The organism is Streptomyces sp. NPDC052236 (assembly GCF_044548015.1).
GTDB lineage: Bacteria > Actinomycetota > Actinomycetes > Streptomycetales > Streptomycetaceae > Streptomyces.
The window spans coordinates 55,758-112,512 of record NZ_JBIUBL010000014.1 but is presented as its reverse complement, the minus strand read 5'-3'; the positions used below and the strand labels follow the sequence as shown (position 1 = coordinate 112,512).

Sequence of the window (56,755 nt, the reverse complement as noted above, 5' to 3'; positions counted from 1 at the left end):
TTGAGCGGTTCCCGGACGCCGACGTATCGATGCTGCAGAGCCCGGACATCGTGGCCGACACGGTGCTGTACGCCTTGTCCGTTCCGGCGGGCAGCGCGGTGTCCGAACTGGTCGTCGTACCCCGCAAGGAACCGTCCTGGCCGTAAGTTCCGTGAATCCCGTGAGGCACTGTCATGGCCGCCGATGACCGCACCACCGTCGTCGTCATCACCCACGACCGGCGCGCGGAACTGCTCCGTACCCTCGACCGGCTCGCACAGCTCCCGGAGGCCCCGCCGGTGATCGTCACCGACAACGCCTCCACGGACGGGACCGCGGACGCGGTCGCCCGCCTGCACCCGGAGGTGCGGCTGCTGCGACCGGGCCGGAATCTCGGCGCCGTCGGCCGCAACCTCGCGGTGCGACACGTCCGTACGCCGTACATCGCCTTCTGCGACGACGATTCGTGGTGGGGGCCCGGCTCGCTCGCCCGGGCCGCCGACCTCCTCGATGAGCACCCACGACTCGCCGCGGTCACCGCCCGTATCGTCGTAGAGCCGCACGGCACCGAGGACCCCGTCGTCCAGGAGCTGCGCGACTCACCGCTGCCGGGCCCGCACTGGCTGCCCGGACCCGCCCTCGGGTCCTTTCTCGCCGCGGCGACGGTCATGCGCGCCGACGCCTTCCGCGCCGCCGGAGGGTTCTCGCCCCGGCTGTGGCTCGGCGGTGAGGAGGAACTCCTCGCCACGGACCTGGCCACGCAGGGCTGGTGGCTGGCGTATGTGGCGGAGATGACGGCCCATCACCAGCCGTCGAAGGCGCGTGATCCGACGCTCCGGCGCACCCACGGCATCCGCAACACCCTCTGGTACACCTGGCTGCGCCGCCCGGTGCCTGTGGCCCTGCGCCGTACGCTCCACCTGGTCCGCACGGTTCCGCGCGACCGCGCTTCGGTGCGGGCGTTCGGTGAGGCGCTCGCCGGTCTGCCGTGGGTGGTACGGGAACGGCGCACCGTACCGGCGGAGGTGGAGGCGCGGCTGAGGCTCCTGGACGGCGTGCAACGGCGCTCCACCGCCCGCCGCTACGTCGGCTGAGGGCTGAGGGCTGAGCGGAGCTGAGGGGACAAGGCGGACGGTCGAACGCTTGGACGCCGTGCGACCGGGTACCCGCTTGCTTCGGCGGCGGCCGTCGCCGCCGCCGGACATCCGAGGGAGGAGGACCGCTATGGCTCAGCGAGTTCGCGAGATCATGACGAGCGCCCCCGTCGCCGTGGGCCGGCTCACGGCGGTCAGCGAGGTCGCCCACCGAATGCGCGACGAGAACATCGGTGCCGTACTCGTCACCGACGGCGAGAAGCTGTGCGGCCTGGTCACCGACCGGGATCTGGTGGTGCGGATCATGGCCGAAGGCAAGGACTCGGGTGACACGACTGTGCAGGACGCCTGCAGCGACGATCTCGTCACCGTCACACCCGACGACGAGGTCGACCGGGCCATCCAGCTGATGCGCGAGCACTCCCTGCGGCGGCTGCCGGTGGTCGAAGGATCCGCCCCGGTGGGCATCGTGTCGCTGGGCGACCTGGCGATCGAGCGCGACCCCTCGTCGGCCCTGGGCGACATCAGTGCCGCCGAACCCAATACGTAAGCCAGAGCTGCACACATCGGAACACATCGGAACCTCAGGGACGGCGCCAGGCGTCGCTGTCCAGGTGGGAGCCCGCCATGGGCCCCATCCGCAGCATGCCTCCGTCGACCGCCCATGAGGCTCCCGTGACATAGGACCCTTCCGAACCCGCGAGAAACGCGATGACGGAGGCGACCTCCCGGGCGTCGCCAGGACGCCCCAACGGGATCCCGGGGCGCTTCTCCGCCCGTACGTCCCGGTCCTCCTGCCCCGTCATGGGGGTGGCGATCTCGCCGGGCGCGACAGCGTTGACCGTGATGCCGTGCTCGGCGAGTTCGAGCGCCATCACCTGCGTGAGCAGGCCCAGTCCGCCCTTGGCCGCGCAATAGGGCGCGGCGCCCACGCGCGGCTGGTGTTCGTGGACCGACGTCACGTTGACGATCCTGCCGCCGTCACCCTGCCCGATCATGCGGCGCGCCGCCCGCTGACCGCACAGGAACGGGCCGATCAGGTCGACGTCGACAACCTCGCGCACGGTGGCGTGATCAAGGTCCAGGAACGAGGTCGCGGTGCCGGTGCCCGCGTTGTTGATCAGGACGTCAATACGGCCCAGCTCCTCGGCCAGTTGATCGATGACGTCGACCGCCCCGGGCAGCAGCGTGAGGTCCATGGCGGCGACGACCGCCCGGCGGCCGTGCCCGCGCACCTCTTCCGCCGTGGCCTCGGCGCCTTCCCGATCACAGTGGTACGTGATGCCGATATCCATCCCGTGCGAGGCAAGGCGTACGGCGGTGGCCCGGCCGATGCCGGAATCCGCGCCGGTGATGACGGCGGCGCGCGTATCGGCGGGCGTATACGCGTTCGGGGAACCGGCGGCCATGGCGATCCGATCCTAGGGCTGGGGCGCGGGCGAGGGGTGGGTCGCGCCGTGGGGAAGGCGGGAGCCGATACTGCGGTAGAGCAGCGGCAGCCCGGTGATCCGGTCGGGCAGCAGGCAGTTCTTGCCGTCCACGACGAGGCGCGGGGCGGCGAGGCGGCCGGCGAGATCCGCCCAGTCCGCCTCGATGATGTCGGGCCACTCGGTGAGTACGAGGACCGCGTTCGCGTCGTGCACGGCCGTCGGCAGGTCCTCGCAGGGGATGACGCCGGGGAAGAGGTCCGTCAGGCCGTCGGGCGAGAGCGCGGGATCCCAGACGCGCACGGACGCGCCGGCCGCCATGAGCTCCGGAATGACCGTGAGGCTGGGGGCGGCCCGGAGGTCGTCGCTCCAGGGTTCGTAGCGCACCCCCAGCACGGCGATCCGGGATCGTGCGAACGACTCCCCCAGCGTCTCGCGCAGCATCGCCGCGACGATACGGGGCTGCTCCGCGTTGACCTTGATCGTGGCGTCCAGCAGTGGCGTGGGCACGCCGTGGTCCACCGCCCAGCGAGCGAGGGCGGCCGTGTCCTTGGGCAGGCACGAGTCGCCGTAGCCCAGGCCCGGCTGCAGAAAGGCGTGTCCGATGCGCGGGTCGAAGCCCACTCCGCGCAGGACGTCGTCGATGTCCATGCCGGGCCGGTCGCACAGCCGGGCCATCTCGTTCGCGAAGGAGATCTTGGTGGCCAGGAAGACGTTGCTCGCGTACTTCGTCATCTCGGCGCTGGGCGGGGTGGTCACCACCATCGGGCACGACAGCTGGGGGTAGAGGCGTTGGATGACGGCGCGCATCTCCTCCGCGTACACCCCCACCACGACGCGTGCGGGCGCCAGCCAGTCCGTCAGCGCGCTGCCCTGGTTGAGAAACTCCGGGTTGTACGCGAAGCGGTCGCGCAGTTCGGGGTGGGCCCGCACCAGCGCGTCGCTCGTGCCGGGCGGGACAGTGGACTTCAGCACCACGTACGGCGCCGGGAGCAGCCCGCTCGCTTCCTCGACCGCCGCCTGGACCTGGGAGAGGTCGGCGGCGCCGGTCGGCCCCGGGGGCGTACCCACGGTGATCATCACCACGTCGAAGGGGAACCGTTTGTGCGCCGCGACCACCTCGGGCACGAAGGTCACCCGTCCGCTCACCTGGGCGAGCTGCTCGGGCAGACCGGGTTCATAGACCGGCGCCTCGCCGCGCTCCAGCGTGCGCAGCCGCTCGGGGTCGCGTTCCACCCCAGTGACCTGATGCCCTTGCAGAGCCATCGAAACAGCCCCGGTGAGCCCGACATAGCCCTGCCCGACCACAGCAATACGCATGGCGCTCTCTCTACGGTTCCGGAAACCCGCCGCGCGGCTTCAGCGGCGGAAGCCCATACGTACCCGCTCGCCTTCCCGGTGTGGTGACGGCGTCGCCGCATTCACCCGTCCGGCGCTGTCGGGGCGTGGGCGCTGTTATGGAGGTTTCTGGCGGCTCCGGCCCAGGGGTAGACCGGAGCCGCCAAGGGCAGCCGCAGAAAGCGGACTGCCCGGAGGAACACCATGGGCCGACGAGAGGAGGAGGGGCGTCGTCCCTGAGTGTCCGGTCATGTGGAAGGCGCGAGTTGTGCGACCTGCGACCTATGTGAGTTGTGCGTGATGTACGGGCCGTGGGAGCGGCCGGTGACTTCAGAGCGCTCCGGGGGCCACCCACAGTAAATATATATACCGTCGAGTACGCAAGGGTATGGAAAAATTCATGCGCCTGCTCCCTGCTTCCGCTCACTCCTCCAGGAAGAAGTCGTGCTGCTCAGCGACCTGCTCGTACCCTTCCAAACGCGTCTGCGTGCGCTCGGGTTCCGCGTCGGCCATGGCCTGCAGAACGGCCGCGGACATGACCACGGGCGCCGCGTAGGAGTCGAAGACCAGACGTGACCCGGTGCCGGCGGTGAGTGTCACATCGGCCGCCTCCACGAGCGGCCCCATCGTCAGGTCGGTGATCAGCGCGACACTCAGCCCTGTCCTGCGGGCGGCCCGCAGCGCCGCCAGGGTCTCGTTGGCGTGCCTCGGCATCGCGAAGGCCAGCAGCCATGTCCCGCCCGCCTCCCGCGACTGGAGCAGCGCGTCGTAGGCGACGCTGCCGCCACGGGTCACCAGACGCACGTCGGGATGGATCCGGCGCGCGGCGTAGGCGAAGTACTCCGCCAGCGATACGGAGATCCGCAGACCCAGAATCGTCAGCGGCACCGACCGGGCCAGCTCGCGGCCGATGGCGAGCACCTGGTTGGGGTCGGCGAGCACACGGCGCAGGCTCGCCAGGTTGTCGATCTCGGCGTCGATGGCCACCTGGAGCTCGTTGCGGCGGATCTCCTCGCGCGTGTCCGGTGAACCGGCGACCGCGCTGAGCGCTATGGGCTGCAGGGCCTCGCGCAGCGCGGGGAACCCGCTGAACCCCAGAGACGACGCGAAACGGGTCACCGACGGCTGGCTCACCCCGACGCGTTCCGCGAGATCCGTGATCGACAGGAAAGCCGCTTCGGTGAGGTGGTCGGTCATGTACTGGGCGATACGCCGCTGCGCGGGCGACAGCCGATGGCCGCCGAACAGCGCGAGGACCCGGTCCATGGGGGACGGCTCCGGGTCCGCGGACGGGCTTCCCGGCTTTCCCGGCGTGATCGCAGACGCTTGTGCGCGTGCCTGCTGGCCTGATGGCACCGGTGTGCCTCCTTCGCGTCCCACTGCGGATTCAACATAGCTCACGCCACAGTGGCCCAAGAGCTGGACGGGAACCGCTCGTGACGGAAATGTGTCTGCGATGGGGACAGCATGTGGCGAGGGGGCAGCATGAACGCGTGGTCCGTGCCGGGGTACACCGAGTCCAGGGAGTTGGGCTCCGGCGGCAGCGGACGCGTCGCGCTGGCTGTCCATCACGCCACCGGCATGCCGGTGGCTGTCAAGTACCTGAGCGAGCGGCTGCGGACCGATCCCGGCTTCGTCCAGAGCTTCCGCGCGGAGGCGCGCCTGCTCGGCGGCCTGGATTCGCCGTACGTGGTGGGGCTGTACGAATACGTCGAAGCGCCGCAGGGCGCCGCCATCGTGATGGAGCTGATCGACGGTATCGCCCTGAGCGCGCTGCTGCGGCGGGAGGGCGCGACCGGCCCCGAGGCGGCGCTCGTGCTGCTCAAGGGTTCGCTGCTGGGACTGGCAGCCGCGCACCGGGCGGGCGTGGTGCACCGCGACTACAAGCCGGAGAACGTCCTGGTGGCGGCGGACGGCACGTCGAAACTGGTCGACTTCGGCATCGCCGCGGGCCGCGGCACCACACCCGGCGTGGCCGGCACTCCCGCGTACATGGCCCCCGAGCAGTGGAACGGCGAGCCCGCCTCACCCGCGGCCGACGTGTACGCGGCGACCGCGACGTTCTACGAGTGCCTGACCGGCCACAAGCCGTTCTCCGGCGAGAACTTCGCCGAACTGGCTCTGCAGCACATCAGCGCACCGGTTCCCGAGGAGGACGCCCCGGAGCCGGTGCGTCCGCTGATCCGGCGCGGGCTGGCCAAGTCGCCGCGGGAGCGCCCCGAGAACGCGGCGGCGTTCGTGGCGGAGCTGGAGGAGCTCGCCGGGGCGGCGTACGGCCCGGACTGGGAGGAGCGTGGCCGGCGGAATCTCGCGGCGCTGGCCGCCCTGCTGCCGCTGCTCTTCCCGTCGGCCGGGGGCCCGGCAGCGGGGACCACCGCACTGGCCACGACGGCGCTGGGCGGCGGCGGAGGTCGCTTCGACGCGTGGAAGCCGGGGCTGCGCGGGGTGCTGGCGGGCGTGGCCGCGCTGGTGGTGGCGGGGCTGGTCGCCCTGGCCGCGGGGAGCCCGTTCGAGGACGGGGCGGCACGGGAGTCCACGGCTCAGGTGGTCGCGACGACGAGCGCGGTACCGGGCGAGGCGGCCACGGGCCCGGTCACCGATCTGTCCGTCGGGCCGTCCTCCTCGGCGAGTTCGTCGCCGGGCGGGGGCGCCTCCGCCGACAGTTCGGCATCCCCTTCCGGCTCCTCCGATACGTCCGGTCCGTCCGGCGGGGCGACCGCCGGTCCGGGCGACCCTTCGGGCACGACGCCGTCGAACCCGGCATCCCCGACGCCGTCCGCGCCCTCCCCCCAGCCCACCGCTTCCACGACCACCAAGCCTCCCGTGGGCGTGAAGTCCGTCTCCGTATCGAGCTTCCGGCAGATCAGTACGACAGGCGCCGAAGCCGTCGTCGACATCGCCACGGACGGAACGGGCCCTGTCACCATCGTCGTCTCCTGGTTCACCAGCAACACCGAAAAGGAACTGGGGACACAAAACGGCTCGCAGTCGTTCGAGCGCAGCGGCTCGACGCAGTACACGATCACGCTGAACCCGACTTTCCAGGGGAGAGACTGCTACTGGGGCGTACGGGCGACGACGATGCCGACAGCCGCGAACAGCAGTTCCTCGCGGAAGATCGTGACGCGGTGGTGCACCGTCCTATGAGAGATCCACGGATCCCGTACGACGGTGACCAGGAGGAGGCGGACGGCGAGTACAGCGCGACCGTGCTCGGCAGCCAGTGGTTCGAACGGCCACAACCGGAGCCCTTGCCGGAAACCGACACCCTGGTCCAGGGCGGCCACTCGGCGGACGCCGAACCCGACCGCGTAGAGGGTGAAGTGCTCCGCTTCGGCCCCGGAGTGACCGCCGTCGTCCAGAACCGGAACCTGATCCGGAACCCCGGCGTCGACACCCCCGCGGCGCACACCCCCGACCGCCGCCGCGGAGGACTCCGCCGGTACGCGCCGGCGGCCACGGTGCTGCTGGCCGTGCTGGCCTTCCTCGCCTGGCAGCGTTACGGGCCCGGCCTGGCCGTGGAGGACGTGGCCGTGAGTACCGCCGCGGCGGGGCCCGGGTGTGACGGCACGGCGGATGTCGTGGGCGTGGTCAGGACCAACGGACGGCCCGGCACCGTGACATACCGCTGGGTGCGCAGCGACGGCACGTCCTCGGAGCTCCTGCGGGAGAAGGTGACGCGCGGCCAGAAGCAGGCGCGACTGCATCTGCTGTGGACATTCCACGGCCCGGGCGAGTACCAGGCCGTGGCAAAACTGCGCATCGTCTCACCGTCGCCCCGCACGTCGCCCGGCACGTTGGCCACCACCTTCACGTACAAATGCCTGACGGGTGAGGGAGGCGGGTGAGGGACACCGGACAGCCGTGTCCGCCCGTGGCTTCGGCCGTTGCTCAAGGCATGACGAGAACCCGACGTATTCTCACAGCCGTAGCCCTCGCCACCGGCGCCTCGGCTCTTGCCGCCCCCACCGCGAGCGCCGCAGCCGGTCCCATCAAGCCACTGTTCAAACCGGTCGAGATTTCCCCCATGAGCCAGCTCGACGCGCTCGCCGCGAGCCCTGTCTCTCCCGAGCACCGGGACCAACTGCCGCCCCTCTCCCGTCAGCTCTCAGCGGTCAACCAGCTGAACGAACTCAGCAAGCTGCACCAGCTCACCGATCTGGCCGCGCCGGTGATCGGGCTCCTGCCCGCCGTGGGGTGAGCCGGGTGAGGTGGCCCGCCCGCCCGTGCATCAGCAGATAGAACCGCTCGACGGACTCCTTGGGCCCCTCCTCGAACCGCCTCACCACCTTGCCGAGCGGATTCCAGGCGCGGCCGTCCGGCAGCCGGATTCCGACCGGCTGCCCGAAGAGCTCCCGCTGTCCCGGGTCGAGGTCCACCCAATGGGCCCCGGCCCGGCGGACGATCACCTCTCCGGCGTACGAGCCGAGGCCCTGCAGGAAGCGGTCGACCCGGGCCCGCTCCGGCTGGTCGCGTCTGAGTCCGTCGATGACGCGGTCCACGAATCTGAGGCTGGCCACCGTGTAGTCGAACCGCGGCCTGCTGCGTTCACCCATCTCCGCGACGAATCCGGCGACGTACGCCCGCATTCCCCTGGCGTCCGGCAATGCCGCCCCGCGCCCCTCCATGGAGCCACGCCCTTTCCTGTCAGCCTCTGCGCTCTCTCCATTGGCCCAGCGCAGACCGGCCGCGAAACGTCACGGCTGTGACAGGTGTCACGGCTTCAGCCCGGGAGCGGCTGGGGCTTCTCCGTCGACCCGCCCGTTCTGCTGTCCGGCGGGGGCGGGTGTGGGCACGACCACCAGCGCGGTCGGGGTCGGAGTCGGGACGGGGGGCGAAGGGGGCTTCTTCTCGTCCCTGGGCTGCGGCTGAGGCTGAGGTGCCTTCGACGGCGGCTGGGAAGGATGCTCGCTCAGCAACCGCGCGCAGTACCCGGCGACGGCGCCGGGACCGCCCGCGGCCTCCTCAAGCTCCTCAAGCCGCTGCCGGGCCACACTGTCCGTATCGTCCAGTGGCACGCCTTGCCCCCGCCCCGAGGCGGCGGCTCCGGCGACTTGGTACGTACGGCAGGTGGCCAGTTGGTCCTGCTCCTCCGCCGGCGCACGGTCGCCGGAAACACCCGCGCCTGCGGCCGGTCCTGACGTGGACTGCGCGGGCTCGGACGGGCGGCTCCGGTCTGCGGGCTCCTCGTTCTGGCGTGCCGAGGCGCTGGGGGCCGGTCCCGGCTTGTCGTCCGGCCCGCCGAACGGCGTCGGGAGCGCGCCCGCCGCCATGGCCACCCCGCCCAGCGTGAGTCCGGCGACGAGCGTGCCGAGACCCACCTTGATCCACCCGGCTGCCGCGCGCGGCGGTACGGACCGCCAGTCGTCCACGGCAGCGCCTGCCGCGACCGACGCCGCCCGCGCGTTACGCGCGTCACGCGCCGCACGGAACGCGGCCACAGCGCGCTCCTCCGCCTCCGGCACCACGGGTTCCAGGTGCGCGGCAGCAGCCAGCAGCTCATCGAGCGTCCGCGGCTTCGCTACGCGCGGTGAGCGCGGCGCGTGCGGCGCGTGCGGCAAGTGCGGAGGTTGGGGCGCGTGCGGCGGGTGCCGCTTCGGCGGCGCGTCACCGGAATTCATGGCACCTCTGGATCGATTTTCGGTCATGTCGCATCTCCCAGCGCACCGGAGCCTGGATCTGTCACACGGCTGCGTTCGCTGCGTTCGAGCGACGCCAGGCGCTTCTCCAGCCGCTTGAGCCCGCGGTGTGTGGCGGCGCGTACCGCCCCCGGCCGCTTGCCGAGCACCCGCGCCGCAGCCACCCCGTCGAGACCGATGACCGTCCGCAGAAGCACCGCTTCGGCCTGCTGCCGGGGCAGGGTCGCGATCAGCGCGAGGGCCTGTCCGGTCGTGAGGGTCTCGAAAGCCTCCTCGGCCGTGTCGTGCCTGGCCGGAAGGTCTGTCAGGTCCTGTTCGACGAGCGTCGCGCGCGGTCGGCTCTTCAGCCGGCGCAGATGGTCGATGGCGCGATTGCGCGCGATGCGCGCGGTCCAGGCGCGGAAGCCCGCTCCGTCACCCTGGAACCGCCCCAGGTCGCGCGCGATCTCCAACCACGCCTCGGACGCCACGTCCTCGGCGTCGTCGCCGACCAGGCCGCGCAGATAGCCGAGCAGGGGAGGGTGTACGCGTCGGTAGACGGCGCTGAAAGCCGTCTCGTCTCCTGCCTGTGCCCGCACGACTGCCTCACCGAGCTCCACGTCGTACGTCTCCGCACGATGGCCGCCCCCCTCCTTGCCCACTTGTTCCTCTTCGTCGCACCGGCCTCTACAAATAACAGCGCCGGGGGCCGCAGAAATATCACAGATGTTCGAAGGGGAAGCGGTCCAAGGAAGGGACGCGGAGTCGAGAGCTCGCCCACTAGGCCTGCGGTATCAGGCGGTCCACGGCTGCCACACCTGACATCGCGGGCGCCGGTGCCCGCTCCGGCTGCCGGGCCACCGGGCCGAGGCCGCGCGCGGCGACCGGCTGCTGGGAGAGCGCGAACATCGGCGCGGGCTGCTGCACCTGCGGCTGCATCTGCGCCTGCTGCGGGAGCTGTTGCGGGATCTGCTGCTGCGCGGGCATCTGGGCGAGCATCGGCATTGGCGCCATCTGCTGCGGCTGCTGCTGCTGCGGCGGCGGCGGCGGCGGCTCCTGCATCTGGATGCGCTGCCCGTACAGCACCTGCTCCATCGCCGCCATCAGCCGCATCACATCCTGCTGCGGACGCACCACCAGCCGCAGGAAACGGCTGGAACTGCCCACCTTGTTGCTGCACTCGCGCACCAGCACCCCGTGCTCGGAGAGCAGCCGGTCCCGCAGGACCGTCCCGTCCACGCCCTCCGGCAGGCGCACGTAGAGGAAGTTGCCCTGCGAGGGATAGATCGTCAGACCCGGCAGCTGGGAGAGCCGCCAAGTCATCTCCTGCCGGTCGCGCCGCGCCTGCTCAAGGCTCTCGGCGTACTCCATGCGGTGATTCTTCAGCATGAACACCACGGTCTCGGCGAAGGAGTTGAGGTTCCACTTCGGCAGCGCGGCCCGTATCTTCCCGGCCAGGCTCGGGTTCGACACGAGGTAGCCGAAGCGCACCCCGTGCAGCCCGAAGTTCTTGCCCAGGCTGCGCAGCACGATCACGTTCGTACGCAGTACGGCCTCCGCCGCGACGCTCGGGTTGGCCTCGGCGTCCGCGAATTCGAGGAAGGACTCGTCGACGACGACCAGGTCCAGGTCCTGGAGGGAGTCGAGCATCGCCAGGAGCTGCTGCTTGGGGAGGTAACCGCCGTCGGGGTTGTTGGGGTTGCAGATGACCGCCACCCGGGAGCCGCGGGTGCGGATGAACTGCACGAAGGACGCCGGGTCCAGGGTGAAGCCGCGCGCCTCCGGCAACAGCAGCATGTCGACGCGCTTGCCGGTCTCCATGGGCTGGTCGGTCCACCGCCCGAAGGTGGGGACGGGCACCGCCAGTGACTCCTTGACCAGCAGATGATCGATCCAGGTGATCAGCTCGGTGGAGCCGTTGCCCATGGCGACGGTCTGCGGGTTGAGCCCGAGCACCGAGCACAGCTCGGCGGTGATGGTGTCCGCGCCGCTCGGGTAGTACGTCAGGATCTCGCGCAGCCGGCTGCCGAGCTCCTCGAACATGCCCGGCGTGGGGAAGTACGGGTTGCAGGGGATGCAGAAGTCGGTGATCTCGCGTCCCTCGCCGCCGGCTGCCCGGTTCAACGTGAAATACGAAGGACTGTGCGCGGTCGACGCCCGGAAAAGAGCGGTGACATTGCCGCCGGCCATAAATCTTCCTCCCCTGCTGCAGCGGCCCATGCGAACGCGCACGAGCCGCCCAGGTATACGGATGAGGATGGGGCGGTGTTCAACCGGTGGGGCGGACTTCTTCCCATGTGACCGGCCGTTCGGCCAGGCGAACGGCCGGTGATCGACCGAGTCGACCGTCAACTACGCGGTACCGTTGAGCCCTTCGGGGCCCCTCGGTTGCAAGTTTAGGTTTGCCTAACCTAATATTTCGCGACATGTCGATGCCCCCTCCCAGCCGTGGATGATGCGGCCGAAGAGCCGATCCTGCTGATCCGCGTCCTGGGCGCGCTGCTCCGCGAGGATGTTGTCGGCCTGCGCACCCGCTCCACGCTGCTGGAACGGCCGGACGGACGCTGGCTGCGCCTGCCCGCGAATGCAGCGGCGAGAGCAGCCGAGGCTCTCCTCCTGCCGCTCGGCGCGGACGGCTACCAGAGCACCTACACCGCCCGGCTCCCCCTTCTCGTACGCGAGTCGGACGGGGCCAGGCTGACCACGACCGACGACGCCCTCACCGCCCTGCGCGCCCACGCCGATCCCGTCGACCACGCGGGCTTCGACGCCTTCGCCGAGGAGTGCCGCCAGACGCTGGCGACGATGCGTCTGCACGCCCGTACGCGTGACGAGGCGGACGCGGCCCTGACCAGGCGCCATGGAGCCGCCCCCGCCGCCTGGACGGGCCTGGGCGGCGGCCTGGCGTACGACACGCTCGCCGCCCGGCTCGACCACCCCGTCTACCCGACCGCACGTGGCCGCTCCGGTCTGAGCGAGACCCACCTACGGTCGTACGCGCCCGAGTTCCGTCCGGACGTGTCGCTGCGCTGGCTGGCCCTGCCGCGCGCGGCGGTGACCGTCCCGGGCGGGCCCGCGATGCTGCCCGACTGCTGGCCCACCCCCGCCGCGCTGGGCCTGCCGCGCCTCGACTCCACGCATCTCGCCTTCCCCGTGCATCCGTTGACCCTCGGCGACACGCTGTACGACGCCCTGCGCGAAACCGGACTCGACGCGGTCGCTGTTCTGTCCGAACGCGCTCCGCTCGGCGCGGTGCCGACCCTGTCGATGCGTACGGTCGCGCTGGACGCCGACCCGCGGCTGCACCTGAAACTGCCGCTGGCCACCGCGACGCTGGGCCTGCTCAACCGGCGCACCATCAAGCCCGGCACGCTCGCCGACGGCGCGGCGGGCCAGCGACTGGTGGAGACCGTGACCGCCCGCGAGCCGCGCTTCGCGGGGTCCGTCCTGCACGCCGACGAGACCGTCTACGCGCACGCCGGCCACGAGTTGCTGGCCGTGCTCTGCCGCCGCTACCCCGCCGGCCTGGAGAACAGCACGGTCGTGACCATGGCCGCGCTGCTGGGCCGGGCGCCCGGCGGGCGGCTGGTGATCGACCACCTCGCCGACCGGTACTACGGCGGCGATCCCGTCGCCCTGCTGGACGCCTGCCTCACCCTGCTCTTCGACTGGCAGACCACCCTCTTCGGCTACGGCATCGCGCTCGAATCACACCAGCAGAACATCTCCCTCGTACTCGACCAGGAGGCGGGCGACAGCGGAAGCACCCGGCTGCGGCTGCTGTTCAAGGACAACGACGGGCCGCGCGTCAACCTCGCGCGCCTGCGGACCGCCCTGGGCGAGGCCGCTCCGGATCCCGGGGACTTCGCCGACCAACGGATCTTCGGCCACAGCGACGGACCGGTCCTGGACCTGTTCACCACCATCACCGTGCATCTGTGCGCCGGGGCGTACGCCTTCGGCCTTGCCCGGCACGGCCACGCGCCGCTGGCCCGCCTCCTCGGCCTGGTCCGCGACCGGCTCGCCGAGGCCGTGGAGCGCCTCGGCACCGGGCCGGGGGAACCGGGGGCCGCCCTGCGCGCGCATGTGCTGGACGCCCCGTATCTGCCGGTCAAGGCCATGGTCAGCGCCGGGACCCTGCTCTCCAAGGAACGTTCGGGCGCGGCCGACATCAACAAGCACTACGCCACCGGGCCCAACTACCTCCGGTCGACGGGGACGGGGACCTCCCGGTGATCTCCCGGTGATCAACGGCGTGGCGGACACGGCGCGGTGGCGGCAGCTCACTGACCGCTCCGGCCGTAAACGGCCACCGCCACGGGCACAGTTGGGGCACGTGGCGGCCTTCCCCACCCCCCGTTGACCGCCGCGACCGCCGACCCCGCCGTGATCCCTCGCCTACCCCGCACCCGCTGGAGCCCTCGATGCCCCCGCTGACCAACACCCCCACCGGTCTGTCGACCGGACTGCCCACCGCCGACCAGGCCGTGGCGCACACGCTCCTCAACTGCCTGCTCCGCGAGGTGTCAGGCCCCGAGCACCAGACCGCCGTGGCCCAGGGCCACCTGCTGCTCCGGCTGCCGCGCCGCGGGGTGCTGCTGCGCGTCGCGCTGCGCCGTACGTCGCTGCTCGGCACACACCGGTTCACCGGAGCGGTCACCGAACAGTCCGCGGACGGCTGGACCGACGTGGGCTGGCGGCGCCTCGCGGAGTATGTGCATGCCGAGCTGTCGCTGCGTACCGGCGTGGACAACGAAGAGTTCCTGCAGCAGATCGCCTCCAGCCACCAGGCCGTCTCGGCCGCGCTCGCCGCCCGTACGACACCGGCACCACGCCCGGCCGACGACGGCAAGGCAGCCGCCGACAGCTCTGCCGACGGGCGGATCGCCGCGCACGTCGCCTACATCGCCTCCGAACAGTCCCTGATCCTCGGCCACCGGTTCCACCCCACCCCCAAAGCCCGTACGGGCAACGCCGCCTCCTGGCAGGCGTACGCCCCCGAGGCCGCCGCGTCCTTCCCGCTGCTCCTGCTCGCCGTCCGCGACGAGCTGATCGCCGAAGAGGCCGCCGCGCCCGGCGCCACCGCGCCCCTGGACGCGCTGCAGCCCCGTCGGGGGGCGGTACCGACCGGCTACCGGCTGCTGCCCGTGCACCCCTGGCAGTACGAGCTGCTGCGCGACCACCCCGTACTCCGGGCAGCCATCGACCGCGACGACGTCCTCGTCCTGGGCGCCGGCGAGACCCTGTTCGCCGCGACCGCGTCCGTCCGCACGCTCTACGACGGCGACTCCTTCCTGAAGTTCAGCCTGAACATCCGGATCACCAACTGCCTCCGCAAGAACGCGACCTACGAGCTGTCCGGCGCCGTCGCCCTGACCCGTCTCCTGGAGCCGGTCTTCGCCGACCTGGCCGCCCGCTTCCCCGGCAGCGCCGTGCTGCGCGAGCCCGCCTACCGCAGCGTCGCACTCCCCGGACCCGACGGACGGCCGGACACCGAGCTGCTCGAAGGCTTCGGCGTGATCGTCCGCGAGGGCCTGTCCCGGCGGCTGCTGCCCGGCACGACCCCGCTGCTGGCAGCCGCCGTCGCCGACGAGTACCCGACGGGACCGGCCCATGTCTCCCGCCTCCTGGCCGGGGCGAGCCCGCAGGCCGCGCACCGCTGGTGGTCGGCCTATCTCGACCTGCTCGTCCCGCCGGTGCTCGCCGCCTACTTCGATCACGGCGTCGTACTCGAACCCCACCTCCAGAACGTCCTGGTCTGCGTCGACGGCGACGGCATGCCCGCCCAGATCCTCTTCCGCGACCTGGAGGGCACCAAGCTGGTCCCGGAGCACCACACCGGCCTCCTCGCCTCGCTGCCCGCCGAGATCGCCGAGCCGATGACGTACGACGCACAGCGCGGCTGGGACCGCGTCGTGTACTGCCTGCTGGTCAACCACGTGGCCGAGATGCTCGCCGCGCTCGCCGATCTGCACCCGGGCACCGAGGCGGACCTGTGGGCGCAGGTCCGCCGTACTCTCCAGACCCACGCGGACCGGCACGGCTGCCCGCCGCGGCTCGCCGCGCTGCTGGCCGGGGTGCCGCTGCCCGCCAAGGCGAACCTGCTGACCCGCTGGGAGCGCAAGGCGGACCGGGACGCGGGCTATGTCCGGCTGCCCTCGCCGCTGGCCAAGGCTGTCCTGTCCGCGACCACCGCCACATCAGCCTGGAGCGGACGATGACCGGCCCCACCCCCGCGGTCCGCGACCGCGCCCTCGCGCTGCGCCCCGACGAACTGCCCGCCTACCTCTACGACATGGCGGCCCTGCGCGGCCACCTGGCCGCGGTGCGGGCCGCGCTGCCCGCGCGCGTCGAGCTGTACTACGCGGCCAAGGCCAACCCGGAGCCGGAGATCCTGATCGCGCTGCGGCCGTACGTGGACGGCTACGAGGTCTCGTCGGGCGGCGAACTGGCCCACGTACACAAGGCCGTCCCCGGTGCTCCGCTCGCCTTCGGCGGGCCGGGCAAGACCCCTGCGGAGCTCGCGGCAGCCATGGAGCTCGGCGTCGAGCGCTTCCATGTGGAGAGCGTGTACGAGCTGCGCATGCTGGCCGACATGGCCGCCCGCCTGGCCCCGGACCGCCGGATCGCCGTCCTGCCGCGCTTCAATCTGCCCGTCGCCGACGGGTCCCTGGACGGCAGTTCGCTGACCATGGGCGGCCGGCCCACGCCCTTCGGCATGGACCCGGCCCAGGCGGACGAAGTCATCGGGCTCCTCACCGACGGCAGCTGCCCGCAGCTCGAACTGCGTGGCATACACGCCCACTTGGCGAGCGGCCTGCACGCGGCCGAACAACTCGCCGTGTCCGGGTCCATCGTGACCTGGGCCGTGGCACTCGCCGCCCGCCACGGCGTCACCCTCTCCGAGGTCACCGTCGGCGGCGGCATGGCCGTCGACTACGCCGCCCCGGAGAGCCGCTTCGACTGGGCCGCGTACGGCGCCGGCCTGGACCGCCTCGCCGCCGCGCACCCCGGACTCACGCTGCGCATCGAACCGGGCCGCGCCCTCACCGCGTACTGCGGCTGGTACGCCACCGAGGTACTGGATGTGAAACCGAGCCACGGCGAGGAGTTCGCGGTCGTCCGCGGCGGCACCCACCATCTGCGCACCCCGGCGACCAAGGGTCACGACCAGCCCTGCACGGTCCTGCCATACGACAACGAGCCCTGGCCGCACGCCTGGCCGCGCTCGGCGGCCCGGGGGGATCGCGTCACGCTCACCGGCCAGCTGTGCACCCCGAAGGACGTACTCGCCCGCGATGTCCCGGCGGCGGGGCTGCGGGTGGGCGACAGGGTGGTGTTCGGCCTGGCGGGGGCGTACGCCTGGAACATCTCGCACCACGATTTCCTTATGCACCCGCACCCGGGTTTCCACTTCTTGACCGGGCCGGGGCAATGAGCCGGATCTCGAACCAACCGGTGGCGGTTCGAGATCCGGCTCCACGCGTCACAGCGTCACAGCGCGGCGAGCCGCTCCAGTGGGAACGGCGGCTGCGCCAGCGGGCGTACCGCCAGCCGGGTCAGCGGCAGGACGTTGTCGTCGCCCGCCGTACGGTTGGCATGGAGTACCCCGCAGCCCGTGCAGCGATGAACGAGCACCCACTCACCGTCACCGCGTACGGAGATCGCGAGGGGTTCCATCCGGGCTCCGCAGTCGGCTGCCCGGTCGCCAGGGGTGTCGTCGAGGTGACGGCTCCACAGGCAATTGGGGCAGTGATTGCGGTGATCGGTACCGACCGCGGTCATCGATACGTCGAGACCGCAGTGGAGGCAGCGGAAGGACTGGGCGCGCGCTTCGGAGCGGGCGCGCCTGGAGGTGTTGCGGGTCATCGTGGACACGACTCCTGGTGTGATGCGTGAAAAACAGGGCGTCAGCTCTGAACGCCGTCTCGCATCAAGGGAGTTCATACCGCAGGGGCGGGTGGCCTTCCTCGATTGCGAGAACGGTTCTGCTGGGCCCTGGGCATACACACACCACCTCTGGATCGACTCCGACTCCGGTCACCTGATGAGACCGCGCCGTACGCGGGTGCGGCAACCGAATTGATTCAGTCGCTCTTGGACGCTTCAGCGCCGAAACAGCGGTGGGTTCGCCAGCCGTACGAGTTCCAGGGCCTGGTCCGCGAACCACCCGCCCGCCTTGGGGTCGACGGTGCCGCGCTCCGGGTCCTCGGGCCCTGCCGTACCGCGCAGGCAGAGGCCGTCCGACTCACCCGGGATCTTGATCCACGGGCGGGCGTAGTTGACCTCGGCTTGACCTCCTCCCCCACATAAGTGCGGGGATTCTCTCCCTGGCGTCCATTGTCACGGTTCGCCTTGAGTCGGGTTCCTGGTTCTTCCCCACGCTGGTGGGGGTTGTGCGCGTTGCCGGGGCGGGCCCTGGTCTTATGTGCGCTCCGCAGGCGTTTACCTTGCTGGTTGCCCGGCAAGGGCCCCCGGTCCGGGGGTGAGTGGTACGGCTGTGGGTGTCTGTGCGGCGCGGATGCGCCGTCCTTCGTGCTTGATGTTCTTGCCCGCGTTGTGGTCGCGGTCGTGGCGGGTCCCGCAGGCGGGACAGATCCAGGTGCGGATGTGCAGGGGCTTGGGTCCGTCGCGATGCCCGCAGGCGGAACACACCTGGGAGGAGGGGAAGGTCCGGCCCACCTTGGTCAGGGTGCGGCCGTACCGGGTGGCCTTGTACTCCAGCATGGTCACGAACGTCGACCATCCGGCGTCGTGGACGGACTTGGCCAGCCGGGTGCGGGCAAGACCCTTCACACTCAAGGTCTCCACGCTGACGGCTTGGTTCTCGCGGATCAGCTTGGTGGAGAGCTTGTGGTGAAAGTCCCTGCGCGCGTCGGCCACCTTAGCGTGCGCGCGGGCGACCTTGACCCGCTGCTTGTCGCGGTTCTTCGAGCCCTTGGCCTTGCGGGACAGGCGGCGCTGCTCACGGCACAGTTTCTTCTCCGCCCTGCGCAGAAACCTGGGCGACTTCACCCGGGAGCCGTCGGCCATGACGGCGAAATGTGTAAGGCCCAGGTCGATGCCCTGATCGGTGTCGAGCGGGGACAGGATCTCGTTCGCCGGGTCGATCTCCACCACAAACGAGGCCCAGTACCGGCCGGACGCGTCCTTGATCACAGTCACCGTGGTCGGCACGGACGGCAGCGTGCGCGACCAGCGCACCTTGACCGCGCCGATCTTCGGGAGGTTCAGCTTCCCGCCAGGCGTGATCGACCAGCGGGCATTGGCGGTGAACCGCACGGCCTGCCGAGCGTCCCGCTTGGACTTCATGCGCGGCTCACCGACCCTCGGGCCCTTGCGGGTTCCCTTGAGGCTCGCGAAGAAGTGGGAGTACGCCGCCTCCAGGTCCCGCAGCGCCTGCTGCAGCACCACGGATGACACCCCCGCAAGCCAGGAACGCTCCGGGGTCTTCTTCGCCTCGGTGATGAACCGCTTCGACAGCTCCGCCGACGTCGGATACGGCCGCCCCGCAGCGCGCGCGTCCCGCCGCGCCCGAAGACAGTCGTTGAACACCACCCGCGCACAACCGAACGCCCGGTTCAGCGCGATGCACTGAGCGGGGCCCGGCTCGATACGGAAGGAGTACCGCAGCTGCATACCGATCACCGTAGTACGGCCGGTTTGTGGCCAAGTACCGAAAGATCAGAACTGGCAGACATTGTCCTTTTCTCCCGCCCGCGCACTTGGCGTCTGTGACCAAGTATCGTCACCATGCGTTCACCGACCGACACTTGGCACGGTGCGAGGAGAACATGAACGCAGTGTGGGCGGACTTGGCTGTTGCACGCCTTGGTGTGCGGCGGGGGTGGATGTGTGCGGGGGCCGCCGCTCAGGCCACGGAGCCGATCCGCCCCGTCGGCTCCTGCGGGCCGTCGTGGTGGATCGGCGTATGCGCGCCCGCGAGGGAGACCCCGCTGCCGCCGCGCCGGTTCGCCACGATCTCCGCGCCGATCGACAGCGCCGTCTCCTCCGGCGTACGGGCGCCGAGGTCCAGGCCGATCGGGGAGCGCAGCCTCGCCAGCTCCAGCTCCGTGACGCCGACCTCGCGCAGCCGCGCATTGCGGTCCTCGTGCGTACGGCGGGAGCCCATCGCGCCGACGTAGGCGACGGGCAGCCGCAGGGCCAGTGCCAGCAGCGGGACGTCGAACTTGGCGTCGTGGGTGAGGACGCACAACACCGTACGGCTGTCCACCTCCGTCGACTCCAGATAGCGGTGCGGCCAGTCGACGACGATCTCGTCGGCGTCCGGGAAGCGGGCCTTCGTGGCGAAGACCGGACGGGCGTCACAGACCGTGACGCGGTAGCCGAGGAACCGGCCCACCCGCACCAGCGCCGCGGCGAAGTCGATCGCGCCGAAGACGATCATGCGGGGGGCCGGGGCGCTCGATTCGACCAGCAGTGTCAGCTGCTCTCCGCAGCGGCTGCCGGCCTCGCCGATGACGGCCGTGCCGGTGCGGCCCGCGTCCAGCAGGGCGCGGGCCTCGCCCGCCGCCGTCCGGTCCAGCTCCGGGTGGCTGCCCAGAGTCCCTTCGTACGAGCCGTCCGTACGGACGAGGATCGCGCGGCCCCGCACGTCGGACGGTCCGTCCGTGACGCGCGCGAGCGCCGCCGTCTCCCCGTTCGCGGCGGCACTCAGCGCTGCCGCGAACACCTGCCTTGCGGGCGTGTCCGCGCGTACCGGCGTGACGAGGATGTCGATGACTCCGCCGCAGGTCAGCCCCACGGCGAAGGCGTCCTCATCGCTGTAGCCGAAGCGTTCAAGCACGGTCCGCCCGTCCGTGAGGGACTGCTGGCACAGGTCGTAGACCGCGCCCTCCACACACCCTCCGGAGACCGACCCGATCGCCGAGCCCTCGCTGTCCACGGCGAGGGCGGCGCCCGGCTGCCGGGGCGCGCTGCCGCCGACGGCCACGACCGTGGCGACGGCGAATGCGCGGCCCTGCTCGACCCACCGGTTCAGCTCTTCGGCGATGTCCAGCATGTTGGTCTCCTCAAGGGGCTCACGGGTGTGGGTGGCGGTTGTAAGGACTAGGACTATTTGACTCCCAGCCAGCCTTCGATCGGGTGGAGCGTGAAGTAGGCCAGGAAGACCGCGGCCAGCACCCACATCAGCCAGCCGATGTCGCGCGCCCTCCCCTGCACGGCCTTGATCAGGACGTGGGCGAGGACGCCCGCCGCGATGCCCGCGGTGATGGAGTAGGTGAAGGGCATCAGCACGGTGGTCAGAAATACCGGGATGGCGGTCGCCTGATCGTTCCAGTCGATGTGCTTGGCATTTGTCATCATCATCGACCCGATGACGACGAGCGCGGCGGCGGCCACCTGGGTCGGGATGAGCTGGGCGAGCGGGGTGAAGAAGAGGCAGAGCGTGAAGGCGAGGCCCGTGATCACACTCGCGAAGCCCGTACGCGCGCCGTCTCCGACGCCCGCCGTGGACTCGACGAACACCGTCTGGCCGGACGCGCCGGCCAGCCCGCCGATCGCGCCGCCCGCGCCGTCGATGGCCAGGGCCTTGTTGAGGCCGGGCATCTTCCCCTTGTCGTCGGCGAGCCCCGCCTGCTGGCCGATGCCGATGATGGTCCCCATCGCGTCGAAGAATCCGGCCAGCACGAGGGTGAAGACGATCACGCCGACGGTGATGGAGCCCACGCCGCCGATCCCGCTGAACGACACGTCACCGAAGAGGCCGAAGTCGGGTGTGCTGACGATGGAGCCGGTGAGCTCGGGGGCGTTCAGTCCGCCCCAGGCCTTCTTGTCGAGACCCGCGAGCTGATGGACCACGGCCGCGAATGCGGTGCCGCCGACGATGCCGATGAGGATCGCGCCGGGGACCTTGCGGACCTGGAGCGCGAAGATCAGCAAGACGGTGAAGGCGAAGCAGAGCACCGGCCAGCCGGTGAGCATGTCGGCGGTGCCGAGCTGGACGGGCTTGGCTCCGGCGATGCCGCCCTCTCCGGGCATGGAGGTGACGAAGCCCGCCTGGACCAGGCCTATCAGGCAGACGAACAGGCCGATCCCCATGGTGATGGCGTGCTTGAGCGCCAACGGAATGGCGTTCATGATCAGTTCGCGCAGGCCGGTGACGACGAGCAGGACGATCACCAGTCCGTAGATGACGCACATGGCCATCGCGTTGCCCCAGGTCATCTCGGGGGCGACCTGGAAGGCCAGGACGGCGGAGACGCTGAGTCCCGCGGCGAGGGCCAGCGGCACATTGCCGATGAAGCCCATCACGATGGTGGTCGCGGCGGCGGCGAAGACGGTCGCGGTGGTCAGCTGGTCACCGTCGAGGCGGTGGCCGGTCGCGTCGGGCACCGACAGGATCACCGGGTTGAGCAGGATGATGTATGCCATCGCCATGAAGGTGGTGATGCCGCCACGCACCTCCCGGCCGAGGGTCGACCCTCGCCGGCTGATCTGGAAGTACCGGTCGAGCCAGGACCGTCCGGCGGACCGGCGCGGACCGGCGCCGGCGTCCTCCGCCGTGGTCCTGGGCTCCAGGGACTGCTGGGTCATGATGCCTACTCCCAAGGTTCACAGGGGCACCCGCGCAAGAACTGAAACTGCGGGATTTGGGATGGTGCGTCGGCTGCACGACCCGGGGGACGGCCCGAGACGAACGTGGTTCTTCGGTGAATCAAGTACCGGTGAGGTGCTCGGGCCGCACCGGCGTCCTGTTGAGCTCAAGACCCGTCGCGTCCCGGATCGCCGCGAGGACGGCCGGGGTCGCCGACAGGGTCGGTGCCTCGCCGACGCCGCGCAGTCCGTACGGCGCGTGGTCATCGGCCAGTTCGAGGATCTCGACGGGGATGGAGGGCGTGTCGAGGATGGTGGGGATCAGATAGTCGGTGAAGGAGGGGTTGAGCACCTTCGCGGTCTTCGGGTCGACAACGATCTCCTCCATGACCGCGACGCCCAGGCCCTGGGTGGTACCACCCTGGATCTGGCCGATGACGGACAGCGGGTTGAGCGCCTTGCCGACGTCCTGGGCGCAGGCCAGTTCGATGACTTTGACCAGGCCGAGCTCGGTGTCCACCTCGACCACCGCGCGGTGCGCGGCGAAGGAGTACTGGACGTGCCCGTTGCCCTGTCCCGTACGCCGGTCGAAGGCCTCGGTGGGGCGGTGCCGCCATTCGAGCTCCAGGTCCACGGACTCGTCTTCGAGTACGTCCGCGAGACCGGCGAGAACCTCGCCGCCGGAGGTGACGACCTTGCCGCCTTCGAGCAGCAGCTCGGCGGTCGCCCACGCGGGGTGGTACGAGCCGAACTTGCGGCGGCCGAGCTCCAGTACCTTCTCGCGGACCTGCTCGCAGGTGTGCTTGACCGCGCCGCCCGTGACGTACGTCTGACGGGAGGCGGAGGTGGAGCCCGCCGAGCCGACCTGGGTGTCCGCCGGGTGGATGGTCACCTGCGCGACGCCCAGCTCGGTGCGGGCGATCTGCGCGTGGACGGTGACACCGCCCTGGCCGACCTCCGCCATCGCGGTGTGCACGGTGGCCACCGGCTCGCCGCCCACGACCTCCATGCGCACCCGCGCGGTGGAGTAGTCGTCGAAGCCCTCGGAGAAGCCGACGTTCTTTATGCCGACCGCGTAGCCCACGCCTCGTACGACGCCTTCGCCGTGCGTGGTGTTGGACAGACCGCCGGGCAGGGCGCGCACATCCGCCTCCGCTCCGGCCGCTCCGGCCGTGAGCCACTGCCGCTCGGGCGGCATGGGCCTGGCCTTGACGCGGCGCAGCAGCTCGGCGACGGGGGCCGGGGAGTCGACGCGCTGGCCGGTCGGCATGATCGTGCCCTGCTCCATGGCGTTGAGCCGGCGGAACTCGACCGGGTCCATGCCGAGCTCCGCCGCGACCTTGTCCATCTGGGCCTCGTACGCGAAGCACGCCTGGACCGCGCCGAAGCCGCGCATAGCGCCGCAGGGCGGGTTGTTGGTGTAGAGCGCGAGCGCCTCGATGTCGACGTCGTCCACGACGTACGGGCCGACGGAGAGGGAGGAGGCGTTGCCGACGACCGCCGGGGAGGCCGACGCGTACGCGCCGCCGTCCAGGACGATCCGGCACCTCATGTGCGTGAGCTTGCCGTCCTTGGTCGCGCCGTGTTCGTAGGAGAGCTTCGCCGGGTGGCGGTGGACGTGGCCGAAGAAGGACTCGAAGCGGTTGTAGACCATTTTGACCGGTTTGCCGGTGCGGAGTGCGAGCAGGCAGGCGTGAATCTGCATCGACAGGTCCTCGCGTCCGCCGAAGGCGCCGCCGACGCCGGAGAGCGTCATGCGGACCTTCTCCTCGGGCAGGCCGAGTACGGGGGCGATCTGGCGGAGGTCGGAGTGCAGCCACTGGGTGGCGACGTACAGCTCGACGCCGCCGTCCTCGGCGGGGACCGCGAGGCCGGACTCCGGGCCGAGGAAGGCCTGGTCCTGCATGCCGAAGGTGTACTCGCCGCGGACGATCACATCGGCGCGCGCGGCGGCCCTGTCGGCGTCGCCGCGGACGATGGGCTGGCGGTGCAGGATATTCGGGTGGGTGACATGGGGGAAGTGGTGGTCGGCGCGGCCCTCGTGGATGAGGATCGCGTCGGGCGCGGTCGCCGAGGCCTCGTCGGTGATGACGGGCAGTTCGGCGTACTCGATGTGGATCTTGGCGGCGGCGCGGCGCGCGGTCTCCGGGTGGTCGGCGGCGACCAGGGCCACCGGCTCGCCGTGGTGGCGGACCTTGCCGTGGGCGAGCACGGGGGTGTCCTGGATCTCCAGGCCGTAGTTCTTCACCTCGGTTGGGAGGTCGTCGTAGGTCAGTACGGCGTAGACGCCGGGCGTGGCGAGCGCCTCGGCGATGTCGATCGATCTGATCTCGGCGTGCGCGAGGGTGGAGCGCAGGGTGTGGCCCCAGATCATGTCCTCGTGCCACATGTCCGAGGAGTACGCGAACTCTCCGGTGACTTTGAGGGTGCCGTCGGGGCGGAGCGTGGACTCGCCGATGCCGCCCCTGGACTCTCTGGTCTGCTGGGCCTCCGTCGCCTGCTTCGTCGTCTGCTTCGTCGTCTGCTTCGTCGTCTGCTTGGGCATGGTCAGACCGCCTCTCCCTGACGGGTGGCCGCAAGGCGGACCGCGTCGAGGATCGTCTCGTAACCGGTGCAGCGGCAGAGGTTGCCGGAGAGCGCCTCGCGGATGTCCGCGTCGGACGGCTCGGCGTTGCGCTCAAGGAGCTCGTCGGCGGCGACCAGGAGGCCGGGGGTGCAGAAGCCGCACTGCACGGCGCCGGCGTCGATGAAGGCGCGCTGGATCGGGGAGAGTTCCGGGCCCTCGCCGGTCCGCGAATCAGGCTCGTATGTCTCATGGATGGCTCCGCCGCAGCGCTCGGCGCGCTGTCTCGCGAAGTCCGCCAGGCCCTCCACGGTGACGACCTCGCGCCCCTCGACCTGACCTGCCGCAACGAGGCAGGAACAGACCGGGACGCCGTCGAGACGGACCGTACAGGAGCCGCATTCGCCCTGCTCGCACGCGTTCTTCGAGCCCGGCAGGCCCAAGCGCTCACGCAGTACGTAGAGAAGGCTCTCGCCCTCCCATACGTCGTCAGCTTCCTGCTGACGACCGTTGACGGTGAAGTTCACGCGCACTGTGCGCCTCCCTTTGAGCCGTGAGTACATGGGCCATCGGCATTGCCCCGGTACGCCTCCCAGGCCCAGCCGAGGGTCCTGCGGGCCATGACGCCGACCGCGTGCCGGCGGTAGCTCGCGGTGCCGCGTACGTCGTCGATCGGGCTGCAGTCGCCGGAGGCGAGTTCGGCGAACCGCTTGGCGATCGACGGGGTGATGATCTTCCCGCTGTCCCAGAAGCCGCCTTCTTCGAGCGCGGCGTTCAGGAACACCTCGGCCGCCTTCGCCCGGACCGGGGTCGGGGCGGCGGAGCCGATGCCGGTGCGCACCGTGCGGGTCCTGGGGTGCAGGGCCAGGCCGAAGGCGCAGACCGCGATCACCATGGCGTTGCGGGTGCCGACTTTGGAGAACTGCTGCGGCCCGTCGGCCTTCTCGATGTGGACGGCGCGGATCAGCTCGTCCGCCGCGAGGGCGTTGCGCTTGACCCCGGTGAAGAACTCGTCGATCGGGATGAGGCGGCTGCCCCGTACCGACTCGACCTCGACCTCGGCGCCCGCGGCGAGCAGCGCCGGATGGGCGTCACCGGCGGGCGACGCGGTGCCGAGGTTGCCGCCGACGCTGCCGCGGTTACGGATCTGCGGGGACGCGACGGTGTGCGAGGCCAGGGCGAGACCGGGCAGTTCGGCGCGCAGATGGTCCATGATCCGGGTGTACGGAACGGAGGCACCCAGCCGGACGGATGCTCCCTCGCCGACCTCGTCGGCCTCGCTGACCTCCCAGTCGCTCAGCTCTCCGATGCGATTCAGGTCCAGGAGATACTGCGGCCGGCGGTGGTCGAAGTTGATCTCCACCATCACGTCGGTGCCACCCGCGATGGGTACGGCGGTGGGGTGCTCGGCCTTCGCGGCGAGCGCCTCTTCCCAGGTGGCGGGGCGAAGGAAGTCCATGACTGGCTCTCTTCTTCATCGGGGTCGATCGTCGGTCGTGAGTCGCCGGTCATCGCAACGGGCCCGGGACGGTCGGCCCTCGATGGCTATGCAGCTCTTCCTGTGCTGTTCACGCGCTGTGGCCTCAGTACACAAGCCGTACTCCGCCCGGTGCAGTCACCGAAACCATGAAGGAGTTGGCTGGCCGTCGGTCTCGTCTTGTAGATTCGAACGAAAGGCGAGGCCCGGACACCTCACTGTTTTCCCCCGGAAACAGTGAGGTGAGGCAACTGGCGACAACGAGACAGATCGGCAACGAAATGCGGCTGCGCGCACTGCTGGAGAACGACGCGCTGGGAATGCGGCTGCTCGGCGGCGAGGACGAGCTCGACCGTGGCGTGCGGGGCGTGATGACCACCGACCTGCGGGACCCCAGCCGGTATCTCTCGGGCGGCGAGCTGGTCCTGAGCGGGCTCGCCTGGCGCCGTACGGCCGAGGATTCCGAGACCTTCGTTCGCCTCCTGGCAAGCGCCCAGGTCGCCGGTCTCGCGGCCGGCGAGGCCGAGCTCGGGGACATCCCCGACGATCTCGTCGAGGCGTGTTCGCGCCATCGGCTGCCGCTGTTCGCGGTGAACGAGTCCGTTGCGTTCGCAACGATCACGGAGTACGTCGTACGCCAGGTCTCCGGGGAGCGGGCCGGGGACCTCGCGGCCGTCGTGGACAGGCACCGGAGGCTGATGACCTCCGGTCCGGCGGGCGGCGGGCCGGAGGTCGTACTGGACCTCCTCGGCTCCGACCTCGACCTCCGGGCCTGGGTGCTCTCCCCCACGGGCCGCCGGATCGCGGGCGCGGGCGAGCCGCTGACCGGGGAGGTGAGCACCGCTCTCGCCGGTGAGCACCTGGCTGCGGTTCGCACCGGCCGCCGGGGGCCGCACCGGGCGACGGTGGGCGGGGTGACGTACTCGCTCTTCCCGATCCGCAACAGCGGCGGGCCGGCTGTGAAGGACGTACGCGAGACGGTCCTGTCGGACTGGCTGCTGGCGGTCGAGGCGGACGCGGGCGACTGGCCCGCCGCGCGGCTCGATCTGCTCCAGGGGGTCACCCAGCTGATCGCCGTCGAACGGGACCGCCGCGAGGCGGCCCGTACGGTACGCCGACGGCTCGCCCAGGAGGTCCTGGAACTGGTCCAGACGGGCGCGGCGCCGGCGGAGATCGCGGCGAGACTGCGGGTGGCGGCGCCGGTACTGCTGCCGGGGCTGGGGGCGGCGCCGCACTGGCAGGTGGTGGTGGGCCAGGTCGAGTGGACCCAGGACAGCAGCAACGCGGGTACGGCGATCGAGGCGGGGCCGGTCGCCCAGTCGCTGCTGGAGGAGATCCTGGTCGATCCGGAGGCGGCCGGGTCGGACTCGGCCGACCGGATCGCGGTCGCCCACATCGGCGGCGAGGCGATCGCGCTGGTCCCGCTGCCCGCGGCGCCGGCGGTCGCCGTCGACCCGGACGCCCCCCAGGAGGGGGCCATAACGGCCGGGCTGCACGCGGACGCGCTGCTGGCCTCCGTACGCGCCCCGCTGGCAGCCGGTCTCGCGGACGACGGCCGGCTGACGCTGGGCGTCAGCGCGGCGGTGAGCTCGGCGGAGGGTCTGCGCGGCGCGCTGGAGGAGGCGAGACACGCCCGCCGGGTGGCAGCGGCCCGCCCGGGCCGGGTCTGCGCGGCGGGCCACCACGAGCTGGCTTCGCACGTCCTGCTGCTGCCGTTCGTGCCGGACGATGTACGGCGGGCGTTCACGGCACGGCTGCTGGACCCGTTGCGTGACTATGACCGGCGCCACCGGGCGGAGCTGGTCCCGACGCTGGAGGCGTTCCTGGACTGCGACGGGTCGTGGACGCGGTGCGCGACGCGGCTGCATCTGCATGTGAACACGCTGCGGTACAGGGTGGGCAGAATCGAGCAACTGACGTCCCGCGACCTGTCGCGCCTGGAGGACAAACTGGACTTTTTCCTGGCGCTACGCATGAGCTGACGCGCAGGGGCGGGGATCCCGTCTGCTCTGCGGAGCCGCCGCAGCATCCGAGGGTATCGGGCCCGCCTACCGCGGCGCGAAGCTGCGGCACGGGGCTCGGGGGCGTCAGGCCCCGCATCACAGCCCGTGCGCGCCCCCGCTCGTCACCGCAAGATCGATCCACTTATCCCCGTGATTGTGAATTCATTCACCTAACCCCTTGGCCAGGCATGCCCATCCATGCTGAGATGCGACTGTCCCAACAGCTCAATGGCGTGCTCGGGGAGGGCAACGTGGCGCATACCGCCATGTCTGGTTCCGGAACCACTGCGGGTGATGATCCGCTCCAGACCGCGGTATGGCGGTTGCGCTCCCGCGGCTGCTGGGCCGACGCGGCGGCGCTGCTCGCCCCTCACGCCGCAGCTCCCGCCGCCGCCCTCGAGCGCGCCGGACTGCTCGTGGAGTGCTGTCTGTTCACCGGCGACGGCTGGGCAGCGGCCGAGGACGCCCTCCGTACAGCGGAGGCCGTGGCCCGGGACAACGACGAGCGTGGTGGCGCGGCGTCCGAGCGCGGGCGGCTCGCGTACGCGGCGACCCGGCTCGGCGTACGCGACCGTGCCGACGAGGCCCGCTCCGCGCTCGGCAGGGCCGCCGCGCTGCTCGCCCCCACCTCGCCGCGCCGCCCGCTGCTCGACTTCCGGCGCGGACTCGTCGCCGAGCACATCGCCGACTCGCCGCAGGCCGCCCGCGCCGCGTACCGGCGGGCGCACGCCGGGGCCGCCGCGCAGGGTGACTCGTTACTGCTCTCCTTCACCTGGCACCATCAGGCCGGACTCGCCCTGCGGGACGGCGAGTTGGCCGAGGCCCGGCACGGCTTCGGCGAATCGCTGCGGATCCGCGAGGACCTGGGCTACCTGATCGGCACCGCCCCGGTGCTGGCCGCGCTCGCCGACTGCGAGACCGAGCCGGAGGCAAGCAGGCTGCGGGCGGAGGCCGGGCGGCTGTTCCGTCTGCTGGGCGGCGTACCGATCGGGCTGGCGGCGCAACTCGCCGCAGCGGAACCTCCCGTCCCGCTCCAGGAACCCACCGCGCGGTCGGAACCCGCGGCCTGACCGGGCGGCGGGCCGGGCCACTCCCGCCGTTCAGATCTCGCCGAGGTCCGAACTGATCCAGCGCTGGGGACGCATACGGATGACCACCTGCTCGCCGTGGTCCTTCCAGGCGAAGTCGACGTAGCCCTCGACCTTCTCCGCGGGGAGGTAGCGCGCCGAGAGCTCCACCAGCTGCTCGCGGGTGGCCGGGACCGTGTCGATGACGGGCCCTTCGACGGAGACATACCTGATGGTGGGCGTGAGACGGTCCACCATCAGGCAGAACCGGCCCGCCCTGGCGATCAGCTGCCCCTTGCGCGAGTCGGGCCCCGTCATGATCCAGATGTCGCCGCCCGGCTCGTACTGATACCAGATCGGCACGGTGAGGGGCGCCCGCCCCTCCTCCCCCGCGTCCACCGCCAGCGCCGCGATATGCGGCTCGGCCAGAAAACGCTCACGCTCTTCACGGGTCAAAGCCATGGACGACTCCTTCGTGCGTACGTTCGCATGTCAGCCGGTCAACCGCTCAGCCAGGACAGCATCTTCTCCGGGTTCATGATCAGCAGTACGACCACGATAACCACGAGCACCCAGAAAAGTCCGCGCAGCCGACGCCTCCGCTCCTGCCGCCGCTGTCCGGAGGGCCACGCCCGCCACCCCTCCGGCTCCGCCCGTACGGCCGCGCTCCGCCGCTTCCCGCGCCGGAGGCGGCGGACGCGCCGCAGCCTGCCCTGACCCCGTGCCGCCGCCTCGTCCTCGCGCCGCAGCCGCTCCGTCACCATCCGCGCCCGCGCGGACGGCTCCTTCGGCGCGGCCAGACGTGCGGGTCCTTCGCTCTCCTGCTGGAATTCCCTCCACGCCTCATCCGGTATGGACGATTCCGGCAAGTCCCCAGTCATGAATGGCCCCCAGCCGATCGGTACACGTAGCTCTGGCCAACAATTATCCCAGAGCCCCGAGCCCCGAGCCCCGGCGTCAGCCCTCCGCGCCCGTGAAGTGTTCCCGCACGAGCGACTGCACCACCGCGAGGTCCCGTGCGATCAACGCCTCCAGCAGCGCCATGTGCTCCGCCGCGTCCGCCAGCAGGTCCGCCCGCCGGGTGACCGGCGCGCTCGTCAGGGGCCACTGGGAACGGCGGTGCAGGTCGTCCGCCACCATCACCAGCTGCTGGTTGCCGGCGAGCGCGAGCACCGCGCGGTGGAAGGCGCGGTCCGCTTCCGCGTAGTTCGCGCGGTCGCCGATCCCCGCAGCGGCGACCGTCGCCTCGGCCAGGGGGCGCAGCGCGGCCCAGCGCACAGCGGGAACCGTACGGGCCAGGCGCAGCATGACCGGAACCTCGATCAGCGAGCGGATCTCCGCCAGTTCGGCCCGTTCGCGGGGGGTACGGCGGGCGACGCGGAAGCCTCGGTTGGGGACGACCTCGACCGCGCCCTCGACCGCCAGTTGCTGCATCGCCTCCCGTACGGGGGTCGCCGACACGCCGAAGCGTTCGCCGAGCACGGGGGCGGAGTAGACCTCGCCCGGTATCAGTTCGCCGTCGACGAGCGCGGCCCGCAGGGCGTCGAGGATCTGGCCGCGGACCGAGTGACGCCGCACCGTGCGCGGGGCGGGATCGAGGGCCGGGAGCTCGCTGTGGGTGTGCTCGCCGCGCGCCTGTTCGGGCGAGAGGGCCCTCCCTGGCCGCCCTGCCTGCGCAGCTTCCGCAGCTTCCGCAGCTTCCTCCGCCCGTTTCTCCGCCCGCTCGGGCACCCTGACCTGTTCCGGCCCCCGGACCTGTTCCGGCACCCTCGGCTGCTCGGAGCCGTTCACGAACACGTGCGGACGCGGCGTCACGCCATCACACGCTCCGGCCTGCTCCACTCGGGTCCTCCTCCGCCTCGGCCCGCGCCGGGCCGGGCCCGACTGCGCGGGCCCCCGTGCACGATAGGCGACAGGATCGCAGTTGAAACATCGATCACGTCGGGTAAGGTAAGGCTAACCTGCAAACGATCGCGATTCGGTGGTCCCCGGCATGACTGCTTCCGCCCTCTTGCCCGCCCCGACCTCACCCGTCGAGGACGCGTACGCGCGCCTGACCGAGGCCTTCCCCGGGCTGCGCGTACGAGAGCTCGCGGCCGATGAGCAGACCCCGGCGAACGGCGGCTGGGTGCGCGCGGGAGATCTCGCGGCCGGTGGGCCCGCTCTCGACACGTTTCTGGCCTGGGACAACGCCCAGGTCCTGCGGGACTACGGCCAGCAGGCCCGCCCCGATGTCATCGCCAGCTTCGGTCTGCACCGCTACGCCTGGCCGGCCTGTCTGCTGATCACCGTTCCGTGGTTTCTGCACCGCCGAGTGCCCCGGGTGCCCATCGAGGGCGTCGCCTTCCGGCGCGCCCGGGGAGAGCTGGCCGTACGGGTGACTGATTTCGCCTGCCTGCCGGACGACCCGGCCGCGCGGCTGCCCGGCGCCCGGGTCGTGGCGGACGAGGAGGCGCTGCGCGGCGAGGTGCGCGCCGCCGTCGCCGAGCACCTCGGGCCCGTCCTGGACAGCTTCGGCCCGCGGATGCGGCGCGGCAAGCGCGCGCTGTGGGGCATGGCGACCGACGAGATCGTCGAGGGCCTCTGGTACATCGCGCGGATGCTCGGCGAGGAGCCGCGGGCCATGGCCGAGCTGGAGCGGCTGCTGCCGGGCACCACCAAGCCGTACGTCGGCACCGCGGGCTTCCGCGAGCTCAGCGGACCCAAGGGCGAGTCGCTGCCCACCCGCGACCGGGCGAGCTGCTGCCTCTTCTACACGCTGCGGCCCCAGGACACCTGCGTCACCTGTCCGCGTACGTGCGACGCCGACCGCGTGGACAGGCTCCTGTCGGACGTCTGAGCCTTCGGCGCCCAGGGCGGATTTCATGCCACCCGACCGGGTGGCATAAATCGAACTCAGCCCTGTCCACTCATCACAACGTTCGAGCAGATCGCACCTATCCGTATGCCGTGCAGTCTCATTGTCGTCTTCTTGCCACGAAACCCCCTGCACGTCTGGTCACTTCGGCCACTATGGCGGACCGAACGCCCTACGCGATGCAAGGGACACCGCACATGAGACTGACCGACATATCGCTGGACTGGCTGCTTCCTGGCGGCGTGATGCTCGTGGGGGTCCTGGTGGCGGTGGCGGTACTCGCGCGCGGCAAGCGCGCCGACGGCAAGGCCGCGGCCGAGGATTCCTGGGAACGCACCGAGGAGCGCCGCAGGCGCAAGGAGGCGGTCTACGGCACGGCTTCGTATGTACTCCTCTTCTGCTGCGCGGCCGTTGCCGCGGCGCTCTCCTTCCATGGCCTGGTCGGCTTCGGCCGGCTCAATCTCAATCTCTCCGGGGGCTGGGAGTACCTGGTCCCCTTCGGTCTCGACGGCGCGGCCATGTTCTGCTCGGTGCTCGCGGTCCGCGAGGCCAGCCACGGTGACGCGGCTCTCGGCTCCCGGCTCCTGGTGTGGACCTTCGCGGGCGCGGCGGCCTGGTTCAACTGGGTCCACGCGCCACGCGGGCTGGAACACGAGGGCGCCCCGCAGTTCTTCGCGGGCATGTCGCTCTCGGCGGCGGTCCTGTTCGACCGTGCGCTGAAGCAGACCCGCAGGGCCGCGCTGCGCGAGCAGGGCCTGGTGCCCCGGCCGCTGCCGCAGATCCGGATCGTACGGTGGCTGAGGGCGCCCCGGGAGACCTTCGGCGCCTGGTCGCTGATGCTGCTGGAGGGCGTACGTTCGCTGGACGAGGCGGTCGAGGAGGTCCGCGAGGACCGGCGCGAGAAGCAGCAGAACCGTCACCGCAGGCGGGACCGGGAGAAAATGGAGCGGGCGCAGCTGAGGGCGCTCAACCGGCAGCACCGGGCCTGGGGACGCGGCCACGGTCAGCGCAGGGCGGAGCTTCCGGCACTCAACTCCGCCGGCTCCGCGGCGAGCGGCGCGCAGGCCGTGGGCTCCGCGGGGTCAGCCGCGGAGCCTGCCATAGCGGGGCCCGGAGCAGAGCACAGACGAGAGGCCAGAGCGGAGCCAGGGCAATTGCCACTGTCCTCCCGGCCCTCCCTGCAGGCCTTGACGGCGGCCAAGGGCGCTGAACCGCGCACCGTGGATCTCACTGCCGAGGACGACACCCAGGCGCTGCCGCGCCTCGACTCCCTGGAGCGGAAACTCAAGGACCTGGAGCAGCAATTCGGGTGAGCGGCGGCACGGCACAGGAGGGCCGGCCAGGATCGGCCAGGTCTGTCAGTCATGTCAGGACTGTCAGACCGGCCTTTCGTACAGCTCGAACCAGACCACCTTGCCCATGCCGTGCGTACATACGCCCCATGCGTCCGCGAGGCTCTGCACCAGGAGGAGCCCCCTGCCGTGCGTACGGTGGTCGGCCGTCGCCACGTGGCTGGCGGTCACCGCCTCTTCCACGGGCAGCCCTGCGACGAAGTCCCGCACTTCCACGCGGAGCGTGTCGGCGTCGACGGTGGCCGTGACGACCGCTCCCTCATCGGTGTGCACGAGCGCGTTGGTCACCAGCTCGCTCGCGAGCAGCTCCGCGACCTCGGCCGTATCGCGTTTCCCCCACTGCCGCAGCAGATCCCGTAGTGCGTGCCGAACCTCCGGAACGGCCGTGAGCTCCGCGCGCCCCAATCTGCGCCGCAGCTGGTTTCGCGCCTCCCCCTCCGCCCGCGGTTCGCGAGCACGTCCGCCGGTAGCAGCAGCCCCGGCTTCCCCCTGACGCCCAGTCATCATCCCCACCCGCACGTCTGAACAACCTCTCCCGTAAACGACCCCGTCTTCGCGCTCTCGCGCTCGCTCACCGGATGCATGCCCGCGCAGGGGGACCACCACTCATGTCAAGCCATCAACCACCAGGGGGAGTTGAGAATTCAGGCGCCGTTACGACTCCCATACCGCGACGGCCGTCCGGTCGTCGGCGTAACCCTTCACCCTCAGCTGGGTGTCGGCGAGAAACGCGGCCAGGCCCGGGGGCTCGTCGCCCGCCCAGCGCTCGGCAAGCTCCTTGGCGAGCGAGGGCTCGCCGCGCAGCGGATCGGCCAGGCCCCTGCTGCACAGCAGCAGCGTGTCGCCCGGGCGGGCCACGGAGGCGCGGAAGCGGAACGGTTCGGGGGGCGGCGGGGGCGGTGCCTCGATGTACGGGGACGGGGGCGTCGTGATCGCCAGGTCCATGGTGAGCCGGTCGCCCTCGGGGGTCTGCTCTGGGGTCTGCTCTGCGGTTTCGCCCGGGGTTTCGCCGGGGGCTTCGGGTGGCGCTGACCCGAAGCCGACGACCGGGGCGCCAGTGACCGCCTCGGGCGCGGGGACACGCGGGTCGATGTCCTGCCAGGCGCCGTCACGGAGCCGGAAGAGCCCGCCGCCGCCGACGCCGAAGAACACGCGCGTACGGCACTTGGGGTCGGCGGAGAGCAGCAGACACCGCAGGCTCACGGTGTACTCCCCCGGCTCCAGGCCGAGTTCGGCGGCGCGGGCGCGCAGCTTGCCGAAGCTGCGGTCGGCGAGCCGGTGCAGCCCGGACTTGAGGTCGCCGCGGCGGCCGGCTCTTATGTCCTCGGCGAGCCGGGCGTGGCTGCGGCCCACGGCCCCGCCGATCCAGCGACAGGCCTCGGCGGCGGCCTGCTGGGCACCTTCCGCCGCGCGGGCGCCGCTGGCCACGGCGACCAGGACGAGTCCGGTCTCGCCGCTGCCGAAGCGGGCGGTGAGCAGGAAGTCGCGGCGCGGCTCGCCGCGGTAGCGCGCGGAGTCGCCGCGGGTGGAGGCGGCGCGCAGGGTGTACGTGCCGTAGCGGGCGCCGTCGAGCACGGTGTCGGCGACGAGGTCGTCCAACTCCTGCGGGTGGGCCGGTGGGAGGGTGATGGGCTCGGCTTCGTAGGTGGGCGGCCGGTCTCCGACGTAACCGAGGGCGGGCCGGGCGGCGGTCGGCCGGACCGGGTGTGCGGCCTCCGGAGCGGCGCCCTGCGGTACGGCGTCCGGGGCCGCGGTGACGGCCTGGTCCGGCTGTTCGGGGGCGGCGGGCGGCGGTTCCCACGCCGCCCGGTGCCGTCCCCGCAGCGCGGGCACGATCGCCGGGTGCGTCTCCCACCAGGCACGGGGACGCCCCTGACCGAGGTCACCCGGACGGCCGGCCACGTCGGCCCGGCCCTCCGGGGCTTGCGCGACGCGCTGCCCCGGCAGCTCGCCGCCGCCCTCCGCGGCTACCGCATCCGCCGCGGAGTCGAAACGGTCGTCCAGTGTGTCGCCCGCACCCGCCGTGGAACTCGTGTCCGCTGCGGATACCGCGGTGTCGTCGTACAGCCGGTTCCACCATTCGTCCTCGGTGGCGGGCCTCTCCCCCTGCTGGCTCATGCCCTTATTGTCCACCTCACCGGCCGTACGAAAACGGGGCGTCCCCAAAAGAAATATCCGTCAGGTGGTCCGCGGTCCGCATGGGAGTTGGCATCGAGCCGGGTGACGGAGCCGCCGCCGGTGTCCGTCATTTCGGCCTTAAGAGTGACCCGTTGGCAGCGGGACGCGCCGTACAGGGATGATGTGCGGACCGTCCGGAGATGGACCGGAGAGGGATGGGATCAGGTGCTGGGATCGATAGGTCTCGACGAGAGGCAGGAGTCGGCGTACCGCGCGCTCGTCGCACTCGGCGCGGCGGAGGTCGCCGATCTCGCACACCGGCTCGCCCTGCCGGAGACCGATACGGAATGCGCGCTGCGGCGGCTGGAGCAGCAGGGACTCGCCGCGCGGTCGTCGGCCGGCGCCGGTCGCTGGGTGGCGGCCCCGCCCGGGATCGCGCTGGGCGCGCTGCTGACCCGGCAGCGCCGCGACCTGGAGCAGGCGGAACTGGCGGCGGAGCTGCTCGCCAAGGAGTACCGCGCCGAAGCCAACGAGCCCGCCGTGCACGATCTGGTCGAGGTGGTGACGGGCGCGCAGGCCGTCGCGCGCCGCTGCGCGCAGTTGCGGCTGGGGGCGACCACGGAACTCTGCGCCCTGGTCACGGGCGATCCGGCCGAGGAGGCGGCGGCGGCCCGAGGGGTGACGTACCGCGTGGTCCTTGAGCGGGAGGTACTCTCGGCGCCCGCCGGGATCACCGAGCTGACCGCCGCGCTCGGCCGGGACGAGCAGATGCGGGTGGTGGACCGGGTGCCGACCAGGCTGATCGTCGCGGACCGCGCGCTGGCGATGGTGCCCATGGCGCGGCTGACGGAGCGCGGGCGCGGAGGCGAGCCCGCGGTGCTCATCGTCCATGCGAGCGGGCTGCTGGACTCGTTGATGGGCCTGTTCGAGGCGGTGTGGCGGGAGGCGCTGCCACTGCGGCTCGGTGGGGACAGTGCGGGAAACTCGGTGCTGGAGGGTACGGCCCCCGGGCCCGACGCCACGGATCTGGAGATCCTTTCGCTGCTGCTCGCCGGGATGACGGACGCGAGCGTGGCCAAACAGCTGGAGCTGGGGCTGCGGACCGTACAGCGCCGGGTGAAGGGGCTGATGGAGCTGACCGGGGTGACGACCCGGCTGCAGCTCGGGTGGCAGGCGCACGCGAAGGGCTGGGTGGCGCGCGACCTGCGGACCTGATCCGGGTCCTGCACCCTGGGCAGATGAGCACGTGGCAGCTCCTGCTGGTGGGCCTGGTGATGCTGCTGGGTCTGTTCGGGGTGCTCGTCCCCGGCGTGCCGGGGCGGTGGCTGGTGTGGGCGGCGATGCTCTGGTGGTCGCTGCATGTGCGGACGGGTCTGGCGTGGGTGCTGCTGGTGGCCTCGACGGTGGTGTTCCTGGTCGATCAGGTGCTGGTGTGGCTGCTGCCGCCGCGCCGGATCCGCGGGGTGGGGGTCACGCGCCGCATGGCCCTGTGCGCGGGCGCGGGGGCGCTGGTCGGCTTCTTCGTGGTGCCGGTGGTCGGCGCGGTAGTCGGATTCCTCGGGGGGATCTACGGCACCGAGCGGCGCCGCCTGGGTGGGCACGGCCCGGCGGCGGCGTCGACGAGAGCGGTGATGCGGTCGGTGGGGACGAGTGTGCTGGTCGAGATGTTCGCGTGTCTGCTGGTCCTGGGGGCGTGGCTGGGCGCGTTGACCTGGGGCTGACTCCGCGCACCACTCATCAGCGAGGCGGGTGCGCCCTGCGTCGTACGCCACGGCATCGCGGGGTCTCCCGGCCTGAGGTCCTAGGACCCCCGCCTAGGACTCGCCCGGGTCTCATAGCCGATGTGGGAGACGACGTACGCGTGTGAGGCTGCGTCCATGACCGAATTCAGCGCGGCCGAGCGCGCGTACCTCAAGTCCCAGCGCCTGGGGCGGCTGGCGACCGTCGACCCGGCGGGCCAGCCGCAGGCGAACCCGGTCGGTTTCTTCCCGCAGGACGACGGGACGATCCTGGTCGGCGGCTACGCCCTCGGCACGACGAAGAAGTGGCGCAATCTGCGGGCGAACCCGAAGGTGGCGCTGGTCGTCGACGACATCGTCAGCGTCCAGCCGTGGCAGGTGCGCGGGGTGGACATCAGGGGGGAGGCGGAACTTCTGACAGGACCGCACGATCTGGGCCCGCACTTCAGCGAAGAGGTGATCCGGATCCATCCGCGGAAGATCCACAGCTGGGGCCTGGAGTAGGCGCGCCGGCGTGCGCGGGGGCGGACCCGGTGCCCCGCAAGGTCACCGGATCCGCCCCCGCATACGGTGCCCGTCAGCGCACCTTGCCGCGCTTCGCCTGCAGCGCGGCTCGGCCCTCCGCGCCCTTCTGCTTCCAGTCGCGCCGGATCTCGGCCCGCATCCTGGCATCCGTCTTGGCGACGATGCGCTGGTTCTCCCGCAGCAGTTTGCGGTAGCTCTCCAGCCGCCGCTCCGGCAGCGAACCGTCTTCGATCGCGCCGAGCACCGCGCAGCCCGGCTCCGCGTCGTGCGCGCAGTCGTGGAAGCGGCACTCCTTCGCCAGTGCCTCGATCTCCGAGAAGACCTGGCCCACCCCGGCCTCCGCGTCCCAGAGCCCGACGCCGCGCAGCCCGGGAGTGTCGATCAGTACGCCCCCGCCGGGCAGCGCGAGGAGGTTACGGGTCGTGGTGGTGTGCCGCCCCTTGCCGTCGGCGTCACGGGTGGCCTGCACCTCCATCACATCGTGGCCGAGCAGGGCGTTGGCGAGGGTCGACTTGCCCGCACCGGACACGCCGAGCAGCACGCTCGTACCGCCGGAGACGATGGCGGCGAGCACGTCGACACCGTCACCGCCGGTCGAACTGACGGGCAGCACCTGCACTCCGGGCGCGGTCGTCTCCACGTCCTGGACGAGGTAGGACAGCCCAGTGACATCGGGGACGAGGTCCGCCTTGGTGAGCACGACGAGCGGCTGCGCGCCGCTCTCCCAGGAGAGTGCCGACTTACGCAGCAGTGCTTCACCGCTGGAGCTGGACATCGCAAGCGCGAGGAACCGCTCGATCCGCCCGAGGTCGAGTTCGACCGCGAGGGGCACACAGATGACGATGTGATCGATGTTAGTGGCCAGCACCTGGCCCTCGGAACGCTTGGACGAGGTCGACCGCACGAAGGCGGTGCGGCGAGGCAGCAGTGTCCGCACATATCGCGGATCGCTGCCTTCAGGGTCGACGGCGACCCAGTCCCCCGTGCACACGACCTTCATCGGGTCGCGAGGAACGACGAACTCGGTGTCCGCACGGATGACGCCATCCGGGGTGACGACGTCGCACTGGCCGCGGTCGACGCGCACGACACGACCGGGCACAAGGCCCTGCTCGGCGTACGGGACGAACTCAGCCGCCCAGTCCGCATCCCAGCCATAGGAAGCGAGAGGGTGCGAGTCCGACGATGACGGACCCAGGAGAGAAGAGAAAGACAAGGGGTGACCCTTCACAAGGGTGGCCCCGGCACACGCGCAAAGGCGTGGGAGAAGAAAGAGGTCAGCCGGAGACCACGGAGGTGGGATGGATGAACTTCCGGATGCGGGCAGCGCCCATCTCAACGACAGCCATCGGTCACACCTCCTGGTCCTGCTCAGCCGACAACAGCGGCCAACCGGCCGCCAAGGGAACAACAGAGACCCTAGCTTCAGACTCCAGCAGGCCGCCAACTCTTTTTCGTGCTGAGGAGCGCAGCGGTTCTAGCCACGCAGCGTGACCGTGAAGCTCTGTCCATACGCGTGGTGGGTGTCGAAGTCCAGCCGGGTTCCGCCGTGGACCGACCGCACGCGTACCTTGTCGTCCGAGGTGACCTCGCGCAGCGACCGGCCGCGGATCAGGACACTGACCGTGTCCCGGCGCATGGTCGGGTCGGACACGGCGACGGTGGTCAGCCCGCGGCGTTCGCGCCGCACGATCACCGAGGCAGGCCCCTCGACGCGCATCCCGCCGGCCTCGTGGCGGCCGGGCGTGAAGCTGTTGGCAGCCGTCAGGCCGAGGCCGGTGTGGGTGAGGGCCTGCAGGCGGCAGGTGTTCGCCAGGACCTTCAGCGGTCCGTGCAGGTAGGTACGCAGGCCGGCCTCGCCCGCGTTCGGCACCAACACGTAGGCCATGCGGATGGGTTCGGCTCCGGGGGCCTGGTCGACCGTCACACCGAGGACAGTGCGGGTCACGGCGGTGTCCGGGTTCGAGGTGCGGACGGCCCTGCGGCTGCGGGTGACCTTGTCCAGGGCGACCCTCACCTGCGGGGTGTCGAGGAAGACATAGCCGACGGCGGTCCGCTGCGTGGCATTGGCGTAGCGCAGCCAGTGCAGGTCACCGATGCCGGCGCCGGTCCAGGGGCGGCCGTCGCGGAGCATCCCGGTGACGGAGACCTGATCGTCCGGTGCGGCGGTACGGGCGTCGAGCGTCGTGGTCACGGCCCGCCCGGCGCTGTCGCCGACGCCCGCGGCGAGCACCACGATCTCCTCGTCGAGGAGGAACCACGACTTCGTCGCCGTCGCATTGCGGTGGACCACGAAGTCGTCCGGCAGCAGGCCCTGGTCACGATGGGCGACGTCGCTGGACTGCATCATGCCGGCCGCGCCGTACGACCCTAGGACGGCGCCGCCGGAGTGCTGGTTGGTGGAGCGCGGGAAGTAGACGTACGTGTTCTGCGACTCGGACGACGAGGTGAAGTTCAGCGGGTGGCCGGGGTTGTCGTAGTACGGCTTGCCGTACAGCTCGGGGATCGTGTGCCGCTGCTCGACCGGCGCGGTGACACCGGCAAGGCCGTACGGCGAGACAGTGGTGAAGTAGTCGACGCCGTACGCCTGGGTCTGGTCCTGTCCGGAGAGGTAGAGGTAGTACGCCCCCTCCCCCTGGAACCACGGCATGAGGTTCTCGCCGTTCATGTACTCGTACTTGCTGATCCGGTCGGAGCTGCGTGCGAGCGCGAAGGCGTATCCCGGTCTGCGGTGCACGTTCTTGTCCATGGCGTTGAAGGCGACGCTGCGCGAGGCGGCGTTGAGGTCCGCGGGCGGGACGGTGGCGTCGCCGATGATGTCGGCGTAGCGCGCGATGCTGACAGGGGAGACGAAGCGGACCGGGTCGAGGGTGCTGCGCGAGGTCGAGTGGATGTGCTTGACGTAGCTCTTCAGGGCGGTGGCGTCGGCGCCGCTCGCGAGCGAGGCGAGGTCGGCGACGGCCTCGACGACGACTGCGACATCGGTGTAACCGGTGTCCGTCCGCGAAACCGCCCTCCCCTTGACGATCTCCATCATCCAGCCCTCGAAGATCAGCGGCGCGAAGCCGTTCTTCACCCAGCCCTGCACGGTCGGCACCAGTGCCTCGCCGTGCGCGAAGCCCGTACCGTCGAGGATCTTGAGGGTCTGGACAACACGGACCAGCAGGCCCTTGCCGTAAGAGCCGGTGTAGGCGACGGAGCCGTGCTGGATGAAGGAGCCGTCGGCGTAATGGCCGTCCGTGACCGCGTGGTTGAGGTGGTACGGGTCGATGGTGGCGAATACCGTCAGCTGGTCGGTGAGGGCCTTGCGGATGCGCGTGTCGTCGCCGAGGAGCGCGCCCTGCAGGATCCGGTTGGTGGTGATGTCGGCGAGATTGGCGCCGGTGTGGAAGCGGGAGTCGAGGTTCACGTCCCCGTCGATGCCGTTGCGGAGGTAGGCGTCCATCGAGGCGACATAGGTGCGTACGAGGTCCGGGCGGTAGGCCCGCACCTGGTCACAGAGGAACGCCAGGGTCTTGCTGACGTACTGGGAGATACCGATCTCCCAGTGGAACCAGTTGCCGTAGTAGCCCTTGGACTGGTCTCCGTAGTAGCGCTCGTGCAGCCAGGTGAGACCGTCGATCACCCGGCGCTGCACCGCCGTGTTCTGGTACAGATCCGAGGGAGCGCCGCCCGGTACGCGGGTGGCGAGGGCCACTTCGTACAGCCGGCGGAAGGCGGTGTTGAGGTTTGCCTCGTCGGTGCCGAGCACCAGACCGGCGAACAGCTCGCCCGCGCCCGCGGCGTCCATCGCCTTCAGATTCGTCCGCGCGGCCCTGTCGACGGCGGCGAGCTTGGCGGCCGTCTCCGGCCGGGCGTTGGCCTCGGCGGTCCCGGCGAAGACCGCCACGGTATTGACCAGGAGACGTGCGCTGCCCGCGGCAACCTCAGCGGCGCTCACCGGCTGCGAAGGAATCACCGTCAGAAGGCCGGCGGCCGACAGGGCGGACAGCAGGCGTCTGCGGGTGATCTCCATGGCGTCCTCCACCGGCGAGTTGGGGTTCTGGCGGGCGGAGTCAAGCAGACGCCCCGCTCAGCAACAAGGGCGCTTGGCACCAGCCCCGGCGGCCAGGCACCGGCTGGCGGCGACCGCAACAACAACATGCCGAAGGCTCCGCTCAGGACCAGCTCGGCCGGAGTGCACGAGACCACGGCATCAGGTCACTCCCGCCGCGGTGGAACGTCGCTGACAGGGACCTCAGGACCGCGACCTCGTGGGTGGCCACAGCCCGCATGCCCTCGCCCACTGGCAGTAGCGGGCAAGCGGAGCAGATGGCTGAACCGATCAGCTGGTCCCGGACGCGGTCGGGACAGCAGGCGACAGACAACCGCATTCGGCGCCTGGAGCGAGACGCTCCAGGCTTGCCCCGAAGAATGGCCTGTGCCGCGCGCCCTGCATTTTTTCGCCCAGTACCGCAGCTACCATGTCCCGCCGACTTATGCGGCAGCGCATCACCACTGCAGCTGGGCATCGCGAGGGCGAGGAACCGCTCGATCCGCCCGAGGTCGAGTTCGACTGCGAGCAGCGACGGACGCACACCTGCCGACCTCAACGACCGGCTTCCGGTAACTCACGTCTATGCCAGACAGCGTGGCGAACTCCACCAACTCATACTGCAGCACACACAAGGCCGGAGTATCAGCTGCATTCAGGGCACCAACCAACGTGGGCAGTTCCTCAGCAAAATCCCACGAGGTCGAGGTAAGAGAAAACGCCCCCAGCTCCGGGAGATCGGCCAGTCGGAACCTGAGCCTGGCTTCCGGCGTTGGCCCACGACCTGCTTTGGCTGCGGCTTTGCGGTCAGCCAGGCCCGCCGGGCAGCCGCAGACAGACCCGCGCGCTGCCGCCGGCTCCAGGAACCGAGTGCCGTCGCAGACGTGGAAGGCTTCGCCGGTGCCTCGCATCAGCATGCGAAGCGAAATCGACGCCTCACCATCCAGCAGGACAGGAACGCGATCGCGCCTGGTCAGCACCTCAATACTGTGCCCGCCGTTTGTCTCCCACAGGTGTGGTATGCCACCGTATGAACTGGCCAGAGTATCGGCCACCGCATGGTCTCCCGTTGTGATTCGCCACGTAGACAATGCCGTTGGGCTTCCACCTCGCTGCCGTGCCATATGGAAGTAACCCACGGGATCGGCCGCGTATACGCGCGGCAGATCCGCCCCATCGTTGTCGAGCTTCTGATGCCGACTGGGGCTGTGGTGCGGGCGGGGAGCCATGGTCTTCCTCCGGCGGGGCGATGTTCAGAGGCTCCGAGGATCCGAAATAATCGCCGCTTGGCCTGACCGAAATTCACGTGTAAAGAGATGCCAGCCCGCACGTCATCAGGTCCGCGCAAGGTCTGATCAGTTTCACCAGCGCGGCAACGGCGACGGGTAACCCAATTTCGCACCTACGCATTACGAGCCCGGCGGAGATCGTGACGCCCGGTGCCGCCGCGTGTTGCCCAGTCCTGTTTTCCCTGGTCAGAACACCTGCGGTGGGTTATCCTGTCCGGCCTCGTCCGCCTCGCACAGAGGCGCCCGCGCTCCCCCCGGCGGTCGCCGCCGGCTGACGGTGATGCTCGCGACGGTGGCGAGGCCGTCGCCGGGCCGGCCCCCTGCTGCGCGACCGGACTGGGTTGCGGAGACGCTCGTCACATCTGGATCTTCGGCCCTATCGGTGTATTGCAGCCGCTGTAAGGATGCCGAAGATCGCAGCTCGCCAGAGATATCGTACCGACGAAGGGCACCGTGGTGATGAAGAATCCCGCGCTGGGGACGATCGTGGCGCTCCGTGGAATCCGAGATGCGATGCCTGAGTGTTGGCAGAAGGCACTGGGGCCGGTGGTCAGAGTCCCCGTTCGGTCACTGATCGCCGAGAACACGCTGCGCGCATCGGGAGAGTCCGCTGAGCACATCAGGGTACTGGCCGCCGCGTCGGCGGAGCCCCCTCCGATTGTTGTGCATCGGGCCACCATGCGTGTCGTCGACGGCCTGCACCGGTTACGTGCCGCCGAACTCTGCAAGCGGGAGTCCATTGCAGCACGTATGTTCGACGGCGAAGAGGCCGATGCGCTGGTTTTCGCGGTGCAGGCGAATCTCACGACTACGCTGCCGCTCTCATCGGCCGACCGGAAAGCCGCCGCGGAGCGCATTGTCGGATTATATCCGCAATGGTCGGACGGGTTGGTCGCCTCAATTACCAATCTGTCCCCCAAAACGGTTCGCGGGGTGCGTCGCGGGCGCCCGGCCGAATCCACGCCTTCCACTGAGGGAAGAGTGGGCCGGGATGGGCGGGTGCGGCCTGTCAACGCGGCAGAGAAGAGAAGAGAAGCCTCCGATCTATTCCGGAAAAATCCTGAGATGCCCCTACGGCAGGTCGCGAAGGCGGTCGGAATCTCGCCGGAGACGGCACGGTCGGTGCGGAACCGGCTGCTTCGTGGCGAGGAGCCGGACGGGCGTGAGCGGGACCGCTCGACCTGGACCGCCGAGCGCGCCCGCGAAGCGGACCGGCAGGACGACCCACCAGTGGTGGTGCTCAAGGGCCCCGTCCACGCCGCACCGCAACGTGCTGCGGCGATTCGGCAACTCATGGCGGATCCGGCGCTTCGCTACAGCGAGAACGGGCGCTTTATGCTGCGTTTACTGAAGGCCCATGCAATGAGCGACGAGGAGTGGACGGCCGTCATCAAAGGCCTTCCGGTCCACGCCCGGCAAGCCCTCTCGAGTGTGTCCCTGGAGTACGCCAAGGGGTGGGTGAAGATCGCCAGGAAACTGGCTCGAAACGCTCCCCTTTCGGTACAGCAGTAGGACCTGCCATGAGCGCGGGGCAGATCGATTGATTGGCAACGAAAAGGGCACACGGACAACCGGAGCAGCCGATGAAGTTGTCGGCAGCAGCGGAATCGCGGTTCCGGATCCTTGCCGATGAACGGCCTGCCCCCGCAAGGAGGACGCGCTGGCGCAGGAGGTCCAAGCTGGGGCGCCGAGTTGGCGCGGACATGCACAGCGGGTGGCCGATCGGACGAGGTCGTCCGGCACCGGCCGGCCGCCTGCGCCGACCGCGGCGAGCGGCTCGGCGCGGACGCGGTGGCGGAGAGTCTCCACTGGGGCCAGGTCTTCGACCTGGCCGAGGCCTCTGTTGCTCGAAGTCCGGATGAAGACCGGCGGCGGCCGGCGCGCCCCGGGCCGACGCCGGCCGCCGGCTCCACGCGCGCTCTTCCCCGTCCACCGCCCGCAAACCCGGACGAAACCACTCGCCACATTCCACTGGATCTTCACTGGAACCCTTGACTCCTACCGTCCCCCGGGTAATCGATGGACCTGAGCAGTCACATGTGTCCAACACAGGAAATTCCTCGGTTGGACACTCTGGGGACCCGTTATGGTGGCGAAGATCGATGGCCGGTGAATTCCCGGCCTTTTCATCCGTCGCCCTTGCGAGGTACTGCCGTGATCGAATCCGCCGCGAAAGAGCCGACATTCGAAGACGACGCAGATCTTCGGCGCAGAAATCGCGCCGTCGTCGAGGACTATATGAGCAGGAAGGGCGAAGGACGCCTGACCCGCTACCTCCTCTTCGTTGAGGAAGGAAGTGGCGGTCTGCACACCGCCGACACCGAGGAACCCATCGTCTCGCGCGGGCAGGACAAACTGAAGGCGCACGGCGAGTGGTCACTCAAGTGCTTCCCCGACTGGGTCTGGTACAACGTCCAGATTTTCGAGACCCAGGATCCCAACAGGTTCTGGGTCGAGTGCGACGGCGAGGGAAAGATTCTCTTCCCGGGGTATCCGCCGGGGCACTACAAGAACCACTTCATCCACTCGTTCCTGCTCAGAGACGGCAAGATCGTCGAGAATCGCGAGTTCATGAACCCGTACAACCAGCTCCGCGCTCTCGGCATAGAGGTGCCGCCCATCAAACGGGCTGGAATTCCCACCTGAGTACAGGGAACCGACCGACAGATCCGGCAGATACCGCCACACAGTCTGGATAATTCAAGGTGAAATCTGATCTGAAGGTAGCGCGGGAAGTGGTCGAGCTCGTCACCGGTGGGTGGCGGGCACAGGCCATCTATGCCGCCACGAAATTCGGCTTGCCCGACCACATCGAGGCCGGCCTGACCACCGACGCCGAACTGGCCGAGGCGACCGGGGCGGACGAGCAGGGCGTTCGCCGCCTGATGCGCCTGCTGGTGGCGATGGGCGTGTTCGAGGAGGGCACGCACACGGGTTACCGCAACACCCCGGTGAGCAAGGCACTGCTCGACCGGCCCGGGACGATGCGCGACATGTGCCTGCTCTACGGCGAGGAGTTCTACGCCGCCTGGGGTCACGCCACCGAGTGTTTCCGCACGTTGACGGCCGGATTCGAACTGGCCTACGGCGAGCCGCTCTATCCTTACCTCGACAGCCACCCGGGCCTGGCCGACCGGTTCCAGCGGACCATGAAGGCAGGCAACCTGTTCTTCGACTACGTGCCGGAGGTCTTCGACTTCACGGGCGGCAAGACGGTGGTGGACTGCGGTGGCGGCAACGGCCATCTGCTCTCGGTGATCCTCGAGGCCGCCCCGGACGCCCGCGGCCGGCTCATCGATCGCGAACAGGTGATACCGATCGCCCGTGAGTACCTGGCGGGGACGGTCGGTCTGGACCGGGTCGAGCTCTTCGGCGGGGACATGTTCAAGGCCGTACCTGAGGGTGGCGACGTCTACATCTTCTGCCGGGTGCTGGCGGGCTGGTCCGACGATGATGCCGTCGCGGCGTTTGAGCACTGCCGTCGCGGCATGACCAGTCCCTCCTCCCGGCTGCTGGTCCTGGACCGCATGGTGGTGGACGGCGACTCCACCGTGCTGCCTGCGCTGTGGGACCTGCACCTGCTGATGACGACCGGTGGCGGACACCGTTCCATCGACCGGTTCCGATCTCTGCTGGACCGGGCCGGCCTGGATGTCGAACGGATCGCCGAGCTCCCGATGGAGACCACCGCGCTGATCGCCGCACCGCGTTCCTAAGTCCCGTCGTCACGCATGCGTTGTCATCGGAATCGTGCCCCACAATTCCGGACTTTCGGGTACCAGTTCCGTTCCACAGCCGTTGTTTCCCCCAGCGTCTGGAGAGTTCCGCGTCATGGGACACCAATTCGAGGAAACTCAGGAAGCCGAAGCGCTGCAGCGGCCTGAGTGGAGCGACCCGTCGCAGGTCCAGCGAATCCGAGAGGTCCTCGGTCAGCGAACCACCCATCTGGACCAGCCGCGAAGCGCTGCTTCTGGACCATGAGACGCCGGTGATCCGGGAGCGCGGCGACGGCGCGGCAACGGCTCGCCCCCACCCACTGGTCCTGGTTCGGAAAACGGATCCGCCAGGCAAACGGCGGTCACGTCAGCCTGCTCGGGCAGTGTCGTGAATCCGGTCGCTTGCGAGGCCGGTCCCGCATGGGCTGTGACGAGATCGCCATCTGTGCGATGAGGGTGAGCCGCTCCGGGAACCCGGTCGGCTCACCCTCATCGCACAGATGGGTGCCGACACCGTCGCGGAACGGCTGCCCTCACTGGTCCAGGCCGTCCGTTTCGCGGGCCATCGCGTGATCTGGCTGTGCGACGACCCCACTCACGCCAACACCATCACCGCTCCATACGGTATGAAGTCCTGTTGGCGGAAACCTGGCCCGGAAGTCCGCCGCTTCCGGGAGGTGGTCGCCGCGGCCGGCGGACCGCACCCCGGACGACCCGGACCACCCGGACCACCCGGACGACGTGGCCGAGTGTGTCGCCGACACGTCGGCACTCGGATCCGTCGCCGACCGGTACACCACGCTGCGCAATCCCGCCTCAACTCCAAGCAGGCTCTCTCCCCAACAAGGGCCTGCTCCGAAGGGCACAGAGCATTCGCCGCCGCATTCCCCCCTCACCGCTCGGAAGAAGTCGACCAATGACCGGCATACCTCCCATACGCCCGTACCCCCTGCCCACCGCCCGGAGCCTTCCCCAGAACGTCGCACAGTGGACCGCCGACCCCGAACGTGCGGTACTTCTCCTCCACGACATGCAGCACTACTTTCTCAGAAGCCTTCCCCACCCGCTGCGCGCCGAACTCGTCCATAATTCGGCAGCCCTCCGCAAACGCTGCGCCGCCATCGGGGTGCCGGTGGCCTACACGGCACAGCCCGGCGGGATGTCCGATCAGGAACGCGGCCTGCTCAAGGACTTCTGGGGACCGGGCATGCGCACCGATCCGGCAGACCGTGCGGTGGTGCCCGAACTCGCGCCCGCCGACGACGACTGGCTCCTGACCAAGTGGCGATACAGTGCGTTCTTCCGCTCGGACCTGCTGGCGCGTATGCGGGCAGCCGGCCGTGACCAGCTCGTCCTGTGCGGCGTCTACGCACACGTCGGCGTACTGGCGACCGCGCTGGAGGCGTTCACCAACGACATCCAGCCGTTTCTGGTTGCCGATGCGATCGGCGACTTCTCCGCGGCCCACCACAAGCTGACCCTGGACTACGCGGCGCGGCTCTGCGCGACGGTCGTGCTCGCCGAAGAGGTGTTCCCGGCATGAACGCGCTGGCCGCCGAAGCCAACGGCAAGCTGCTCGACCGCATTCTGGCCATGGAACCGGCCGCGTTCGCACTGCTTCACCGGCCCGAGGGGCATGCCGCACCGGACACCGTCGACGTCCTGGTGGGAGACGTGTCCCAGTGCGCGTCGCTGGCGGACATCCCGCTCGGCACCGGGGGCACGGACGCACCTGTTCCCCGGCACGAAGTCCTTGCCCTTGTGCCCTACCGGCAGCTCGCCGAGCGCGGGTTCGCCGCGCCCGACGACAAAGAACCGGTCCTCGCCATGGCCGTCACCGCTCAGCAGACGGTGCCGGTCCCCGAACTCCTCGCCAGAGTGCCGCAGACGCCGATTCGGCTGACCAACTGTCACTTCGACGTGGAGGACGACGAGTACGCCGAAATCGTGCGCAGGATCATCACAGACGAGATAGGCACCGGCGAGGGCGCCAACTTCGTCATCAAGCGCTCCTTCCTGGCCGACATCAGCGACTACTCACCGCGCCATGCCCTGTCCTTCTTCCGTGCGCTGCTGACACGGGAACAGGGCGCGTACTGGACCTTCGTCATCCACATCGGTCAGCGCACCTTCGTGGGCGCCACCCCGGAGCGCCATATCTCGCTCAGCGGCGGGACGGCCGTGATGAACCCGATCAGCGGCACCTACCGCTATCCGCCCGCCGGACCCACGCTGCAGGGCATCACGGAGTTCCTCGCGGACCGCAAGGAGACCGACGAGCTTTACATGGTGCTCGACGAGGAACTCAAGATGATGGCGCAGATCAGCGAGGACGGGGGCCGCGTCACGGGGCCTCACCTGCGGGAGATGTCGCGGCTGGCCCACACCGAGTACTTCATCGAGGGCCGGACCAGCCTCGACGTACGCGACATCCTCCGTGAGACGATGTTCGCCCCCACCGTCACCGGCAGCCCGCTGGAGAGCGCTGCTCGTGTGATCAGCCGGTACGAACCGCGAGGGCGGGGCTATTACAGCGGGATCGCCGCGCTGATCGGCAGGGACGCCGACGGTGCGCGCACCCTTGACTCCGCCATCCTCATCCGCACCGCCGACATCGATATCGGCGGTCGGGTACGGATTGGCGTCGGCGCCACACTCGTGCGCCACTCCGATCCGTCCTCGGAGGTCGCGGAGACCCACGCCAAGGTCGCCGGGCTACTTGCCGCTCTGGACGCCGACGGCAGGACCCGTTTCGGAGGACATCCCGACGTCCTGTCCGCGTTGCGGCGCCGCAACGCCGCCCTCGGGGATTTCTGGCTGCGGGATCACACCTCGCGCCGGGCGGCGGAGTCGGCGGGGCTGGCGGGGCTGAAGACCCTGGTGATCGACGCCGAGGACTCCTTCACCGCAATGCTGGGCCTGCAGCTCAGCACGCTGGGACTGGAAGTGCTGATCCGGCGCTTCGACGACGCCCCCCTCGACGGGGAGTACGACCTGGTGGTGATGGGCCCCGGCCCTGGCGATCCGCGCTCGGACAACGACCCGAAGATCCTCCGCCTGCGGTCGGTGGCCGACAGTCTTCTGGCCGAACGCCGTCCCTTCGTCGCCGTATGCCTGAGCCATCAGGTGCTCGGTATGCGGCTGGGCCTGGACCTCCTGCGCCGCGAGTTCCCCAACCAGGGCGTGCAGCGGGAGATCGAACTGTTCGGCGCCCGCGAGCGGGTGGGCTTCTACAACACCTTCGTGGCCCGCAGTACCAAGAACCGGCACCACATCGAGGGGGTCGGCCCGGTGGACGTGAGCCGCGACCCGCGGACCTGTGAGGTGCACGCCCTGCGCGGTCCCCACTTCGCCTCAATGCAGTTCCACGCCGAATCGGTGCTCACCCTCGACGGACCGCGCATCGTGGCCGAGACCATCCGGAAGGTGCTCGGCCATGAGAATTGACATCGCATGGTGGGACCTGGACCGGTCCGCCGCGACCATCGACTCCCTGCGGGAGCATCTGCGCGACGGTACCGCCGAGCGGTGGGCAGGCGTCCACGGGCTGCGGCTGAAATTCTGGACGGCGGACCGCGAACGCAACCGCTGGGGCGCAGTGATGCTGTGGGAGACCGACCGACCCGCCGTTCTTCCGCCGAACCGGGCGGCCGAACTGATCGGGTTTCCCCCCACCCATCGTTCGAGTTTCGAGATCGAAGCCGTGGTCGAGGGCGTGCACGCGATGGCCGCACTGCACGGACTCGGCCCCGTGTTCACGTCCTAGGACGGCAACCGCACCTGCCGTCCGGGTGTTGTCGGGCCTCTCGCGGCGATCGGCGCGGGTCGAGACGTCTGGACAACGGGTGTCGACCAGAGAAATCCCGACGATTCATCACTTCCCGTGGCGCTCGGTCATTCCAGGAGATCCCATGCACGAGTACGTAGTCGTGGACGCTTTCGCCCGTAATCCGCTCGAAGGCAACCCCGTGGCCGTTTTCTTCGATGCCGCCGACCTCACCACCGACCTGATGCAGCGCATCGCCAAGGAGATGAACCTGTCCGAGGTCACCTTCGTGCTCCCCGCCGAACAGGGCGGTGACGCTCGGATCCGGATCTTCACACCGGTCAACGAGTTGCCGTTCGCCGGTCATCCGATGCTCGGGACGGCCGTGGCGCTCGACCAAACCCTGAAGAGGCATCACTTACGGCTGGAGACCGCCATGGGCGTCATCCCGTTCGAGGTCTACGACGACGATGGCACCACGGCGGTCCGGATGCGACAGCCGGTGCCGACCTGGGAACCCTACGAACACACCGCGGAGCTCCTGACAGCGTTGGGCGTCGAGTCGTCCACCGTACCGGTGGAGATCTACCACAATGGCCCCCGCCACGTGTTCGTGGGAATGCCGAGTGTAGCCGCGCTGTCCGCTCTCGACCCGGACCACCGCGCCCTGGCCCGGTTCCCCGACATGGCCGCCAACTGCTTCGCCGGCGGCGACACGCGGTGGCGCATCCGGATGTTCTCCCCGGCCTACGGCGTGGTCGAGGACGCGGCCACGGGCTCCGCGGCCGGACCGCTCGCCATCCACCTGGCCCGGCACGGCCTCGCCGCATACGGGCAGGAACTGGAGATTTTCCAGGGGATCGACATGGGCCGCCCCTCGCGCATGCTCGCCACGGCCGAGGGATCGGTCGAGCGCGTCGACGAGGTCCAGGTCGGCGGCCACGGCGTCGTCGTCGCCCGCGGCACCATCTACGTATGAGTGAGGTTCACATGGGCACCAGCAAGCTCGAAAGCCTCAGTGGCGAGGTCGGTCTCGACTTCCCCGAGTACGAGGCACCACCACCGCAGCCCATGGGGCTCGTCCGGCAGTGGATCGAACAGGCCACCGCGCGCGGCGTCCGGGAGCCGCTGGCACTGGCGCTTGCCACGGCGGACGTTCACGGCCGCGCCTCCAACCGGATCGTCGCCGTCGTCGACACAACCGACCTCGGGCTGGTGTTCGCCAGCCACAGCACCAGCCAGAAGGGCCGCGAACTGTCCGCCACAGGCTGGGCGTCAGGCGTGTTCTACTGGCGGGAGACGGGCCAGCAACTCGTCCTCTCCGGTCCCGTGGCGCAGCTCACCGACGCCGAATCGGACGCCCTGTGGTTCGGTCGCCCCATCCCCTTGCACGCCATGTCGGCAGCCTCCCGGCAGAGCGAGCCGCTGGCGGACGTGGGGGCCTTGCGTGCCGAGGCCAGTCGGATGGAGGCCACCGGTACCGCCCTGCCCCGCCCGGCCCGCTTCGTGGGATACCGGCTGGAGCCGATGGCCGTCGAGTTCTGGTGCGCGGACTCGGACAGGTTGCACCGCAGGCTGCGCTACGACCGTCAGGATGGCGGGTGGCGTACGAGCCGACTGCAACCCTAGGCGTGGATGGGGAGTCGGCTCCGGCGTGTCGCACTGGCGGGTGGGCCGGATACCGGTCCGGGCCACGAGAAGTGACTGCGGGTCGCGGAGGACCTGGCAGACGCTCGGTCCGATGCCGTCTCCTGTGAGGTTCGGATTTCCCGATCGCCTGGTGCGACCGCGTCAATCCAGGCCGCTCCAAAAGGAAGTGGCGTTCACGTATCGGATCGGCCACTCCTTCAAGCCACCTGAGGCAAGCACCCATGAGCCACATCGGACCCTTCCGGCCAACCAATAACTTACGGAGCCGCTCGTGATCCCCGAAACGGAAACACCGTCCTCCTCGCCGGACTCTTCCGACCACTTCCGGAACTACGTCGAGTCGATACTCGACGTGCTCGACCGTGATGCCGGTCGCGACATCCTCACCGGCCCGGACGGCCGGAAGACGACTGCCGGCGAGTTCCGTGACAGCGTGCACAGGATGGCGGCCGAACTCTCCGACCGGGGGATAGGCCGCGGTAGCACCGTGTCACTGCTGTCGGGGAACATGCCCGAGGCGCTCAGCGCACGTTATGCGGTGAACCTGCTCGGCGCCCGCGTGGCGTTCCTGCACGAGGTCATCCACACGCAGATCGCCCCTGACGTGGTGGCCCACCTCGTGCAGAGCATCGACACCGCGATACTGCTCGTCGACCCGGCCCTGCAGAGCGTGGCCGCGGACCTCCTGACCCGGCCGGGACTCCCCCCGATGCTCTTCCTCGGACCGAGTCCGCTGGGAGAGGACCTGCTGGCGTGCTCCGCGCGCCACACCGGTCGACGGCCGGCGAACGCCGCCCGTCCGGGGGACGACTGGTGTCTCCGTATGACCGGCGGAAGCACCGGCATCCCCAAGAGCGTGTGTGTCCCCTTCGAAAGGCACCTGAAGGTCCTGACCGATCGCGCTGCCCGGCTGCGCGCCCGGCCGCCTCATCCCGGCGATACGGACGCCACACCCCGCTTTCTGGCCTGCGCCTCCATCGCCCACTCCGCGGGAAGCACGGCCGACGCCACCCTGCTGGCGGGAGGCCGGGTGGTTCTGCAACGTGGGTTCGCCCCCGGGGAGGTGTTCGCCGCGATCGAAAGGGAACGGATCACCGATGTGTGGTTGCTGTCGCCCATGCTGGGTCAGCTGCTCAAACACCCTGACGCCGGCACGACTGACGTGAGCAGCCTGCACCGGGTCAGCTACGGCGGGCATCTGCTGTCTCCGGACCGGCTGCGCCGCGCGGCCGAGGTGCTGGGCCCTGTTCTCCACGGCTGGTACGGGCAGACGGAAGTCGGTCTCATCTCCGAGGTCCTCCCGCACGAGCACACGCTGATCGGCCGTATGGGGCAGATCACCGCGGGCCGCGCGATCCCCGGCGTGGAGATCACAGTGTGCGACGCGACGGGCGAGCGGCTCCCCGCCGGGAAGGTGGGGGAGATCAGGGTGCGATCCCCGCAGGTCATGAGCGGCTACTGGAAGCAGCCCGAGATCAGCAGCGAGCTCCTGTGCGACGGCTGGCTGCGCACCGGAGACGCCGGCTATCTGGACGAGGCCGGCTATCTGTACATCTGCGGCCGGTACAAGGAGGTGATCAAACTCGCGGGAAGCCATCAGGTGTTCCCCGCGGAACTGGAAAGCCTCCTGGTCACACATCCGGCTGTCGAGCAGTGCATGGTTTTCGGTGTGCGCCGCCCGGACGACGCCGAGGAGATACACGCCGTGATCGTCCCAGCGCCCGGTCACACCGTGGACCACGACCAGATCCGGGACTTCGTGACAGCACACAAGGGGAACATATACGCGCCGGGCATGCTGCACCTGCTCACCGACCTGCCGCTGAACGCCGTCGGAAAACCCGACAAGAAGCAGGTGCAGACCATGCTCGGCCTGGCCGGTGCGAGCGTCACCGTCTACTGAATCCGCGCCGGCGGACATTCCGGCCACTCGGTGTCCGGCCGTTGGCGCGCGGGGAAACCTTGGCGAAATCCCTCTCGCCAAGGCCGGTCGGCGTGAGTGCCGCCGGGGTCCGGTGCGGGTGAGGTCGGACAGGAGTGCGGGCAGGAGTGCAGGCAGGAGGCGTTCCTCCATGACCGTGCTGCCCGAGTGGGCCATGGCAGGGGCCAGTTCGGGTCCCAGGGACCGGCGGCGGGCGGCCCCGCGAGCGGGTGCCCTCACCCCGCCGGCTACGGATGCCGCGCCTGTGAAGCATCAGGACAATGCATCCTGTCTGATACCCAATGATGCCGCTCGGACAGCCGCCCGGCGGGAGCGCCGGGTGCTCAACTCGGGGGTGTCGAGGAATAGTTCCACGGTGCGCCGGGGCGGGGCATAGCCGATGGTATGTTGCTGGAGGAAGCCTCGCAGCCGCAGCCGCAGCCGCACCTTGGATGTCAGCCGTCCGGCTGTTTGGTGCGGAGTGAGCGTTCCATGAACTCGACTACTTCACGCGGCACCTTCTTCCCATCGCGGACGGCGTAGAGGCGAACGTCCTGCACCGTGTCACCTACGCCCACGGCGAGCTTCTGGTCGATGCCAACCACCCGGTATACCCCGAGTTTTGGCATCTCGGTCGCGGCTGGGCTGCGCCCCCCGATGTCATTGCACGGCTCCTGCCGTGCAGAGCCGAGCTGGTCCCCAGTCTTGAAGGAGAGGCCGTCGCGGGCACCCAAGTAGGTTCGGCCATCAAATTTGACCATCCTTGGGCAGCTTCCCCCTGCTTCGTCGGACTCAGCGCCGGAGCATCCTGCCGTAAGGGCGAGTGATGCCAGCACCACCGCGCCGGTGAACGTCCGCCGACGGAACGCGGGCTGCGGGATTCCACTCACACGCACCATCCCTTTCACTCGGGTTAAGGGCCGTTGCCACAGCCACGCGTTCCAGCCGGGTTGTATCGGTCACCCGACCGGCCCGCCGGTCAACGTCAAAGATGAGAAGTCAAGCAGTGGGCCGGACTGCGCGATGGATCAGTACAACACTCGAAGGCCGAGAACGTCGCCTCTGCCGAGGGTTCGTGGCTGTGCCGCGCCGGCGTAGCCATCGCCCGCAAGGGGATCGAGCCCTCGCAACGACTCGGCCGCCACCGCTGGACCGTCGAACGCACCATGGCCTGGCTCGCCGGCTGCCGACGTCGAGCGGGCCGTCGACGAGGCGAATGGCGTTGCTCCGATGACGCACCGAATCGTCAAGAGGCTTGAGCGAAAAAATCGGCTCCGAATGGAGCGCTTGCAGCAAGTGTTCGAGCTGCTTCGACGCCGCGGCCTGGACTGCTACCCCAAGCAACCCATTTGGCCCGACGAGTGGGGGACCTTCACGGTCTATCGCCGTGAGCTGGTAAGCGTCGATCTTGCGGTAGTGGCGGCCGACGCTGAGCTGACAACCGCTATGGAATGGGTCATGAAGGGGCTCCGGCACCCGTACTGGCACGCGGATGCGCCCCACTCATGGGTGATGTGCGTCGAGCTTCGGAAGCTCGCCGCGGCTAAGGCAGCGCGGCAGGAAGTGAGCCCGTAGGCATCTGCACGTGGCGGTGTAGCCGAGGCATTGTCAAATCCTGTGGATTGACTGGACAGCCCGATGACGGGTCGGTCAAGCGAGCGGCTTGCGGTAACGGACGTACTCGTTCTGCCGCCGGAACCCCACGCTCTCGTAAAGGTCGTAGGACCGGTGCGGGTTTGCCGTGCCCGTGAACAGCCGGGCGGTCGTTGCACCCTGCTCGCGAAGGCTTCGCAGCCCGTCCAGCAGCAGGGCCCGGCCGACTCCGAGGCGTCGCTGGTCCGTTCGGACACTCAGCTCTTCGACCTCGCCCACGGTGTGGTCGTGACGGCGGATGGAGCAGAGGGCGACGCCGACCATGTCCTGCCCGTTCCAGGCAGCCCTCCAGCATGCCGGGTCGGCGGTGTCGACGAAGTCCTGGAAGGGCCATTTCTGAGTGAAACCGGTGTCCGCATACGAATCGACGACCGTCCTCCAGGCTGCACCATAGTGGCTGGTGTGGATCGGGCCCGTCCGTATCCCGGCCGGCAGTTCGCCGGCCGACTCGGGCAACTGCTGCAGATCGCCCAGCTCCAGCTCGACCAGACTGAAGACACGTCGATAGCCGGCTGCGAGTAGAAGCGCCGTGGCGTCCTGCTCGGAGGCCACGGCGTTCGCGCCGATCACTGCCGTCCGCGCCGTTCCATGTTCTTCGACGAGTTGACGGATGCGCTCTTCGGCCCAGCTCAGCATGGCTGAGCCGATGCCCTGGTGGCGATGCTCGGGCAACAGGTAGCCGCGGTGCAGGTAGAGCCACGTATCGTCCCGCTCTTGCCACCACCGGATCGTCGAGTAGCCGACGACGCCTCCGCCGTGCACTACCAGGATCTGGTTCTTGGACGGCTCCTCCAGCTCGGCAGAGGCTTCGGCGATCTCGGCCGCCGTCGGGAGCCCTTCCACAACCGAATGGGCGTCGACCCGGTCCCGTTCGGCACACCCCAACCGCACCGCGGCCATGGCGCCGTGGTCTCCGTCGCCGCGATACGGCCGGAACCCGAAGCCGACCGGGAGGTCCTGTCCTGGCTTGCCACCCAACATGACCGAATGGTCTCGAACTTCGAGGCAGGTC

At 69.9% G+C, this 56,755-nt stretch carries 50 protein-coding genes and 1 pseudogene (1 of these 51 running past the window's edge); 27 read left to right on the top strand and 24 right to left on the bottom strand.

The annotated features are described in order from the left end of the window. From ACIHCQ_RS23410 to ACIHCQ_RS23400, 3 genes are all read left to right on the top strand, one after another. A protein-coding gene (locus ACIHCQ_RS23410; RefSeq protein WP_399665492.1) for an SDR family oxidoreductase crosses the window boundary here: on the top strand, positions 1-146 show its 3' portion. Its footprint begins 604 nt before the window's first position; only the last 146 of its 750 coding nucleotides appear in the window; the start codon falls outside the window, past its left edge; its stop codon occupies positions 144-146. A gap of 27 nt (positions 147-173) precedes the next feature. Then, on the top strand, positions 174-1,073 hold the full coding sequence (locus ACIHCQ_RS23405) for a glycosyltransferase family 2 protein (protein ID WP_399665489.1): 900 nt from the start codon (positions 174-176) through the stop codon (positions 1,071-1,073). Positions 1,074-1,203: 130 nt separating this feature from the next. Next, positions 1,204-1,623, top strand: coding sequence for a CBS domain-containing protein (locus tag ACIHCQ_RS23400; protein ID WP_399665486.1), 420 nt, complete (start codon positions 1,204-1,206; stop codon positions 1,621-1,623). A 34-nt stretch (positions 1,624-1,657) separates the two neighbouring features. Here the strand turns inward: ACIHCQ_RS23400 and ACIHCQ_RS23395 are convergent, their stop codons facing one another. From ACIHCQ_RS23395 to ACIHCQ_RS23385, 3 genes are all read right to left on the bottom strand, one after another. After that, entirely contained in the window at positions 1,658-2,482 is an 825-nt protein-coding gene (locus ACIHCQ_RS23395) for an SDR family oxidoreductase (RefSeq protein ID WP_399665483.1), read from the bottom strand. Between the two features lie 12 nt (positions 2,483-2,494). After that, a complete protein-coding gene (locus ACIHCQ_RS23390) occupies positions 2,495-3,820 on the bottom strand; it encodes a UDP-glucose dehydrogenase family protein (RefSeq protein ID WP_399665480.1) in 1,326 nt (441 codons plus the stop codon). Between the two features lie 441 nt (positions 3,821-4,261). Further along, positions 4,262-5,194 (bottom strand): MurR/RpiR family transcriptional regulator, encoded by a 933-nt coding sequence (locus tag ACIHCQ_RS23385; RefSeq protein ID WP_399665477.1) that lies wholly within the window; start codon positions 5,192-5,194, stop codon positions 4,262-4,264. 129 nt (positions 5,195-5,323) lie between these two features. Between ACIHCQ_RS23385 and ACIHCQ_RS23380 the strand changes: the two genes are divergently transcribed. Genes ACIHCQ_RS23380 through ACIHCQ_RS23370 form a run of 3 tightly spaced genes read left to right on the top strand, consistent with a single transcriptional unit; the run spans position 5,324 to position 8,039 of the window. Next, positions 5,324-6,985 carry a protein kinase gene (locus ACIHCQ_RS23380; protein ID WP_399665474.1) on the top strand — a complete coding sequence of 554 codons (1,662 nt, stop codon included), beginning with the start codon at positions 5,324-5,326 and terminating at the stop codon, positions 6,983-6,985. After that, positions 6,982-7,686, top strand: a complete 705-nt coding sequence (locus tag ACIHCQ_RS23375; RefSeq protein ID WP_399665471.1) for a hypothetical protein — start codon at positions 6,982-6,984, stop codon at positions 7,684-7,686. The genes ACIHCQ_RS23380 and ACIHCQ_RS23375 overlap by 4 nt, the downstream gene beginning before the upstream one ends. Positions 7,687-7,736: 50 nt before the next feature. After that, a complete protein-coding gene (locus ACIHCQ_RS23370; RefSeq protein WP_399665468.1) occupies positions 7,737-8,039 on the top strand; it encodes a hypothetical protein in 303 nt (100 codons plus the stop codon). Here ACIHCQ_RS23370 and ACIHCQ_RS23365 read toward each other — a convergent pair. From ACIHCQ_RS23365 to ACIHCQ_RS23350, 4 genes are all read right to left on the bottom strand, one after another. Continuing rightward, a complete protein-coding gene (locus ACIHCQ_RS23365; RefSeq protein ID WP_399665465.1) occupies positions 7,990-8,466 on the bottom strand; it encodes a hypothetical protein in 477 nt (158 codons plus the stop codon). The genes ACIHCQ_RS23370 and ACIHCQ_RS23365 overlap by 50 nt on opposite strands. 87 nt (positions 8,467-8,553) lie before the next feature. Continuing rightward, positions 8,554-9,399 (bottom strand): hypothetical protein, encoded by an 846-nt coding sequence (locus ACIHCQ_RS23360; RefSeq protein WP_399665462.1) that lies wholly within the window; start codon positions 9,397-9,399, stop codon positions 8,554-8,556. Between the two features lie 83 nt (positions 9,400-9,482). Beyond that, positions 9,483-10,118, bottom strand: coding sequence for an RNA polymerase sigma factor (locus tag ACIHCQ_RS23355; protein WP_399665459.1), 636 nt, complete (start codon positions 10,116-10,118; stop codon positions 9,483-9,485). 118 nt (positions 10,119-10,236) lie between these two features. Beyond that, positions 10,237-11,646, bottom strand: a complete 1,410-nt coding sequence (locus tag ACIHCQ_RS23350) for a pyridoxal phosphate-dependent aminotransferase (RefSeq protein ID WP_399665456.1) — start codon at positions 11,644-11,646, stop codon at positions 10,237-10,239. A gap of 258 nt (positions 11,647-11,904) precedes the next feature. On the opposite strand from ACIHCQ_RS23350, the gene ACIHCQ_RS23345 reads away from it, so the two are divergent. From ACIHCQ_RS23345 to ACIHCQ_RS23335, 3 genes are all read left to right on the top strand, one after another. After that, entirely contained in the window at positions 11,905-13,692 is a 1,788-nt protein-coding gene (locus ACIHCQ_RS23345) for an IucA/IucC family protein (RefSeq protein ID WP_399665453.1), read from the top strand. 188 nt (positions 13,693-13,880) lie between these two features. Then, a complete protein-coding gene (locus tag ACIHCQ_RS23340) occupies positions 13,881-15,677 on the top strand; it encodes an IucA/IucC family protein (protein ID WP_399665450.1) in 1,797 nt (598 codons plus the stop codon). Next, on the top strand, positions 15,674-16,894 hold the full coding sequence (locus ACIHCQ_RS23335; RefSeq protein WP_399665447.1) for a type III PLP-dependent enzyme: 1,221 nt from the start codon (positions 15,674-15,676) through the stop codon (positions 16,892-16,894). The genes ACIHCQ_RS23340 and ACIHCQ_RS23335 overlap by 4 nt, the downstream gene beginning before the upstream one ends. 56 nt (positions 16,895-16,950) lie before the next feature. On the opposite strand, the gene ACIHCQ_RS23330 is transcribed toward ACIHCQ_RS23335, so the two are convergent. The 7 genes from ACIHCQ_RS23330 to ACIHCQ_RS23300 all read right to left on the bottom strand — a co-directional run bounded on the left by ACIHCQ_RS23330 (position 16,951) and on the right by ACIHCQ_RS23300 (position 26,036). Beyond that, positions 16,951-17,325: an RNHCP domain-containing protein gene (locus ACIHCQ_RS23330; RefSeq protein WP_399665720.1), complete on the bottom strand. Its 375-nt coding sequence runs from the start codon at positions 17,323-17,325 to the stop codon at positions 16,951-16,953. Between the two features lie 576 nt (positions 17,326-17,901). After that, positions 17,902-19,095, bottom strand: a complete 1,194-nt coding sequence (locus tag ACIHCQ_RS23325) for an RNA-guided endonuclease InsQ/TnpB family protein (RefSeq protein ID WP_399665444.1) — start codon at positions 19,093-19,095, stop codon at positions 17,902-17,904. Between the two features lie 232 nt (positions 19,096-19,327). Next, entirely contained in the window at positions 19,328-20,479 is a 1,152-nt protein-coding gene (locus tag ACIHCQ_RS23320; RefSeq protein WP_399665441.1) for an XdhC family protein, read from the bottom strand. Positions 20,480-20,532: 53 nt separating this feature from the next. After that, positions 20,533-22,014 carry an NCS2 family permease gene (locus tag ACIHCQ_RS23315; RefSeq protein WP_399665438.1) on the bottom strand — a complete coding sequence of 494 codons (1,482 nt, stop codon included), beginning with the start codon at positions 22,012-22,014 and terminating at the stop codon, positions 20,533-20,535. A 121-nt stretch (positions 22,015-22,135) separates the two neighbouring features. Then, the gene (locus ACIHCQ_RS23310; RefSeq protein ID WP_399665436.1) at positions 22,136-24,559 is read right to left on the bottom strand and encodes a xanthine dehydrogenase family protein molybdopterin-binding subunit; all 2,424 of its coding nucleotides are present in this window, start codon (positions 24,557-24,559) and stop codon (positions 22,136-22,138) included. A gap of 2 nt (positions 24,560-24,561) precedes the next feature. Then, positions 24,562-25,110 carry a (2Fe-2S)-binding protein gene (locus ACIHCQ_RS23305; protein ID WP_399665433.1) on the bottom strand — a complete coding sequence of 183 codons (549 nt, stop codon included), beginning with the start codon at positions 25,108-25,110 and terminating at the stop codon, positions 24,562-24,564. Beyond that, entirely contained in the window at positions 25,101-26,036 is a 936-nt protein-coding gene (locus ACIHCQ_RS23300; RefSeq protein ID WP_399665430.1) for an FAD binding domain-containing protein, read from the bottom strand. Before ACIHCQ_RS23300 ends, ACIHCQ_RS23305 begins: the two co-directional genes overlap by 10 nt. Before the next feature lie 299 nt (positions 26,037-26,335). Between ACIHCQ_RS23300 and ACIHCQ_RS23295 the strand changes: the two genes are divergently transcribed. Together ACIHCQ_RS23295 and ACIHCQ_RS23290 are read left to right on the top strand one after the other, a co-directional pair. After that, on the top strand, positions 26,336-28,036 hold the full coding sequence (locus ACIHCQ_RS23295; RefSeq protein ID WP_399665718.1) for a PucR family transcriptional regulator: 1,701 nt from the start codon (positions 26,336-26,338) through the stop codon (positions 28,034-28,036). Between the two features lie 227 nt (positions 28,037-28,263). Next, positions 28,264-29,127, top strand: a complete 864-nt coding sequence (locus ACIHCQ_RS23290) for a hypothetical protein (protein WP_399665427.1) — start codon at positions 28,264-28,266, stop codon at positions 29,125-29,127. Between the two features lie 30 nt (positions 29,128-29,157). Here the strand turns inward: ACIHCQ_RS23290 and ACIHCQ_RS23285 are convergent, their stop codons facing one another. The 3 genes from ACIHCQ_RS23285 to ACIHCQ_RS23275 form a co-directional block, all read right to left on the bottom strand. Beyond that, positions 29,158-29,586, bottom strand: a complete 429-nt coding sequence (locus tag ACIHCQ_RS23285) for a pyridoxamine 5'-phosphate oxidase family protein (RefSeq protein ID WP_399665425.1) — start codon at positions 29,584-29,586, stop codon at positions 29,158-29,160. A gap of 38 nt (positions 29,587-29,624) precedes the next feature. Continuing rightward, positions 29,625-30,005, bottom strand: coding sequence for a hypothetical protein (locus tag ACIHCQ_RS23280; RefSeq protein WP_399665422.1), 381 nt, complete (start codon positions 30,003-30,005; stop codon positions 29,625-29,627). 76 nt (positions 30,006-30,081) lie between these two features. Then, positions 30,082-30,966: a GntR family transcriptional regulator gene (locus ACIHCQ_RS23275; RefSeq protein ID WP_399665419.1), complete on the bottom strand. Its 885-nt coding sequence runs from the start codon at positions 30,964-30,966 to the stop codon at positions 30,082-30,084. A gap of 151 nt (positions 30,967-31,117) precedes the next feature. On the opposite strand from ACIHCQ_RS23275, the gene ACIHCQ_RS23270 reads away from it, so the two are divergent. Then, complete coding sequence (locus tag ACIHCQ_RS23270; protein ID WP_399665416.1) at positions 31,118-31,963, top strand: (2Fe-2S)-binding protein; 846 nt, start codon at positions 31,118-31,120, stop codon at positions 31,961-31,963. 215 nt (positions 31,964-32,178) lie between these two features. Continuing rightward, on the top strand, positions 32,179-33,294 hold the full coding sequence (locus tag ACIHCQ_RS23265) for a DUF2637 domain-containing protein (protein WP_399665414.1): 1,116 nt from the start codon (positions 32,179-32,181) through the stop codon (positions 33,292-33,294). Positions 33,295-33,357: 63 nt separating this feature from the next. On the opposite strand, the gene ACIHCQ_RS23260 is transcribed toward ACIHCQ_RS23265, so the two are convergent. Next, the gene (locus tag ACIHCQ_RS23260; protein WP_399665411.1) at positions 33,358-33,837 is read right to left on the bottom strand and encodes an ATP-binding protein; all 480 of its coding nucleotides are present in this window, start codon (positions 33,835-33,837) and stop codon (positions 33,358-33,360) included. A 150-nt stretch (positions 33,838-33,987) separates the two neighbouring features. Beyond that, positions 33,988-35,451 (bottom strand): protein phosphatase 2C domain-containing protein, encoded by a 1,464-nt coding sequence (locus ACIHCQ_RS23255; protein WP_399665408.1) that lies wholly within the window; start codon positions 35,449-35,451, stop codon positions 33,988-33,990. A 225-nt stretch (positions 35,452-35,676) separates the two neighbouring features. Between ACIHCQ_RS23255 and ACIHCQ_RS23250 the strand changes: the two genes are divergently transcribed. From ACIHCQ_RS23250 to ACIHCQ_RS23240, 3 genes are all read left to right on the top strand, one after another. Next, positions 35,677-36,666, top strand: coding sequence for a helix-turn-helix domain-containing protein (locus ACIHCQ_RS23250; RefSeq protein ID WP_399665406.1), 990 nt, complete (start codon positions 35,677-35,679; stop codon positions 36,664-36,666). 23 nt (positions 36,667-36,689) lie between these two features. After that, the gene (locus tag ACIHCQ_RS23245; RefSeq protein WP_399665404.1) at positions 36,690-37,172 is read left to right on the top strand and encodes a DUF456 domain-containing protein; all 483 of its coding nucleotides are present in this window, start codon (positions 36,690-36,692) and stop codon (positions 37,170-37,172) included. A 156-nt stretch (positions 37,173-37,328) separates the two neighbouring features. Then, positions 37,329-37,694, top strand: a complete 366-nt coding sequence (locus ACIHCQ_RS23240; protein ID WP_399665402.1) for a PPOX class F420-dependent oxidoreductase — start codon at positions 37,329-37,331, stop codon at positions 37,692-37,694. A gap of 73 nt (positions 37,695-37,767) precedes the next feature. Here the strand turns inward: ACIHCQ_RS23240 and rsgA are convergent, their stop codons facing one another. From rsgA to ACIHCQ_RS23225, 3 genes are all read right to left on the bottom strand, one after another. After that, positions 37,768-38,931 carry a ribosome small subunit-dependent GTPase A gene (rsgA, locus tag ACIHCQ_RS23235; RefSeq protein ID WP_399665400.1) on the bottom strand — a complete coding sequence of 388 codons (1,164 nt, stop codon included), beginning with the start codon at positions 38,929-38,931 and terminating at the stop codon, positions 37,768-37,770. A gap of 261 nt (positions 38,932-39,192) precedes the next feature. After that, a complete protein-coding gene (locus ACIHCQ_RS23230) occupies positions 39,193-41,730 on the bottom strand; it encodes a polysaccharide lyase family 8 super-sandwich domain-containing protein (protein WP_399665398.1) in 2,538 nt (845 codons plus the stop codon). A gap of 476 nt (positions 41,731-42,206) precedes the next feature. Beyond that, positions 42,207-42,872 carry a hypothetical protein gene (locus tag ACIHCQ_RS23225; RefSeq protein WP_399665715.1) on the bottom strand — a complete coding sequence of 222 codons (666 nt, stop codon included), beginning with the start codon at positions 42,870-42,872 and terminating at the stop codon, positions 42,207-42,209. 618 nt (positions 42,873-43,490) lie between these two features. On the opposite strand from ACIHCQ_RS23225, the gene ACIHCQ_RS23220 reads away from it, so the two are divergent. The 10 genes from ACIHCQ_RS23220 to ACIHCQ_RS23175 all read left to right on the top strand — a co-directional run bounded on the left by ACIHCQ_RS23220 (position 43,491) and on the right by ACIHCQ_RS23175 (position 54,072). Beyond that, positions 43,491-44,549, top strand: coding sequence for a streptomycin biosynthesis protein (locus ACIHCQ_RS23220; protein WP_399665396.1), 1,059 nt, complete (start codon positions 43,491-43,493; stop codon positions 44,547-44,549). Positions 44,550-45,191: 642 nt separating this feature from the next. Further along, positions 45,192-45,683 (top strand): PhzA/PhzB family protein, encoded by a 492-nt coding sequence (locus tag ACIHCQ_RS23215; RefSeq protein ID WP_399665393.1) that lies wholly within the window; start codon positions 45,192-45,194, stop codon positions 45,681-45,683. A gap of 59 nt (positions 45,684-45,742) precedes the next feature. Further along, the gene (locus tag ACIHCQ_RS23210) at positions 45,743-46,753 is read left to right on the top strand and encodes a methyltransferase (RefSeq protein WP_399665390.1); all 1,011 of its coding nucleotides are present in this window, start codon (positions 45,743-45,745) and stop codon (positions 46,751-46,753) included. A gap of 443 nt (positions 46,754-47,196) precedes the next feature. Further along, complete coding sequence (locus ACIHCQ_RS23205) at positions 47,197-47,673, top strand: 3-deoxy-7-phosphoheptulonate synthase (RefSeq protein ID WP_399665712.1); 477 nt, start codon at positions 47,197-47,199, stop codon at positions 47,671-47,673. Further along, the gene (locus tag ACIHCQ_RS23200; RefSeq protein WP_399665387.1) at positions 47,670-48,296 is read left to right on the top strand and encodes an isochorismatase family protein; all 627 of its coding nucleotides are present in this window, start codon (positions 47,670-47,672) and stop codon (positions 48,294-48,296) included. The genes ACIHCQ_RS23205 and ACIHCQ_RS23200 overlap by 4 nt, the downstream gene beginning before the upstream one ends. Beyond that, positions 48,293-50,200 carry an anthranilate synthase family protein gene (locus ACIHCQ_RS23195; RefSeq protein WP_399665385.1) on the top strand — a complete coding sequence of 636 codons (1,908 nt, stop codon included), beginning with the start codon at positions 48,293-48,295 and terminating at the stop codon, positions 50,198-50,200. Before ACIHCQ_RS23200 ends, ACIHCQ_RS23195 begins: the two co-directional genes overlap by 4 nt. Continuing rightward, the gene (locus ACIHCQ_RS23190) at positions 50,190-50,519 is read left to right on the top strand and encodes a hypothetical protein (RefSeq protein WP_399665382.1); all 330 of its coding nucleotides are present in this window, start codon (positions 50,190-50,192) and stop codon (positions 50,517-50,519) included. The genes ACIHCQ_RS23195 and ACIHCQ_RS23190 overlap by 11 nt, the downstream gene beginning before the upstream one ends. A gap of 145 nt (positions 50,520-50,664) precedes the next feature. Next, positions 50,665-51,498, top strand: a complete 834-nt coding sequence (locus tag ACIHCQ_RS23185; protein WP_399665379.1) for a PhzF family phenazine biosynthesis protein — start codon at positions 50,665-50,667, stop codon at positions 51,496-51,498. Beyond that, positions 51,495-52,148, top strand: a complete 654-nt coding sequence (gene phzG, locus ACIHCQ_RS23180; protein WP_399665376.1) for a phenazine biosynthesis FMN-dependent oxidase PhzG — start codon at positions 51,495-51,497, stop codon at positions 52,146-52,148. Before ACIHCQ_RS23185 ends, phzG begins: the two co-directional genes overlap by 4 nt. Positions 52,149-52,440: 292 nt before the next feature. After that, positions 52,441-54,072: an AMP-binding protein gene (locus ACIHCQ_RS23175; RefSeq protein ID WP_399665373.1), complete on the top strand. Its 1,632-nt coding sequence runs from the start codon at positions 52,441-52,443 to the stop codon at positions 54,070-54,072. Positions 54,073-54,545: 473 nt separating this feature from the next. Here the strand turns inward: ACIHCQ_RS23175 and ACIHCQ_RS23170 are convergent, their stop codons facing one another. After that, the gene (locus tag ACIHCQ_RS23170) at positions 54,546-54,989 is read right to left on the bottom strand and encodes a DUF6281 family protein (protein WP_399665370.1); all 444 of its coding nucleotides are present in this window, start codon (positions 54,987-54,989) and stop codon (positions 54,546-54,548) included. Positions 54,990-55,190: 201 nt separating this feature from the next. Here ACIHCQ_RS23170 and ACIHCQ_RS23165 point away from each other — a divergent pair. Next, positions 55,191-55,289 (top strand): annotated as a pseudogene (locus ACIHCQ_RS23165) (IS5/IS1182 family transposase); the annotation flags it as partial. 451 nt (positions 55,290-55,740) lie between these two features. Here the strand turns inward: ACIHCQ_RS23165 and ACIHCQ_RS23160 are convergent. Continuing rightward, entirely contained in the window at positions 55,741-56,724 is a 984-nt protein-coding gene (locus tag ACIHCQ_RS23160; RefSeq protein ID WP_399665709.1) for a GNAT family N-acetyltransferase, read from the bottom strand. Positions 56,725-56,755 lie beyond the last annotated feature (31 nt).

Excerpts from the sequence above, each read along its gene's own strand:
- ACIHCQ_RS23285 (WP_399665425.1), bottom strand. The coding sequence starts at position 29,586 with ATGGCTTTGACCCGTGAAGAGCGTGAGCGTTTTCTGGCCGAGCCGCAT.
- ACIHCQ_RS23395 (WP_399665483.1), bottom strand. The coding sequence starts at position 2,482 with ATGGCCGCCGGTTCCCCGAACGCGTATACGCCCGCCGATACGCGCGCC.
- ACIHCQ_RS23320 (WP_399665441.1), bottom strand. The coding sequence starts at position 20,479 with ATGCTGGACATCGCCGAAGAGCTGAACCGGTGGGTCGAGCAGGGCCGC.
- ACIHCQ_RS23245 (WP_399665404.1), top strand. The coding sequence starts at position 36,690 with ATGAGCACGTGGCAGCTCCTGCTGGTGGGCCTGGTGATGCTGCTGGGT.
- ACIHCQ_RS23270 (WP_399665416.1), top strand. The coding sequence starts at position 31,118 with ATGACTGCTTCCGCCCTCTTGCCCGCCCCGACCTCACCCGTCGAGGAC.
- ACIHCQ_RS23405 (WP_399665489.1), top strand. The coding sequence starts at position 174 with ATGGCCGCCGATGACCGCACCACCGTCGTCGTCATCACCCACGACCGG.
- ACIHCQ_RS23240 (WP_399665402.1), top strand. The coding sequence starts at position 37,329 with ATGACCGAATTCAGCGCGGCCGAGCGCGCGTACCTCAAGTCCCAGCGC.
- ACIHCQ_RS23380 (WP_399665474.1), top strand. The coding sequence starts at position 5,324 with ATGAACGCGTGGTCCGTGCCGGGGTACACCGAGTCCAGGGAGTTGGGC.
- ACIHCQ_RS23330 (WP_399665720.1), bottom strand. The coding sequence starts at position 17,325 with ATGACCCGCAACACCTCCAGGCGCGCCCGCTCCGAAGCGCGCGCCCAG.
- ACIHCQ_RS23310 (WP_399665436.1), bottom strand. The coding sequence starts at position 24,559 with ATGCCCAAGCAGACGACGAAGCAGACGACGAAGCAGACGACGAAGCAG.
- ACIHCQ_RS23265 (WP_399665414.1), top strand. The coding sequence starts at position 32,179 with ATGAGACTGACCGACATATCGCTGGACTGGCTGCTTCCTGGCGGCGTG.
- phzG (WP_399665376.1), top strand. The coding sequence starts at position 51,495 with ATGAGTGAGGTTCACATGGGCACCAGCAAGCTCGAAAGCCTCAGTGGC.
- ACIHCQ_RS23190 (WP_399665382.1), top strand. The coding sequence starts at position 50,190 with ATGAGAATTGACATCGCATGGTGGGACCTGGACCGGTCCGCCGCGACC.
- ACIHCQ_RS23160 (WP_399665709.1), bottom strand. The coding sequence starts at position 56,724 with ATGTTGGGTGGCAAGCCAGGACAGGACCTCCCGGTCGGCTTCGGGTTC.
- ACIHCQ_RS23370 (WP_399665468.1), top strand. The coding sequence starts at position 7,737 with ATGACGAGAACCCGACGTATTCTCACAGCCGTAGCCCTCGCCACCGGC.
- ACIHCQ_RS23300 (WP_399665430.1), bottom strand. The coding sequence starts at position 26,036 with ATGGACTTCCTTCGCCCCGCCACCTGGGAAGAGGCGCTCGCCGCGAAG.
- ACIHCQ_RS23290 (WP_399665427.1), top strand. The coding sequence starts at position 28,264 with ATGCGACTGTCCCAACAGCTCAATGGCGTGCTCGGGGAGGGCAACGTG.
- ACIHCQ_RS23400 (WP_399665486.1), top strand. The coding sequence starts at position 1,204 with ATGGCTCAGCGAGTTCGCGAGATCATGACGAGCGCCCCCGTCGCCGTG.
- ACIHCQ_RS23315 (WP_399665438.1), bottom strand. The coding sequence starts at position 22,014 with ATGACCCAGCAGTCCCTGGAGCCCAGGACCACGGCGGAGGACGCCGGC.
- ACIHCQ_RS23230 (WP_399665398.1), bottom strand. The coding sequence starts at position 41,730 with ATGGAGATCACCCGCAGACGCCTGCTGTCCGCCCTGTCGGCCGCCGGC.
- ACIHCQ_RS23365 (WP_399665465.1), bottom strand. The coding sequence starts at position 8,466 with ATGGAGGGGCGCGGGGCGGCATTGCCGGACGCCAGGGGAATGCGGGCG.
- ACIHCQ_RS23200 (WP_399665387.1), top strand. The coding sequence starts at position 47,670 with ATGACCGGCATACCTCCCATACGCCCGTACCCCCTGCCCACCGCCCGG.
- ACIHCQ_RS23280 (WP_399665422.1), bottom strand. The coding sequence starts at position 30,005 with ATGACTGGGGACTTGCCGGAATCGTCCATACCGGATGAGGCGTGGAGG.
- ACIHCQ_RS23295 (WP_399665718.1), top strand. The coding sequence starts at position 26,336 with ATGCGGCTGCGCGCACTGCTGGAGAACGACGCGCTGGGAATGCGGCTG.
- ACIHCQ_RS23340 (WP_399665450.1), top strand. The coding sequence starts at position 13,881 with ATGCCCCCGCTGACCAACACCCCCACCGGTCTGTCGACCGGACTGCCC.
- ACIHCQ_RS23350 (WP_399665456.1), bottom strand. The coding sequence starts at position 11,646 with ATGGCCGGCGGCAATGTCACCGCTCTTTTCCGGGCGTCGACCGCGCAC.
- ACIHCQ_RS23390 (WP_399665480.1), bottom strand. The coding sequence starts at position 3,820 with ATGCGTATTGCTGTGGTCGGGCAGGGCTATGTCGGGCTCACCGGGGCT.
- ACIHCQ_RS23375 (WP_399665471.1), top strand. The coding sequence starts at position 6,982 with ATGAGAGATCCACGGATCCCGTACGACGGTGACCAGGAGGAGGCGGAC.
- ACIHCQ_RS23170 (WP_399665370.1), bottom strand. The coding sequence starts at position 54,989 with ATGGTGCGTGTGAGTGGAATCCCGCAGCCCGCGTTCCGTCGGCGGACG.
- ACIHCQ_RS23325 (WP_399665444.1), bottom strand. The coding sequence starts at position 19,095 with ATGCAGCTGCGGTACTCCTTCCGTATCGAGCCGGGCCCCGCTCAGTGC.
- ACIHCQ_RS23185 (WP_399665379.1), top strand. The coding sequence starts at position 50,665 with ATGCACGAGTACGTAGTCGTGGACGCTTTCGCCCGTAATCCGCTCGAA.
- ACIHCQ_RS23260 (WP_399665411.1), bottom strand. The coding sequence starts at position 33,837 with ATGACTGGGCGTCAGGGGGAAGCCGGGGCTGCTGCTACCGGCGGACGT.
- ACIHCQ_RS23225 (WP_399665715.1), bottom strand. The coding sequence starts at position 42,872 with ATGGCACGGCAGCGAGGTGGAAGCCCAACGGCATTGTCTACGTGGCGA.
- ACIHCQ_RS23255 (WP_399665408.1), bottom strand. The coding sequence starts at position 35,451 with ATGAGCCAGCAGGGGGAGAGGCCCGCCACCGAGGACGAATGGTGGAAC.
- ACIHCQ_RS23195 (WP_399665385.1), top strand. The coding sequence starts at position 48,293 with ATGAACGCGCTGGCCGCCGAAGCCAACGGCAAGCTGCTCGACCGCATT.
- ACIHCQ_RS23335 (WP_399665447.1), top strand. The coding sequence starts at position 15,674 with ATGACCGGCCCCACCCCCGCGGTCCGCGACCGCGCCCTCGCGCTGCGC.